Origin of the sequence: Candidatus Pedobacter colombiensis (assembly GCA_029202485.1) — a bacterium.
GTDB classification, from domain to species: domain Bacteria; phylum Bacteroidota; class Bacteroidia; order Sphingobacteriales; family Sphingobacteriaceae; genus Pedobacter; species Pedobacter colombiensis.
In genome coordinates this window covers 4,556,046-4,613,716 of record CP119313.1, presented here as the reverse complement: position 1 = coordinate 4,613,716, position 57,671 = coordinate 4,556,046, and the positions used below count along the sequence as shown (strand labels likewise).

Sequence of the window (57,671 nt, the reverse complement as noted above, 5' to 3'; positions counted from 1 at the left end):
GTTCCATAACCGTTAACAATAACCTCTTTAAGATCACTAGCCGTTTCTACCATGACTACATCAATAGCACTATTCCCATTGATGCTTATCTCTTTAGTGCCGTACCCTATCATAGAGAAAATCAATGTGCCATTTACAGGTGCCACAATAGAATAAGTTCCTTCTCCATTGGTAGCTACAGATTTTTTTGTTTCTTTTAAAGTCACGATTACGCCTGGGAGGGGGATGTCTGACTGTCCCGGACCTTCCTTTGATCTTACTGTTCCTCTGATGACAATATCTTCAGCGGCTTTTATGTTGCTTTTCGTCTCGGAAATGATGACTGTCTTATCAATAATTTTATAATCAAGTGCTTTTCCGGCAGTCATTTGCTTTAATGCATCTCTCAGCTCTACATTTTTAAGCTCGAGGCTAACATTTCCAGATTTTTTTAGCGCTTCAGCATCATAAAGGAAAAAGTAGCCTGTTTGCTGCTTTATATCTAAGCACACGCTCTCTATACCTGTATTGCGTACTGATAGGTTTACTTTTTGGGCATACCCTGAAGCTTGTACAGCCAGGCAGCCAGTTATCAATAAGAAAATAGTTAACCTCATAGCTAATAGTAGTTTTCTATTAAATGATCTACATTTTCCCGCACACTTGCCGAGAAGGATTTGTTTCATATTTTTGTATGTGTTGGTTTTGAAAAATTGGTTGAATTCGATAACGATCAAATAAGTACAGCCACACAGTTTGTCCGGGAACATTGCCGTGTTCCCGGATTTTTTATGTCTGTTCTTAAGTTTTTTGAGGTGGTTAGTAAAGGTTTATTTCATGTGGTTAGGTTTTTAGGTGTTTAATCTTTAAAATTTACGGTTACAGTTTTATCGCTTAAGCTATATTCTGCACGACTAACCGTTTTTAACATTTCCAATACCTGGCTTAAAGTTGCTTGCCTCCGTATTGTTCCGCTATATCTCTTTCTGTTGGGTTCTCCATTGTAAACAATGTCTACATCATACCATCTGGAAACCTGATCAAGGATATCCTTTATCCGATCTTCCTTAAAATAAAATACACCTTCTTTCCAGGCAATTGATTTGTAAGTGTCTGCAGGATGAACGGTTAAGTGTCCATCATAGGTGAAGGCCTGTTCTCCTGGTTTGATCAGACGTTTGTTAGTGCCTTCAGAAATCTTAATGGCACCTTCAAGTAGCGTAGTTTTGCTAAATGCTTCATACGAGCTGATGTTGAAGTGGGTTCCTAATACCTCCACCTCTGTTTTGTTGAAACTTACTATAAATGGAAGCGCCTTATTGTGTGCTACTTCAAAGTAGGCCTCACCGGTCAGTTCTACCCGTCGCTCATTCTTATTAAAATTGCCAGGGAAGCGTAAAGAAGAAGATGCATTTAACCATACATTAGTTCCATCAGGTAAAATCATTTTATATTCACCGGCTCTCGGTGTTTTTAATAAATTATAGCCATTGCTGTTGTTTCTTTTTCTTGTAGCGCTAAAGGCCAGGACACCATCTTTAGCACCTATTGCTGCATGGCCATCTTCAGCTGCTAACCGAAGGCTGGTATCATTAAGGTTAATTACTGATCCATCTGCTAATTCAAGTGTTGCCTTTTTACTCCCCGGCATAATATCCTGAACAGCGGCGATCCCATTATTTCCGGTAGATTTTATTTTTGTGCTATAGGTATAAATACCTATGCTAATCATCAATATTGCTGCGGCACTATACCGTAATATTTTAGCCCAGACTAATTTTTTTACCGGCATAAGACCAATTTGTTTTGAAACATCTTCCCAACCCTTGTTGATATCTACCGCGTCCAAATAATTGATTTCCTGCTGTATATGCGCTGTGTTTCTGAAGGATTCAACAAGTGCATTGTTCTCAGCTGAAGCGTTGAGCCATAATTCAAACTCTTTTTTCTCCTTACCGGATAGTTCGTTATTCAGGAACTTAATGATAAGTTCGGATGTATGTTTAAAATTGTTTTGCGTTTCCATAGACAGTTATAAGAAACCCGAAAAGCAAAAGAGGGTGAAAGAAAGCGGAATTATTTTTAAATAATTTGATTATTTCAGCAAAAAAACTGAAATAATAGCAAATAAATCTGGGTTTAAACGCATTTTTAGTAACTGTAGGCCGCGCTTTTTCTGGGTTTTAACGGTGTTGATGCTAATGCCAAGTTCTGCTGCAATTTGTGGGTTTTTTAAACCTTCTAAATACCCCATACGAAAGATTTTCTGACAATTGTCTGGCAAAGTAGTAATTACCTTGTGTAATTCTGCGAGCACTTCCGATCTAATCATTGAATTTAGAGCCACGGCATCCTCAGAGGGATCAGCCTCCTGATCATTTAGAAAGCTATGCTCTAGTTTTTGCCTGCGTAGCTTATTAAGGCATGCATTTCGTACCGATGCGTATAAAAATGCATTTACGGTAGCATCATGTTCCGGCCTGCCATCCATATTCCAGTAAGTTACAAAAACCTCTTGAACAATATCTTTGGCTGCATCATCATCCTTTAAAAATTGAATCGCAAAATGACATAACCTTGCATAATTGTCCTTAAACAATTCTTCAAATGAAAATGCCGTATGTTGTATTTGTTCTCTCAATACTATTGATGATGAATGAATTGCTAAAAATAGGGTTTATGCAGGAGCAATACAAGATTAAAAATAAGTACTGCCAAAATGAAATACACTGATCTATTGTGGTAATGGAACCGAAACGGGGGACTGCCAGCCGGATGAACTGTACTTAAGATTGCTTAAGACAATTAAGATAGTGCCATTACGGCTCTCTTAAGGATAAAATGATGATAAAAATTCTTTAAATACTGCCAATATAATTGATAGCTTAGCTAATTTGAGTAATTAAAACTTCAAAACTTATTAGTCAATTGCATTAACCAAGTTATACATTATATCAGGTGAATTGAGCATGGGCCGCTTGTTGCCCTGTATCCAGTTAAATTGGGGGATAAAATAGGCTGCTATATGTTTTTTAGTAATAAATTAAACCAAATAATCCAATATGAATAAAAATTTTACACAAACAATTTCCTGTAACATAAACATGTTTAGGAGGAACGGGACTAGACGAAAGTTAATATTGCTTTTGATGATGTTGCAGTTTGTAGGATCAATAGTCTATGCTCAAACAATTAAGGTTACCGGTACTGTAACAGACGCAAAAGGGGAATCTTTACCTGGTGTAAGTGTTAAAGTAAAGGGTACTGCCATTGGAAGTACTACGTCTGCTGACGGTAAGTATACCGTAAATGTACTGGATGCTACTTCGGTTTTAGTGTTTTCATATATTGGATATATCAAACAAGAAGAGGTAGTAGGAACAAGAAAAAATATCAGTGTTAAGTTAAAGGAGGATGAAAGTAGTCTGAATGAGGTGGTTGTAACTGGTTTTGGACAAACCATGCCTAAGAAGGATCTTACAGGAGCGACGGTGGGTGTGGGAGCACAGGCAATCGCAGAACGCCAGCCAACTACTTTATCTGAGGCACTTCAGGGACAGGCAGCAGGGGTGTTGGTAACTACGGACGGTGGATCACCTTCTGGTCAGGGAAATATTCAAATCAGGGGTTTATCGAGTATTAACGCAGGTAATGGGCCTTTGTATATAATTGATGGAATTACCAGTGAGAATGCCGACTTTGTAAATCCCATGGATATTGCTGATATCCAGATCTTGAAAGATGCTTCTTCAACTGCCGTTTATGGCTCCAGGGGAGGGAATGGGGTAATCCTGATTACCACAAAGAAAGGTCAGGATGGTAAGCCTAATATTGGACTCAGTTACAATAATATTTTTGGTAGATTGGCGCATAAACTACATACTTTAAGTTCGGACGAGTTGCGTAAATATCGTTCAATGCGTAGTGGTGGTAGTGGAGCTATTCCAGACTCCTTAAACCCTTATACCAATGCGGATAATGATTTTCAAGATCTCTTGTTTAGAACTTCAAACAGAAAGGTTGTTGCTTTGAGTGCTAGTGGAGGTACCAAAGGATCTACCTATTATGCTGGGATTAACTATACTGATGATCAGGCAATTATTTTGAATAGTTCATTGAAAAGACTTCAAACTAAATTGAATGTGGAAAGTAAACTGACAAGTAAATTGACTTTTAGCAATAACCTGGCATTTGCCTATCAGACAGGTAATGAGATTCCTGTAGGTACCAGTGCAAAACAAGTATTTGAAAAGAATCCATGGACAAGTATTTATCGCCCCGATGGATCCTATGCGGGTTATATTGAATCCAAGCGAAATCCGGTAGCTTATGCCATGCTTACTCAGGATGTAGATAATAATTATACTGTACAGTATAATACTAAAACAGATTATGCATTTTCAAAGTACCTTAAAATATCCGGACTTTTCAATGCAACGCTTGATACTAAAGGTAATAATTTTTTCTCACCTTCTTCATTAACGAATGGTGGGACTGGTACAGCTACTGGAAGTAATACTTTTAGCAGAAGGTTCAAATGGGAGGGACAAACGTATCTAAACTACCAAAGAACATTTAATAATGACCATACCGTTACTGTAAATGCTGGATTAACTTCTGACAGAACTAAAAACGAATCTTTTACTATTGGGATGATGAATTATCTGACGGAAGCCATCAATAACAGTAGTGCGGGAACAGTTGACTTGACTAAAACGAAAACTGATGGTTGGGCGGTTTCTAGTGCAGCTGCATTTATCAGGGGTAATTATAGTTATAAAGGAAGGTATATTCTTCAGGCCAATTATCGCAGGGATGGGTCTTCCAGATTTGGGCCTTTAAGAAAATGGGGTGATTTTACTTCTGGTTCAGCAGCCTGGCGTTTTTCGGATGAAAAATTTATGTCTTTTTCAAAAAGCTGGTTGGATGATGCGAAGTTGAGATTCAGTTATGGAGAGGCAGGAAATGATAACATTGGTAATTATTTGTATGAAAATAATATGGAGTTCGGTGTATATAATTATAACGTGATCAATAGTGCAACTGAGAATTTGACCATGGGTAATCCTGAAATTCAATGGGAAAGTGTAAATACAACCAATTTGGGGGCAGATTTTACCCTACTTAAGGGAAAAATCTCATTGACTCTTGATTATTATGACAAAACAACTTCTAATTTGCTATACAAAACAGAGATCCCGAAGGAAACCGGTAAGTCAAATGCAACTATAAATCTGGGTACGATCCGAAATAAAGGATTTGAGTTTACCATCAATGCTACGCCATTTAGAAACAAAGATTTCAGCTGGAATACTTCTTACAATATGTCATTTCAAAGAGGAAAGGTTGTTAAGTTGGCAAATGGGGTACCTTTAGTTGCTGGTAATATTTTCAAGATTAGAGAAGGTGGCCGTATAGGAGATATGTTTGTTTATAAAAACCTGGGTGTTTATCAGTATGATTCTTCTAATGCTTATACACCTGATGGAATTAGGTTAACTCCGGATTTATCCACACTGACAATTTTGCCTGGTGATGCTAAAATGGATGTAGTATCCAGATATTTCTTAAATGGTCAGGAATACACAGGTGAAATCAAAAGACGTATGAATGGTGTAAATGTATTGCGTGCCGGGGATACGGAATGGTTAGATGTAAATAATGATAATGTAATTGACGATGCTGACCTTGTGAATATTGGAAATGGCCTTCCTGATTTTTACTTTGGTTTTTCCAATACGTTTAAATATAAACGATTCTCTTTAAATGTGTTGTTTAACGGACAAGTTGGTAATAAGGTTTATAATTCTGTTGCAAATGGACAAAATACAGGTAGCTCAACCTACTCTCCCCCAACTTATCAGATGATTACAAATTCCTGGTGGGAAAAAGGTGATGTTGCACTTTATCCAAATATCCTGGCTAAGGATGATCGTGGTAGCATTAGAAATGGTTACAATAGCTTATATGTAGAAGATGGAAGCTTTATCAGATTGTCTAGTGCGAGACTTACTTATGCCCTGGATCAGAAATGGGCAACCAAAGTGAAAATGAGAAATGCAAGCATTTTTGTGTATGGAACTAACCTGGCAACCTGGACTAAATATAGTTGGTACGACCCTGAATTTACAAGTTCAAATGCTTTAACTCCTGGAGTAGATGGTGGAAAGTATCCAAGAAGAAGAGAAGTTGGTTTTGGTGTAAACTTTAATTTTTAAGAAAGATGAAGAAGATATTTATAACAGCAGCATCCCTGTGTGTTTTATTAACCTTGGGTAGCTGTAGAAAATTTTTAACGGAAGTTTCACCTACTACTATTAAGGTGACTAATTATTATACTAAAGTTGGGGACATTAATTCGACCCTGGCTGGCCTTTACGGTTCTTTCCAGGTAGAGATGTTGGGTGATGGGACTAATAAGTATGGAGGTAAATACCATTATTGGGGTGAGATAAGGTCAGATAACTTTGAAGATTCTGGATATCGTTCTAGTATAAGTACGCAGATGGCCTTCAATACACTTACTTCTGGTAATACGGTTTCAAACTGGGAAGGTTTATACAGGACGATTGCTATCGCTAACAATTGTATCAAATATTTCCCTGTAGTTCCTAATTATGATAAAAATGCAACTCAGGCAATAGTAAATGCAGGTTTGGCTCAGGCTTACGCCATGCGTGCGATGTGTTATTTCTACATTGTACGCTTATGGGGCGATGCTCCTCTGCGCACCGAGCCTTATGGTGATTTAAGTCAGGAACCAAGGCTGCCAAGGACATCAAAAGATGAGATTATGAATAAAGTTATTATTCCTGATTTGCAAACGGCCTATGACCTGATTCCTAAACAACAAAGTGCAAACATCTGGTATATTAATGAGGCTGCCATTGCTGCTATTGCTGCTGATGTTGCTATGTGGAATGCAGGGACGAAAAACAATGCTGCAGACTATGTTACTGCAATTGCATGGTTTAAGAAAGTTTTTGCGGCTAAAGGTCAAACAGGAGTCGTATACGGTGAAACCAATGCAAATTTGGAGCCTACGGCTACCTGGAAAAATCTGTTTCTAAATCCGACTACAACTAAAGAATCTATCTGGAGCATCAACTGGAATAGCGGCTTTAACGGCTGTGCCTGTATTCCTATCGGAAAGCAAAAAAGTAACAATCCGGTTATGGTGGATTCGTTAATTCATGCTACATGGAAATTAAATAAATTGGATACAAGGGTACTTAAAACTATTGATACACTTAGAGGAATCAATCACCAGGATAAAGTATTGAAGTACTATAACTATGCTACGCAAATTGTAGTTAATGACGATCCAATTCCATTGAATATATATGCTGTAATGTACCGTTTAGGTGATATGTTCCTACTTTATGCAGAAGCATTGAATAAGACCGGAGACAGGGTAAACGCACTTAAGATGATGAATCTAATTCATGTGCGTGCAGGTATGCCAGCTATATTGGCTACAGATCCATCTGTGTCTACAGGAGGTGTTCTTGATGAAACCAAATTGGAAGATGCAATTTTAAAAGAAAGACAATACGAAACTTTTGCTGAAGGAAAAAGATGGTTTGATTTGGTGCGTACCAATCATGTATTTAAAGTAATGGATCCTATTCTTGACAGAAGAAGAACGCTTAGGTATGGTGTTCCCTCATCTTCGGGTTTTGCAGAAGCAACCCGAATTTTATGGCCAATCTATAAAACGCTGTTAGAAGATAATACTAAATTAGTTCAAAATCAGCCTTATAATTAATTATTATGAAAAATTTTAAATTAAACATAGGAAAATTAGTTGCTCTGCTTTGCTTATCATCTGCCCTGTTTGGATGTACATTATTTGGGTTGGATATGCAAAAAGATACAAATAGAGTTCCCCATACCATTGATCCGCATATTAATAAATCTGCATGGGAATTCATTAAGGAAAGAGCTACTACAGGAGATAAAACCTTTGAACGTTTAATGGCTGCTATTGTATATTCGGAGATTGATACGATGGAGTACATGAAGCCTAACAGAACTTTTATTCTTTTAAATAAAGATGCTGTAGGTAAAGCATCTGTTGGTGTATGGCCGAATTTTCTGGTGGCAGCTAAAACACCAACTGCCTGGACGGCTTATCCTAAAGAATTTGTAAAGAACTATTTACTGTATATGATTGTTGATGGCATATATGACCATTATACACTGCCTCCAACCGAGTCTGTGAAGGCCCAGACTTTATCTCCAAAAGGATATTGGAATACTTTGCCTGCTGGTATTACCTTAGCTGGATTCGCGCCTAATCCTGAATCGACAATATATTTTAGGATTGCAAGTATCTCGCCAGGAAGTCAACAAGATTATCCGGTAGTCATTAATGACAATACGAATTATGTAAGAACCTCCGATATTGTGGCAACAAATGGTACGATACATGTAGTAGAGAAATTTGTTACCCCAGTGCTTCCTACTATACTTTACTAGGTTAGTCCTTAATATTTTTGAACAGCATAAAGGCTGACTTGTTTTCAAGTCGTCATTATGCTGTTTTTTTGTACCCTAAACAATTATTTACCTTAAATTTTATTTATGCGTATTATATTTTGTTATCTCGCTGGACTGGCCTTAATGATCGTGTCGTGTTCAAAAAAAAGCACTCCAATTACCCCTGATCCAGTGGTTAATCCACCGGTTGTGGCACCCCCATCAGACAGTAACACTTCACTGGTTTATATTTCTGCATTAGGCAAACTGGCTTACAATAAGTTTGCGAATGAGGGAGAAATCAATAAAGATAATGTCATTCCCGATTTCTCCACCGCTGGTTACAAAGGTGGTGGTGTGGCTTTACCCGAGATTCCAGTAAAGAAAACCATTAGTGCTGTGGCTGGTGATAATCGCCTGAACATTCAAAATGCAATTGATGAGGTAAAGAACCTTCCTATGAATGGAAGCGGCTTTAGGGGAGCTGTGTTACTGCAACCAGGAATCTATGAAGTTGAGGGAACATTGGTTATTGATAAAAGTGGAGTTGTACTGCGTGGCATGGGACAGGGCTTAACGGGCACGATAATTAAAGCAACAAGAAAAACACAACATAATTTGATTGAGCTGAAAGGAACAGGATCTGGCTTGGCTGAGATAGCTGGTACCAGAAAAAAAATTACCACCAGTTATGTGGCTACGGGTGTCCTGAGTTTTGACGTAGAATCAACAGTAGGGTATGCAGTTGGGGATAACATTGCCATCTATCGCGTGCCCAATCAGGATTGGATTAACGCGTTGGACATGGCACAATACGGCTGGACGGCGCAGGATTATGCCATTAGTCACGAACGTAAAATTGTTGCGATCAGCGGAAACACTATTACATTGAATGCCGCCATAGTAGACCCAATGCAAATCAAATATGGCGGTGGATTTATTTATAAGACAAATGTAAGTGGCAGGATTAACAATTCTGGCATTGAGAGTCTACGTGTAACTTCTTATTATGCCAATGAGGATGATGAAGATCATGGCTGGAATGGCATTGTTTTAACCAGGGCAGAAAATTGCTGGGTAAAACAGGTAACTGCACAATATTTTGGTTATTCGGCAGTGTCTTTGAGCACGCTTTCAGTATTCAATACGATTGAAGAATGTGCAATGCTTGAACCTAAATCCCAAACTACCGGTAGCCGTAAATATTCTTTTAATCTGGAAGCTGGTGCAAGTTTCAACTTGTTTCAACGGTGTTATACAAATGGTGGGAGACATGACTATGTAAGTGGCTCACGTGTCCCAGGTCCTAATGTTTTTCTGGACAGTTATTCGATCAATACCAAAGCGGATATTGGACCACACCACCGTTGGGCTACAGGTATTCTTTTCGACAACATTTACGGTGGCGAGATCCATGTTCAGAACCGTAAAGCAATGGGATCTGGCCATGGCTGGGCAGGTGCGCAGACAATGTTTTGGAATTGTAAGTCTTCAAATTATGATATTAAAGTGGAAAGCCCGGTGGGCGCTAAAAACTGGGGTATAGGTTGTACCGCGCCACAGAAAAATGGTGCCGGATACTGGGAGAGCTGGGGTACCAATGTTTTACCTAGAAGCCTTTATATTGCACAATTAAAAGATCGTATGGGCGCAATGGCTGTCAACAATGTTACGACTGCCGGACAGAGAAATGGGATGATATATGAATTGTTGCGTAACTGGGCAGGTGAAGGGAAACTCAACGCGCAATAAAGTTATTTCTTTTTGGTACCATCTTCGTTTTTATCCACTACCGGACGTTTGGCTCCATTTGCCAATTCCCATGCGGTAAAGTAAACCAATCTTGCTCTTTTGGCCAACATTGGAAAATCGATTTTGCTAATCTCGTCTCCCGGTTGGTGATAATCTTCATGAACGCCATTAAAGTAGAAGATCACCGGAATACCATGCTTTGCAAAGTTGTAATGATCAGAACGATAATAAAAACGGTTAGGATCAGTGCGGTTGTTATACCTTTCGTCCAGGTTCATTTTTACATAATCTTTATTGGCTTTTTTACCTATTCGGTCCAGGTCACTGCTTAGCATATCAGAACCAATGATATAAACAAAGTTGTTATCCGAAGCATGCTCTTTGTCGCCACGGCCAATCATGTCAATATTTAAATCTGCAATGGTATTCTCCAGTGGAAAGACCGGGTATTCCGAATACCATTCCGATCCAAGTAATCCTTTTTCTTCACCAGTTACCGTCATGAATAAGATGCTTCGCTTAGGCCCTTTTCCTGCCTTTTTAGCTTTAGCAAAGGCTTCGGCAATCATTAATACTCCGGTAGTCCCCGAGCCATCATCATCCGCCCCATTGTTAATTTTATCATCGCCGCTAACATTTGGTGTTATACCAATATGGTCGTAATGTGCGGTAATAACCAATACCTCATTTTTTAGCTTAGGATCAGAGCCTTCCAGAAAGCCAAGCACGTTTTCGGCCCTAACCTTCGTTTCCGTCTTTTTTGCACTTGCGGTAACCGCAATTTTCAACTCCTGGGATGCAGGTTTGTCACTTTCAGCAATTTGCTTCTTTACCGCTTCAACTGTGGTTTTAGATGACTTAAGCAGCTGGTTGGCTACCCCCGTCCTAATGTAGATCACCGGTATACTTTGTGGCCCCTTCATGCGGTCAAGATTTTCTTTGGTTTTCATCACCAGTTGTTCAGCTTGTAAATAGCTTTTGAAATTACCAGGCATTGCATCTACCATAGGATCTATAACCAAAACAGCCTGAGCTTTGTTGTCAGATAAAAACTTTATTTTAGTGTTGAGATTACCCCCGGAATTTTTTGAACCCGAGGATGTAGAAGGATCGCCGGATTTAAAAATCATCACCACTTTTCCGGCAACATTTAAGCCCTCATAGTCATTATAACCTTCTTTGCTAAGCCCATATCCGGCAAATAGTACGCTAGATGAATTAAAAGCAAATCCTTTATCTGATACTGAAGGAGACAAGACATAGAAATCTTTCAAGGGTTCTGCAGGTTGGCCTTCTATGGTTAAAACCTGCGAAAGCCCATAAGTTACCATGTCTATTGGCTGAAAATAATCTCCTTTCACCGGACCTTTTAAGCCTAAATTTTTAAAGTGAGCCTTGATATAATCAGCGGCCATCCAACCACCTTTTTTACCTGTTTCTCTACCCTCGTATTCATCAGAGGCCAAAACAGAAAGATGCTTATAGGCATTGTCTTTATTAATGGTTTGACTAAACTTAATGGCTTCTTTATTCTGTGCAAGGGCAGTGTAACCAATTAACAGAACAAGACTGGTATATAGCAATTGTTTTTTCATAACTTCGTTCTTTAGCACGAGATTTTATTCACTCTGGTGGCATGTCTTCCACCTTCGAAGGCGGTATTCAAAAAGGTTGTAACCATTTCTTTTGCCACCTCTTCCGAAACAAATCTTGCAGGAATGCAAATGATGTTTGCATTGTTATGTAATCTTGCAAGTTCCGCAATTTCTTTTTGCCAGCAAATTGCTGCACGGATGTGCTGGTGCTTGTTGGCTGTTATAGCCACTCCATTGGCACTACCACAAACCAATACCCCAAATGTATAGGCTCCGCTTTCTACAGCTTCGGCAACAGGATGTGCAAAGTCAGGATAATCAACAGAATCAGCGGCGTAAGTACCAAAATCTTTAACCTCATAATCATTTAAAAATGACCTTAGAAGCTCTTTGTATTCAAACCCGGCATGATCTGAGCCAATTGCAATTTTAAATTTTGTATCTGTCGACATCTTTTAAGTTTATATTGATAATAAAATAGGGCGTTTTATGGTTTCTTCACTTTGGCCACACCATACATTTCTTTATTTCTTCTGCGCTCTACACTCGCTGATATAAAGATACTTAATTCATACAGGACAAACAGTGGGAATGCAACCACAAGCATTGTCATTACATCAGCTGTTGGGGTGATCACTGCAGCAATGATTAAAATGATAACTGCGGCATATCTTCTGGTTGAACGCATAAATTTAGGTGTCATGATTCCAAATTTAGACAGGATATAGATGACAACGGGCAACTGGAAAATAATACCCGAACCTATGGTTAATGTCGCTACCGAAGAAAGATAGGAGGTTATGGTAAATGTATTCTGTATATCCGGACTTACAGTAAAGTTGGTTAAGAAGTTAACGGATAGGGGGCATACAATGTAATAACCAAACATAATCCCGATAAAGAAAAGCGTTGAAGCAAATAATACAAAACGACTTGCCGATTTACGTTCATTTTCATGAAGTGCAGGTTTAATAAACAGCCACAATTCAAATAAGACATAGGGGATACCCAATATAATACCAACCATTACGCAAGCATTAACTTGTAGTGTGAATTGCCCAGCCATTTCTGTGTTGATGATCTTTGCATCAATATGAGTGATACAAAAGTCGGAGCCAAATAGATTTGGCCATTGAGCTACCATTTTGCACATCATTCTATAAGTCCAGAAATCGGGGTTTTTTGGCCCCATAATCAGGTCGTTAAAAATAAAGTCAGAGAACCAAAAAGCCGCAATTGTAAATAGGACAATTACGAATAATGAGCGTAATAAATGCTTTCTTAATACATCTATGTGGTCAAAAAAAGACATTTCTGCCTCTAATGTTTTTCCTTTTTCCTTTATGGCCTCAATCAGGTCACGTTTTTTATTATTACTCATGTAAGTTATTTGTAAAACAAAAATACCATTCTTTTATGTAGAATGGTATTTACGTTTTAAATCTAGCAAATAGTTTTTGTCTTTATTCCGAAAACTCGAAAGTCTCCATAAATTTAGTCGTAAAATTACCGGCTCTAAAGTTAGGGTCTTTCATTAATTTTAAGTGGAATGGTATCGTAGTTTTTACACCTTCAATTACAAATTCACTTAAAGCACGTTCCATTGTACTGATTGCCTCTTCACGTGTTTGTGCAACACAAATTAACTTGGCAATCATAGAGTCGTAGTTTGAAGGGATTTGGTAACCTGCATAAACATGTGTATCAACCCTTACACCATGACCTCCCGGAGAATGAAAATTCGTTATTTTACCCGGTGATGGTCTGAAGTTATTAAATGGATCTTCCGCATTTATACGGCATTCGATAGCATGCATATCCGGTAAATAGTTTTTACCTGAAATAGGAACACCTGATGCAACTTTAATCTGCTCTTTAATCAAATCATAGTTAATTACTTCTTCGGTTACCGGATGCTCTACCTGAATACGGGTATTCATTTCCATAAAATAGAAATTGCGATGTTTGTCTACCAAAAATTCTATGGTACCTGCGCCTTCGTATTGTACAGCAATAGCTCCTTTAATTGCAGCTTCACCCATTCTTTCACGCAATTCAGGAGTCATAAATGGAGAAGGAGCTTCCTCAACCAATTTTTGATGCCTGCGCTGAATAGAGCAGTCGCGTTCAGATAAGTGACAAGCCTTACCATATTGGTCACCGATGATTTGGATTTCAATATGGCGAGGATCTTCAATGTATTTTTCTAAATAAAGTCCGTCATTGCCAAAAGCTGCACCCGATTCCTGTTTGGCGCTATCCCAGGCATTTTCAAAGTCTTCATCTTTCCAAACTATGCGCATCCCACGACCACCACCACCAGCAGTAGCTTTAAGGATAACAGGATAGCCTATTTCGTTGGCCGTTATGATACCTTCTTTTATATTTTCAACCAAGCCTTCAGAGCCTGGAATGGTAGGTACACCTGCTTTTTTCATGGTCTCTTTGGCCGATGCTTTATCGCCCATTGAGTTGATTTGCTCAGGAGTTGCCCCAATAAATTTAATTCCGTAATCACGGCAAACCGATGAAAATTTAGCATTTTCAGATAAGAATCCGTAACCAGGGTGAATTGCATCTGCATTCGTCAATTCGGCTGCAGAAATAATATTAGGAATGCTCAGGTAAGAATCCTTACTTGGCGGTGGGCCAATACAAACGGCTTCATCAGCAAAACGTACGTGTAAACTCTCTCTGTCGGCAGTAGAGTAAACAGCTACGGTTTTGATGCCCATTTCTTTACAGGTGCGAATAATGCGTAAAGCAATTTCGCCCCTGTTGGCAATTAATATTTTCTTAAACATATTTTTTTCCTTTTCGTCATCCTAATAGCTTAGGATCTATTTTGAGTATACAGACGCTGAAATAAATCAGCATGACGGATTAAATTGGTTCTACTAAAAATAAAGGTTGGTCGTATTCCACTGGTGATGCATTATCAACAAGGACCTTAACAATTCTACCTGAAACTTCACTTTCAATTTCATTGAAAAGTTTCATAGCTTCAATAATACAGATCACTTTACCTGTAGAAATCTCATCGCCAACATTTACGAAAGAAGGTTTATCAGGGCTCGCAGAACGATAGAATGTACCGATCATTGGTGATTTAACAGTGATATACTTTGAAGTATCTTCAACAGGTGCCGATGCTTTAGTTTCTGTAGGAGCAGCTACCTGTGGGGCAGCAACAGGAGCAATCTGGGCTGGAACAGTTGCCTGAACAAATGTAGGTGCCTGATTGGTTTTAATAGTGATTTTGAAGTCTTCCTGCTCAATCGCTACTTCGTTTACGCCCGAACGAGAAACAAATTTAATAAGTTCCTGAATTTGTTTAATATCCATTTTTTAGTTATTTAGAAAAAATAGTACGTCTTTAGAACTATCTAAGTTAATATTATTTATTTTATAAAATTAGTAGGCCCACTTTAAATAAACGGAACCCCAGGTAAATCCTCCTCCAAAAGCAGCCAATATTACATTATCACCTTTTTTAAGTTGATTTTCCCATTCCCACAAACACAATGGTATAGTGCCATTGGTGGTATTTCCATAACGCTGTATATTGATCATTACCTTTTCCGAACCAACACCCATTCTTGATGCAGTGGCATCAATGATACGTTTATTAGCCTGGTGGGGTACCAACCATGTAACGTCATCAGATGTTAAATTATTGCGATCCATAATCTCTGCAGCTACATCAGCCATATTGGTTACAGCAAATTTAAATACTGCCTGACCTTCCTGATAAACTACATGTTCGTTATTGTCTATGGTTTCATGAGATGCAGGTCTTGCAGAACCTCCGGCTTTTTGATGTAAAAATTGTTTTCCGGCTCCGTCACTCCTTAAAATAGAGTCCATAACGCCAAGTCCTTCTTCATTAGGCTCCAACAAAACAGCGCCGCATCCATCACCAAAAATGATGCAAGTTGTGCGATCCTGATAGTTAATGATGGAAGACATTTTATCTCCACCAACTACTAAAACTTTTTTGTGTTTCCCGGATTCGATGAATTGCGCCCCGGTTGATAAGCCATAGATGAATCCTGAACATGCGGCTTGAAGATCATAGCCCCAGGCGTTTTTTGCACCAATTTTATCTGCTAAAATGTTAGCAGATGCCGGGAAAGGCATATCTGGTGTTGTGGTACAGAAAATGATCAGTTCGATTTCTTCAGCACTAATCCCACGTTTTTCAAGCAATCCATTCACAGCATGTACTGCCATGTCAGATGTGCCTAAACCTTCACCTTTTAATATTCTTCGCTCTTTGATACCTGTTCTGGATGTAATCCATTCGTCGGTAGTGTCTACAATTGATTCAAGCTCTTTATTGGTCATTACGTAATCAGGTACATAACCATGAACAGCTGTTATCGCAGCGTGAATTTTACTCATTTTATTTAAAATTATTTAAATGCGGCTTGTATTTTTCCAACCAAGCCGGTTGTAATCATGTCCCTGGATTGCAGGATCATGTTTTTAACAGCCAATGGACTCGAAATGCCATGACCAATTACTACAGGGGCATTCACACCTAAAACGGGGCTGCCACCATAGTTTTCATAATTAAAGCGGTCAAAGAATTCATCCTTTAGCCCTCTTTTTAAGGTTAGTACATAGAAAGACTCAGCAAGTTTAAGCATTACATTTCCCGTAAAACCGTCGCAAACAATTACATCGGCTTTATCGTTAAATAAATCCCTTCCTTCAACATTACCCACAAAATTGAAGAGATTGGTGTCTTTCATTAAAGGAAAAGTCGCCAGACTAAGCATATCGCCTTTTTCATCTTCCTCTCCAATATTCATCAAGGCAACCTTTGGATTCTCTATTTGCATCACATATTCAGCATACAAACTTCCAAGCACACCGAATTGAAGCAAGGTGTCAGGCTTACAGTCGGCATTAGCACCAACATCAAGCATTAACCCAACTCCTCCGCTCAGTTTAGGAAGAAAAGTAGTGAGACATGGTCTGATAATACCGGGGATTGTTTTTACACTAAAAACAGCGCCAACAAGCATTGCGCCCGAATTACCGGCACTTGCAAACGAATCAAGTTTACCTTCTTTAAGTAAATTGAATCCAATAGATATACTGGAATTTGGCTTTTGAACAATAGCCTTTGTGGGATGTTCGCCCATACCAATCACCTCTTCGGTATGAACATACTCAAAGTGATCCGGATTAAAACCGTTTTCGGATAGGATGGGCTTAATTTGCTGGGTATCTCCAATAAGCACTATATGCTCATCCGAAGATAACAAGGGATGAGCCGCTATTGCTCCTAAAACGTTAGCTTTAGGAGCATAGTCTCCGCCCATTATATCGAGACCTATTCTCATAGTAAAAAATCAGTTTGTGTACGAGGCAAAATCGCCTTTTTTTAAAGGCTCTAAGTTAAACTTTAGTGCACTTAAAACACAAACTATTTTTCAAGAAAATTAACCTATAGAGGTGTTTTCAATAACCAATTTACCGTTGTAGTACAAGTTACCATCAACGTTATAAGCGCGGTGAGGAGTATGTATCGCACCTGTTGTCTGACAAGTAGCTAAAGAAGGAGCTTCTGCTTTGTAGTGAGTTCTTCTCTTGTCTCTTCTACTCTTAGAAATCTTGCGTTTTGGATGTGCCATTGTTGATTTATTTAAATATTATTATTTTAATTTCTTTAGTGCGGCCCACCTCGGGTCATCACTTTGTTCTTCTCTTTCTTCCTGTGAGCCTACGGTTAAACTTTTCAGTCTTGCGATCATTTCCTGATCGCATTTCTGGCCATTGCCATTTTCTTCACAAATCTTAATATAAGGTACCGAAACCATAATGAATTCGTAAATCAGTTCCGAGACATCTAGCTCACTCTCTTTTTTACTCAAGACAATGATCTCCAGATCATCGCTTTCTAATTCATCTTCAGCAAATTTTACAATCTGCCTTTCCTGTATACTTATCGGTGCCTCAAACTCAGCTAAACATTTGTCGCAATCTAATACTATCGTTCCTTTTATGCGGAACTGCAGCAATAGCATGGTCTCTTGTTTATCAAGTTCAACTTCTGCTTTTAAGTTTCCTTTTTTTACTAAAGAGTATTCAAAAGCATCAAAAAAGCTGTTATCAATCTCAAAATCAAACTGATGCTTGCCAATTTTTAAGCCTGTAAATGGGATTGAAAATTGTTTTAATGGTTTCAATTGTAACAAAATTTTAGCCCGCAAATGTAGATATTATTTTCAATGCTTGCAAATCTTTTTTAATTCGCGTCATCTTTCATATCTGCGGCAGTTTCAATAACTTTTCCCCCGGTTCTTAATTGATTGCTTAATAAAGCCTCTTGTTCTCTCCTGTTTTTCACAATATGTGTAGCGGCAAACACTGCTTCAATAAATGAAGAAGGATCTGCCAGATTTTTCCCTGCAATATCATATCCAGTGCCATGATCCGGTGAAGTGCGTACGATCTTTAAACCAGCAGAGAAGTTTACACCCGTGCCAAAAGCAATAGTTTTAAAAGGGATCAAACCCTGATCGTGATACATAGCCAATACAGCATCAAATTGCTTGTAGCTACCATTTCCAAAGAAACCATCCGCCGGATATGGTCCAAAGCAGATCACACCTTTATCAAAGGCCTCTTGAATGGCTGGGATGATGACGTGTTCTTCCTCCTTGCCTAACAAACCATTGTCGCCGGCATGTGGGTTTAATCCCAATACTGCAATTTTTGGTTTTTCAATCCAGAAATCCTTTTTAAGACTCTCATTCATCAGCACTAGTTTTTTAACAATTTTTTCTTTGGTAACGCTGTGCGCAATGTCTTTCACGGGAATATGGCCTGTTACTACCCCAACCCGAATATCCTCACTAATCATAAACATCAATACATCTGAACTGTTGCTCTGTTCCTGTAAGTATTCTGTATGTCCGGGGAATTGAAAAGTTTCCGACTGGATGTTATGTTTGTTAATTGGCGCAGTAACCAAAGCGTCAATCTCACCTTTGATCAAAGCATCTGTGGCTTTTTGAAGTGATAATAAGGCGTATTTTCCACCTGTTTCATTAGAAACACCTAAATCTATCTTTACATCTTCTTCCCAGCAATTGATCAGGTTTGCCTTTTTCGGATTAGCCGAAGCAGGGTCGTTGATTACATTAAAGGCAAAATCTGTTAGTCCTAATGCTTTTCTATGATAAGAAGCAACTTTCGTATGCCCGTAAACTATTGGAGTGCAGTAGTCAAGAATACTATTGTTCGATAAAGTTTTTAAGATTACTTCTAATCCAATCCCGTTGATATCGCCAATACTTATCCCAATTTTAATTTTATTGCTCATGCCTGAATAGAAATTTGGTGCAAATTACAGATTTTCACCTTAATGTTAGCCGGATACTAGTAAAACTTTACTTATTTTGCAGCTTTTAAGGGAGAATATATGAGTTTGGTGAAGGCAAAAAAACATTTAGGGCAACATTTTTTGACGGATAAAAATATCGCAGCAAAAATTGTAAACGGCCTTGTTCATACTGATAAATACAAGCAGGTGCTTGAAGTTGGACCTGGAATGGGCATCCTATCTGATTTGTTGTTAGAGCGTACAGATATCGAAACCTTTTTGATCGACATTGATGTAGAATCCTATCATTTTTTGCAAAAAAAATATCCGCAATTGGGCAACAGGCTTATCAATGGAGATTTTCTTGCGCTTAACCTTTCCGAAATATTTAAAGAGAAATATGCCATTATAGGCAACTTCCCTTATAACATATCTTCACAAATCCTGTTTAAGATACTTGAAAATAGGGAAAATGTTGTGGAAATGGTGGGGATGTTCCAAAAAGAAGTAGCAGAACGTTGTGCTTCAAAATCAGGAACAAAAGATTATGGGATACTAAGTGTACTGATTCAGGCTTATTATGATATAGAGTATTTGTTTACCGTTAAACCAGGCACATTTAATCCACCGCCGAAAGTAAATTCGGGTGTAATCAGATTGAGCAGGAATAATGTGGAAACCCTTCCTTGTGATGAGAAATTATTTTGGCGTACCGTAAAGGCCGGGTTCAATCAAAGGAGAAAAACCTTGAGAAATGCACTTTCGGGTGTGATTCCTAAAGATAAGATGGATACCCATCTATTTTTTGATAAACGGGCAGAGCAGTTAAGCGTAGCCGATTTTATTGAGCTAACGTCGCACTTGTCGGAGCTTTCAAAATAATACACAAATGAAAGGAAAAATATTAATTGTTGACGACCTGCATCCTGCATTTAAAGAAAATGCAACTGCATTCGGTTATGAAGTGCATGATCAACCTTTGATCACCAGAGCCGAAACACTGGCCATTATTGCCGACTACGATGGTATTGCTGTACGTACAAAATTTCAGATCGATAAAGAATTGATGGATGCAGCTCGGAACCTTAAATTTATAGCAAGAGCAGGAGCCGGACTGGATAATATTGATGAAGCTTTAGCAAAGCAAAGAAATATAGTGCTGCTAAATGCCCCTGAAGGAAATATGGATGCCGTTGGCGAACATGCTACAGGCTTGCTGTTAAGCTTGATGAATAATTTCCGAAATGCTGACATAGAAGTGCGGAATGGAATATGGGACAGAGAAGGTAACCGTGGTTATGAGCTTAAGGGACGTACAGTTGGCATTATCGGGTATGGCTTTATGGGCAAGAGCTTTGCCAGGAAGCTTTCCGGATTTGAGGTGAATGTAATCGCTTACGATAAATATAAAACAGGCTTTAGCGATGAATATGCAAAGGAAGTAAGTATGGAAGAGATTGTAAAGCAAAGCGATGTGCTGAGTCTTCATATACCACTTACTGCCGAAACCAGGCAGCTAGTTGATGACGAGTATTTGCTTCATTTCCGTAAACCTATTTTTTTTATCAATACAGCCAGGGGAGAAATAGTTAATACCAAAGCTGTTTTATCGGCCATTAAAAATAACAAAATCATTGGAGCCGGATTGGATGTGCTTGAAGTAGAGAAGTTTCCGGCTTTAGAAGCTCAGGATTGGTTTAACGATCTTAAATCGTCAGGAAAAGTGATCTTAACACCTCATGTTGGTGGCTGGACATTTGAGTCCTACCGTAAGATATCTGAAGTACTGGCCGAAAAGCTGCGCGCTTTTTAGTGAATTTATTTCATCATCGCTTCATCATTTAAGCTCAAAAATTTGCTTTTGTGCTCTTACCCTGTTATCTTCGTTTTAATTGAAGCAAGACTATGTAGGCTTAAAAGCCGATATAGTCTTGTTTGTTTTTTAGAGGATTTACAATAAATAAACGAGCTATGACAGAGGTAACGTATTATACCCAAGATGGTTTAGATAAACTGAAAGAAGAGTTACAGTATTTAAAAACTACTGGAAGGCAATTGATCTCAAAGGCAATTGCTGAAGCAAGAGATAAAGGTGATCTTTCTGAGAATGCGGAGTATGATGCAGCTAAGGAAGCCCAGGGTTTGCATGAAGCAAAGATCTCTAAGTTAGAGACCACACTTTCAACTGCCAGGCTGATTGATGAGTCTAAATTGGATACTTCCAAGGTGCTTGCACTTTCTATCGTAAAGATCAAGAACGTTAAAAACGGTGCAACGATGTCTTATCAGTTGGTAGCAGAATCAGAAGCCGACCTTAAAACCGGTAAGATTTCTGTTAAATCGCCAATTGCTAAAGGGCTATTGGGCAAATCTGTAGGTGATACCACTGAAATTGAGGTGCCTGCAGGAAAAATGGAATTCGAAATATTAGAGATCAGCAGATAAAATTAAACATATGGCAAGTATCTTTTCAAAAATTGTAAGCGGTGAAATTCCGGCGCATATTGTTGCTGAAACCACCGAATTTCTGGCTTTTCTGGATGTTAATCCACTGGTGATGGGGCATGTATTGGTGATCCCTAAAAAGGAGATCGATTACATTTTTGATATGGATGAAGAAAGTTATTTCGGATTAACGCTGTTCGCTAAAATAGTAGCTACAGGATTAAAAGAGGCTTTCCCATGTAAAAAGGTTGGCGTTGCAGTGATCGGATTAGAAGTGCCGCATGTGCACATTCACTTAATCCCGATGAACCACGTGAGCGATATGAATTTCAGTAAGGAGAAGCTAAAGCCAAGCCAGGAAGAGCTGGCAGAAGCAGCAGCAAAAATAAAGGCAGCATTATAACACGCTACCAATTTTTTTCAAAGACAAACGAAAAGCAGGGTTGATTAAACAGTCCTGCTTTTTGTTTTTGGCTCAATTTCTGCGTTTGTTTTTGAGTCGAAATAGGCGGGGAGGGCTAAGCTGGTTGATTTTAACAGAGATGCGATTAAACATGAATATAAATACCTTTAGCGCTTTTAAAAGTCATAATTACAGACTGTATTTTAGCGGACAATCCGTCTCTCTTATAGGAACATGGATGCAAAAGACTGCGGTAAGTTGGGTGATTTATTCTGAAACGCATTCCAAATTTATGCTCGGTCTTACCTTATTTGCCAGTTTGTTCCCATCTTTCATTTTTTCTTTTCTTGGAGGTGTAGTAGCCGATCGCTATAACCGGTATAAGGTATTGCTCATTACACAGATCGCATCTATGATACAAGCGGTATTAATGACCGTTTTGATTTTTTTTAGGCATTATTCAGTTTGGGAGATTATTGCATTAAGCGCGTTGTTGGGATTAATCAACGCATTTGATGTGCCGGCCAGACAATCCTTAGTTTATGATATGGTCGATGATAAGGAAAGTTTACCTAATGCATTGGCCTTAAATTCTTCCATGGTTAATCTATCGAGGTTGATCGGTCCCGGATTAGCGGGCATTGTACTTGAAAAATTTGGGCAGGACATCTGCTTTGGTTTAAATGCAGTAAGCTTTATCGCAGTTATTGGATCATTGCTTGTGATGAAATTACCAGCTTACACAAAAAAAGTACATGCAAAAAATGTAATAGGCGAGCTAAAGGAAGGTTTTCAATACATTAAGCAAACCCCATCTATCGCATTTGTTCTAGTTATGCTAGCGTTAATTAGTTTGACAGTTTTGCCTTTTAGTACATTGATACCGGTATATGCAAAAGATATTTTTAAGGGTACAGCATCAACTTTTGGGGTGATAGATAGTGTAATTGGTTTAGGTGCTTTTTGCGGGGCCATTTTTCTTGCCTCCCTGAAGGCAGGAAGAAATCTAAAGAAAATATTGGCGATCAATACGCTTATATTTGGAGCAGGACTCGTTTTGTTTTCGCATAGCACTTATTATCCATTAGCCTTGGTATTTGCGATGATATGTGGTTTTGGAATGATGTCGCAAATAACCATTAGTAATACTTTAATCCAAACCACAGTTGACCCGAATATGCGGGGAAGGGTAATCAGCTTTTATGCAATGGCCTTTTTTGGCATGCAGCCACTGGGTGGTTTACTAATTGGAGCTGTTTCGGAACGGATAGGTACTCCAAATACCGTTTTGATACAGGGAATGATTGCACTATTGATTGGTGGTTTGCATTTTCGATTCCTGCGACTAAGGGAATCAAGACATAAGGAAATTCTTGCCTAGAGCCGAAGCTGCTGGAAATTATGATTTCAGCTTGTTGTTGTTTTTATGTCTGTCGGCATCTCTGATACTCTTTTTAATCAGATTCTTTTCCATTGCAGCCGTCAGGTCAATTCCGGTCTGATTGGCGAGGCAGATCAAAACAAACAATACATCAGCCATTTCATCCCCCAGGTCTACGGCTTCATCGCTTTTTTTGAAAGATTGCTCGCCATATTTGCGCGACATGATCCGTGCCACTTCACCAACCTCTTCCATCAAAATGGCTGTATTGGTCAGTTCATTAAAATAACGGATGCCGGTTGTTTTGATCCACTGATCTACTGTTTCCTGTGCTTCTGCTATAGTCATATTATTCTTTGTTTTTTGTGTCAATAACAATCGTTACTGGTCCATCATTTACCAGGCTAATTTTCATATCCGCACCAAAAATTCCGGTTTGTATTTCTTTGTTTAATAGTGAAGACAGCTGCTTAACCATTGCCTCATAAAGAGGAATTGCCTTTTCCGGTCGGGCGGCTCGGGTAAAACCAGGCCTGTTGCCCTTTTTAGTAGTGGCAAACAGTGTGAATTGGCTAATCAGGAGAATGTTCCCATCAACGTCAGCTAAGGCTCTATTCATTAAGCCCTCCTCATCACCAAAAACCCTCATGTTAGCTATTTTTCCGGCAAGCCATTCCATGTCCTCCCTCGTATCTGCATCTTCAATACCTAACAAAACTAAAAAGCCGACTTCAATAGTGCCGCTAGTATTCCCATCTACAACACAGCTCGCTGAAGTAACCCTTTGTATAACCGCTCTCATAATGTTTTTAAAATGTGTTTAGGCTCTCGTTTCGTTACCATGGTAAATGCTCAGGTAGCTTTCGTATCTGCTCAATTCTATTTCGCCATTTTCTACTGCCTTAATCACCGCACAACCCGGTTCATTTACATGGCGGCAGTTGTTAAAACGGCATTGGTTCATCAAGGCCCTCATTTCTCTGAAATAGTGTCCCAATTCTTCTGGTTTAATATCAAATATGCCCAGTTCACGTATGCCAGGGGTATCTATCAGATAGCCACCGAATGGTAAAGCATGCATTTCAGCAAAAGTAGTGGTGTGTTGACCTTTATCACTTGATTCAGATATTTCACCGGTTTTGATGCTGTGGCCAGGCAATAATGCATTGATTAAACTTGATTTTCCTACACCCGAATGACCGGAAAATAGGGTAGTTTTATCTTTTAGTAAGCTCTCAATCAATGGAATATTGGTGCCTTCGAGCGCCGAAACCGTGTAGCAGGGATAGCCAATTTTTTCGTAAATGCCCTTATATTCTTCCAATACAGCAAGCCCCTCTTCATTAAAAAGGTCGAGCTTATTAAAAATCAGTATTGCAGGAATATCATAAGCTTCTGCTGTGGCTAAAAAGCGGTCTATAAAACCTAAGGAGGTACGTGGTGAAGCCAGGGTAACCACCAAAAAAGCCTGATCAAGGTTTGCTGCAATGATTTGAGCTTGTTTAGATAAGTTGATGGATTTACGGATGATATAATTTCGCCGGTCGTATAGCTTGTTAATTACGCCATTGTCTGAATTGGGTTCCAATTCAAATTCCACACGATCACCTACAGCAATTGGATTGGTGGTTTGGATACCCTGTATCCTGAACTTGCCTTTTATCCGGCAGTCGTAATCAAGCCCATTTTCTGCATGTACCTGGTACCAGCTTCCTGTCGATTTTATTACTAATCCTTGCATATAACGGGTAAAGGTAAGAAAACCCACTAAATCGATCTATTAATAATTTATTTTTATAAACATTTGCGAATTAGAAAAATATAACTTTACTTTACCCCCAGTTACAGATAGTGTAAAAAATACAATGTATAACAATTCAACCATTACTACTACCACCACAACCACCGGCATAGCACGGAGGAAGGTAAGCTAGTGGGCTGAAAAAGAAAATATAACAACCACAAAAAAGCGCCTTCCTCTAATACGGGAAGGCGCTTTTTTTTTAACCAACAACTATGAATATTTTAAAATTTGGAGGTACATCTGTCGGGTCAGCTCAAAGCATAAGTGCACTGATGGAAATACTCAAGAAGGAAAAGGGAGATGAAAATCCTATCGTTGTTCTTTCTGCAATGGGGGGCATAACCAACACCCTACTGCAGATGGCAGAAAATGCCAGAGCCGGTGAGGATTATGCAGAGCAACTTAAAAAGGTAGAAGCTAAGCATTTTGAAGTGATTCGTGCATTGCTGCCGGCAGGGGCACAAAACCCTGTGTTGACCAAGCTAAAGATCTATTTTAACGAATTGGAAGACATTCTGCAGTCCGTATATACCCTGCGTGAACTGAGTATGCAAACCAAGGATCTGATCCTTAGTTATGGCGAACGCTGTTCAAATGTAATGGTTAGTCATATTGCCCGTCAGCATTTTGCCAATTCACTTTATGTGGACGGTGCCGAGCTTATAAAGACTGACAGCAATTTCGGACAAGCGAAGGTGAATACTCAACTTACCGAAACACTGATCAGGGATTTCTATGAATCCAATAAGGATAAATTACTTTTTGTTACCGGCTTCATTTCCAGTACTGAGGATGGGCGCATCACTACGCTGGGGCGCGGTGGTAGCGACTATACAGCTGCCATCTGGGGTGCTGCTTTAAATGCACAGGAAGTTCAAATCTGGACAGATGTAGATGGAATGCTTACTGCCGATCCGAGGATTGTTAAAAAAGCCTTTTCATTACCAGAGTTGAGTTATATCGAAGCAATGGAGCTTTCTTATTTTGGTGCAAAGGTGATTTATCCGCCAACTATGACTCCGGCATTTTTAAAGAAAATTCCAATTGTAATTAAAAATACGTTCAATGTAGACTTTCCCGGTACTTACATCAAACATGGTGTCCAAGCCTCAAGTTTGCCGATAAAGGGAATCTCTTCTATTGATGAAATCAGTATTTTAAATCTTTCAGGAAGTGGTATGGTGGGCAAAGCCGGATTTAGTGGAAGGTTATTTTCCCTTTTATCCAGAGAACAGGTAAACGTGGTACTCATCACACAATCGTCATCAGAGCATAGCATCACTTTTGCCGTTAAACCTACCGATGCGTTAAAAGCATTGGCTTTGATCAATAAAGAGTTTGAACTGGAGCTTCAGGCCCGCAAACTGGAATACCCTGAGGTAGAAAATGGCCTTTCAGTTTTGGCTATCGTGGGCGAAAATATGAAACGTACACCAGGAATTTCAGGAAAGTTATTTAGTGCCCTTGGCAGAAATGGTGTAAACATAAGAGCCATTGCGCAAGGCTCCTCAGAATACAATATCTCGGTCATCATATCAAGAGCAGATCTTTCTAAAGCCGTAAATGCTGTACATGATGCCTTCTATGCCGACCTGAAAAAAACATTGAATATATTTTGTCTGGGTACCGGTAACATCGGAAAAACCTTGTTCAATCAATTGCAGAACCAGATGCCTTTCCTGGCGAAGAACAACGATCTTCAGGTAAAAGTGATGGGAGTTAGCAATACACGCAAAATGTATTTAAATGCTGATGGTATAGATTTAACGACCTGGGAAACGGTATTGGAAGAGCAAGGAGAAAAGGCAGATTTAAGTGAATTCATTAAACAGATGAAAGACCTAAACCTGGCAAACTGCGTGTTTGTAGACAATACGGCCAGTCATAATCCTATTCAGTTTTATCTGGACGTATTGCAATCCAGCATTTCAGTGGTTACCTGTAACAAGATAGGAAACTCAGCCGAGTATGATCAGTATGTAGCCTTTAAAGAAGCTGCCAGAAAGCATGGAGTAGAGTTCTATTATGAAACTAATGTAGGCGCAGGTTTGCCGATTATCCGGACGCTAAAAGATTTAATGCTTAGTGGGGATAGGATTGCGCGTATCGAAGCGATCTTATCAGGTACAATATCTTATATCTTTAATAATTTTAAAGGCGACAGGTTATTTCATGAAGTAGTAAAGGAGGCGCAGGACTTAGGTTATACAGAACCTGATCCGAGGGACGACTTGAATGGTAAAGATTTTATGCGTAAAATGTTAATCCTTGCCCGTGATGCAGGATATGCATTGGAAGAAAAGGATGTTTCTATAGAAAGCATGCTTCCCGAAGCTTGTCTGACTGCCAATAGTGTAGCTGATTTCTATAATGAGATGGAAAAGAATGCCGCTCATTTTGAAAATTTAAAGGGGGAAGCAGCAAAGAGCAATAAAGTATTAAGATATATAGGTAAACTGGAAGAAGGCAAGGTGTCTATTACTTTACAAATGGTTGATGATGCCCATCCTTTTTATATGCTTTCGGGCAGTGATAACATCATTTCATTCACTACTGATCGATATAAAGAACGTCCACTGGTAGTTAAAGGTCCCGGCGCTGGTGCCGAAGTAACAGCGGCAGGTGTATTTGCAGACATTATAAACGTGGGTAAAAGATAATTAGGATATGAGAAAATCAGTAAAAGTTTTTGCTCCAGCCACGGTGGCGAATGTAGTATGTGGCTTTGATGTCCTTGGTTTCGCGGTAAATGAGCCGGGTGATGAAGTGATCATGCGTTTAACAGATAAACCAGGTGTGTCTCTTTTAAAAATTACCGGCGACGAAGGCCGTTTGCCTTTAAATCCGGATAAGAATACAGTTAGTGCCATTGCAAAACAATATCTCGAACACATTGGCAGGCCCGATGTAGGTATCGAAATAGAGCTGCATAAAAAAATGCCGATAGGTAGTGGGTTGGGGTCCAGTTCGGCCAGTACAGTTGCCGGCCTTTTTGCGATCAATACTTTGTTTGATCATCAGTTGACGAATAGAGAGCTTGTTCCCTTTGCGATGAAAGGGGAGGAGTTGGCTTGTGGGTACGGACATGCAGATAATGTAGCTCCGGCTTTATTGGGCGGTTTTGTGCTGATCAGAAGCTACAGTCCACTGGATATCATTAGTCTTCCTTTTCCGCAGGATTTACATGCAGCAATTGTATATCCTGAAGTAGATGTGCCTACCAAAGATGCACGTCAGATGATCCGTTCTAAAGTATATTTAAAAGATGCAGTAACGCAGTGGGGTAATGTTGCCGGATTGGTAAGTGGATTGTTTATGAATGATTACGACCTGATTGGGCGTAGCATGACCGATGTATTGGTAGAGCCAACACGCTCCATTCTGATCCCTGATTTCGATAGACTGAGGGAGCTCGCTATGGAAAGTGGGGCCATCGGCTTTGGTATCTCCGGCTCAGGACCGTCTGTATTTGCACTTACCAAAGATGCAGAAACAGCGAATCGGATTACCCAGAAGTTACAGTATCATTTAAAAAATATTGCCATTAACAGCCTTGCCTTTGTTTCGGAAGTAAACAAAAAAGGACCGGTAATATTGGATTAAATCAAGCAAAAAAAAATGAAATTATACAGTACCAACAACCATAAGCTAAGTGTTGATTTTCCTACTGCGGTATTCAACAGTATGCCCTCAGACAAGGGTTTGTATATGCCTGTGCATATTCCGCAATTGGATGAGGAATTTATCAATACTATTGATCAGTTCAGTTTACCTGAAATTGCTTTTAAAGTAGCATCAGCCTTACTGCAAGATGCTATTTCTGCCAAAGACCTTAAAAACATCATTGATGACGCCATTAATTTTGATGCCCCAGTGGTAAAATTGGCCGATAATGAGTACGTTTTGGAGCTTTTCCATGGGCCTTCATTAGCCTTTAAAGATTTTGGTGCAAGATTTATGAGCCGCATCATGGCTTACTTTTTAAAAGACAATGAGCAAACGCTTGATGTACTGGTTGCTACTTCAGGCGATACCGGTGGTGCCGTTGCGCTTGGTTTTTTAGGTGTGCCAAATACCCGTGTAACTATTCTTTATCCTAAAGGAAAGGTAAGCGATATACAAGAGTTGCAGCTTTGTACCAATGGCCGGAATATTCATGCTGTTGAAGTAGATGGAACTTTTGACGATTGCCAGGCGCTCGTAAAGCAGGCTTTTGCTGATGATGAACTCAATGCAAAACTTCGTCTTACTTCTGCCAATTCCATTAATATTTCCAGATTGATTCCGCAAACGTTCTATTATTTCAACGCTTATGCTCAATTAAAAAGACAAGGTAAGAAAGAGGTGGTATTTGTGGTGCCAAGCGGAAATTTTGGAAATATCGCTGCCGGTCTACTGGCCTATAAAATGGGCTTGCCTGTAAAACAATTTATAGCTGCAACAAATGTGAATGATACTGTTCCGCGTTTTTTGGAGACAGGTGTATATGAAACCCGTCCATCGGTACAAACTTATGCCAATGCAATGGATGTAGGTGCACCAAGCAACTGGGTAAGAATAATGGATATGTTTCAAAATGATAAAGCTGCTTTACAACAAGTATTGAAAAGCTATCGTTTTACAGATGAAGAAACGCTACAAGGGATGAAAGCCATATATAATGATTTCGGTTACATTGCCTGCCCACACACAGCAATTGCCTGGAAAGCTTTACAGGAGTACAGAAAGGGAGCTAGGGAAAAAGATTTTGCAGGAGTATTCCTGTCTACTGCTCATGCATGTAAGTTCCCGGATGTTTTCCCTGAAGTAATGAAAGCTAAAATTGAGATACCTGAACAAGTAAAAGCCCTTGCTTCAAAGCAAAGGCAGGCTACAGCTATGGATACTGCTTTTGAGTCCTTTAAAAACTATCTGACTACTTCTTACTAAAACGCATAATCGCGATATCACCCATCATAAAATTCAGGGTACTATCGTTGGTTATTGAATAAGTACTTGCTTTTTTAAGCATTTCGACAAAAGTGGCTTCTCCTTCACCGGGGCAAGCCATTTTTGTCATCATAAAGGGCTTGGTAAAGTTAATCGAAGTGTCGTCTGCTACCAGTTGACCAGAGAATGAATTGCAGCTGGTGTTGCCGCTAAATCTTTTGTCGGCAATGTCAAACTTGATGATGGGTTTTTTGCCCGGATAAAGACCATTGAACGCTATTCTTGGTCCTGAAATATAATCTAGCTCCCAGGTTCCGCCTAATTGAGATAGTCCACCATTGCCTATAGTACCGGGTTTCATGGTTGTACAAGCCGCTAAAGAACTTGTAATAACCAGCGTAAATAGCATCAGCCTTTTCATATAATATTAAGTTTAACGTTAAGTGAAGATACAAAGAGTATTCCAAAAAACGTGATCAGCTGTTTTATATGGTTAAGGCAGCCTATCATCCTGAGCCTCTGTGGGGACTCAGGATAACAGGGTACAATCTTAGGTTGGCTTTATTTAAAAGACTGCGCGCGCAATTCTCTTTGTAGGCTCCGGATTCCCCATTGTGTAGAAATGCAATACCGGCGCACCCATCGCTTTAAGCTCGTTACATTGGTTAATCATCCATTCAATCCCCACTTCTTTTACCTCTTTTTCGGACTTGCAGGCTTGTACAGCTTCGCTCAGTTCTAAAGGAATATCAAGGTGAAATATTTTAGGTAGACTGATCAACTGTTTACTGCTGGTAATTGGTTTCAATCCAGGAATGATAGGCACATTAATTCCATTAGTCCTACATTTATCAACAAATTCCTGATATTTTTTATTGTCGAAGAACATCTGGGTTACAATAAAGTCAGCTCCTGTGTCTACTTTATGTTTCAGGTATTTGAAATCTGTGTCCAGATTAGGTGATTCAAAATGCTTTTCGGGATAACCGGCAACACCGATACAGAAATCTGTTTTTTCTGCACTTTCCATATCGTCGTGTAAGTATTTGCCCTTATTCATGTTTGCCACATGTTGCAGCAGTTCCGAAGCATAAGCATGGCCATTGGGTGTCGGAATAAAGGCATTGTCACTTTTACGCGCATCACCTCTTAGCACCAATACGTTGTCGATGCCCAAAAACTGAAGGTCAATCAATGCATTTTCCGTCTCATCTTTGGTAAAACCGCCACAGATTAAATGGGGTACAGCATCAACTTTATACTTATTCATAATAGCCGCACAGGTCGCCACAGTACTTGGGCGTTTGCGGTAAGCTACTTTTTCTAATAAACCATTTGCATGTTGCTTATAAATGTAATCCTCGCGCAGATAGGTTACGTCAATAAATGGAGGATTAAATTCCATTAAAGGATCTATGGCATCAAATATTCCTTTGATACTTTGTCCTTTAATAGGAGGTAATAATTCAAATGAGAACAAGGTTTTACCCTTAGCATTATTTATATGGTCTATAATTTTCATGAGAATATAATTTGATTTTTAAAGGTTATGAAGCTATCATGAGTTTTTATTCCCGGTGTTTTGTAAGTGCAAACTCATGATGGTTTCATTGGAGTCTAATTTTGGTTTATGTTCAATAAAGGATTAGTATGCCAGGTTAGGGCTCAGCCATCTTTCTACTTCTTCCAGCGGCATGTTTTTCCTTGCCGCATAATCTTCTACCTGGTCTTTGGTAATTTTGCCCAAACCAAAATATCTTGATTGTGGATGTGCAAAATAAAACCCGCTTACCGCGGCAGTAGGGTACATGGCATAGCTTTCTGTTAAGCGAAGGCCAATTTTAGCCTCTGCGTCCAGTAATTCAAACAAAGTACCTTTTTCAGTATGTTCGGGACAAGCTGGGTAACCAGGTGCCGGACGAATACCTGAGTACTCTTCTTTTATCAGCGCTTCGTTATCCAAAGCCTCGTCCTGGGCATAGCCCCAATGATCTTTTCTTACCAGCTCGTGCATCTTTTCAGCGAAAGCTTCGGCCAACCTATCTGCCAATGCTTTGGCCATGATGCTATTATAATCATCATAAACAGCTTCAAACTCTGCTACCAGTTCGTCACAACCAATACCGGTTGTTAATGCGAAGCCTCCAAAATAATCAGGGATACCTGTTTCTTTTTGAGCCACAAAATCCGAAAGTGCATAGTAAGGCTGATCGGCAGTTTTTTCTGCCTGTTGGCGCAAAGTATGGATCACCACCTCTTTGCCGTCAACATTCAATACAATATCATCACCAACTGCATTTGCAGGCCAGAAACCAATTACAGCTTTAGCTGTCAATAGTTTCTCATCCACTATCCTTTTTAATAATGCTTGTGCATCGGCAAATAATTTCTTTGCCTCGTCACCTACAGTTTTATCTTCCAATATTCTTGGGTAGCTTCCACGAAGTTCCCAGGTTTGGAAAAACGGTGTCCAATCAATATAAGGCACAAGTTTCTCCAATGGATAATTTTCGAATACCCTTGTTCCTGTAAATTTAGGGGCAGGGGCCACTAGCGCCGGATCTATTTTAAAGTTATCCTTACGTGCTTCTTCAATAGTTTTAAAACGCTTGTCAGACCGCTTATTTAAATGTGCTTCACGTGCTTTATCGTACTCTGCTCTAATACCAGCAATGTACTCATCTCTGGTATCCTTGTTCATCAGTGTACTGGCTACAGTTACACTTCTCGATGCATCTAAAACGTGTATCGCCGGGCCGGAATAGTTTGGTGCCACCTTTACAGCTGCATGAATGCGGGAAGTGGTCGCTCCACCAATCATCAATGGAATGGAAAAGCCTTCACGTTCCATTTCTTTGGCAAAATGAACCATCTCATCTAATGAAGGCGTGATTAGTCCACTTAACCCAATAATATCAGCATCAATTTCTTTGGCTTTTTTAATGATATCCTGTGCAGGTACCATTACACCCATATCTACAATTTCGAAGTTGTTACATGCCAAAACAACGCCTACGATATTTTTCCCGATATCATGCACATCACCCTTCACCGTTGCCATTAATATGCGACCTGCAGATGAGTTCTGATCCTGATCCGGGTTGCTAAGTTTTTCCTGCTCAATAAAAGGCAATAGATAAGCCACTGCTTTTTTCATCACGCGGGCAGATTTTACGACCTGAGGTAAGAACATTTTTCCGGCGCCAAAAAGGTCACCCACAATGTTCATTCCGTCCATCAATGGGCCTTCAATTACCTGAATTGGTCTTGCATACTTTTGACGTGCCTCTTCCACATCATTGTCAAGATATTCTATGATTCCTTTAACCAAAGCATGAGAAAGCCTTTCTTCAACCGAAGCTTTACGCCATTCCTCATCTCTTACGATCTCTTTTCCTTTTGATTTGATGGTATCTGCAAATTCAACAAGCCTTTCTGTAGCGTCATCCCTGCGGTTCAACAATACATCTTCAACCAGTACCAGTAGCTCAGGTGGAATTTCCTGATAAACCTCCAGCATTCCGGCGTTCACAATTCCCATATCCAGACCCGCTTTAATGGCGTGGTATAAAAATGCTGAGTGCATGGCTTCTCTAACCGTATTGTTTCCTCTAAAAGAGAAGGAAATATTGGAAACCCCACCACTCACTTTGGCATAAGGGAGGTTTTCTTTAATCCAGCGGGTAGCATTGATAAAATCTACCGCATAGTTATTGTGTTCTTCCAGACCGGTAGCAACAGTAAGGATGTTTGGATCAAAAATAATGTCTTGTGGAGGAAAGCCAATTTCGTCCACTAAAATATCGTATGATCTTTTACAGATCTCTTTTCTTCTTTCAAAATTATCAGCCTGACCCAGCTCATCAAAGGCCATTACAACTACAGCAGCACCGTAGGTCATAATTTTGCGTGCACTCTCTCTAAATTTATCTTCTCCTTCTTTTAAAGATATGGAGTTGACAATTCCCTTTCCCTGTAAGCATTTTAATCCGGCTTCGATTACAGACCATTTCGATGAATCGACCATGATGGGTAGCCTGGAAATGTCAGGCTCAGAAGCAATCAGGTTCAAGAACTTCGTCATCGATGCTTCCGAATCAATCATTCCCTCATCCATGTTTACATCTATAACCTGGGCCCCGCCTTCAACTTGCTGACGAGCAACTGCGAGTGCGGCCTCAAAATCCCCACCCAGAATTAGTTTAGAGAATTTTGGCGATCCGGTAATGTTGGTGCGCTCACCAATATTTACAAAAATACTTTCAGGTGTAATGGTAACCGGTTCTAAACCGCTTAAACGCATGTAAGGTTCAATGTGCGGGATTGTACGCGGCGCTACATTTTTTGCTTTTGCAGCAATACAACCAATGTGATCGGGTGTAGTACCACAACAACCACCAACTATATTTACGAAACCATGCTGGATAAAATCTTCTACGAGATGGGCTGTTTCGTGCGGCATTTCATCATAAGCCCCAAATTCGTTTGGTAAACCTGCATTTGGATAAGCCGAAACAAAGCAAGGAGCTTTCGCTGAAAGTTCTTCAATGTGTGGTCTCATGTCTTTAGCACCCAAAGCACAGTTAAAACCTATGCTTAAAGGGTTGGCATGGATTACCGAATTTAGGAATGCTTCAGCAGTTTGTCCACTTAAGGTTCTTCCTGATGCATCGGTAATAGTACCTGAGATCATGATCTCTATTTTACGACCAATTTCTGCCTCATATTTTTTAATAGAAAATATGGCAGCTTTGGCATTTAAAGTATCAAAAATGGTTTCGATTAACAATAAGTCAGCGCCTCCATCAACGAGCCCGCGGACTTGTTGATCATATGCATCAACCAGCTCATCAAAGGTAATGGCTCTAAAACCGGGGTCATTTACATCCGGTGAGATGGATAATGTTCTGTTGGTCGGCCCTACAGCTCCGGCAACAAAGCATTTACGACCGGGATTGGCCGACATAAATTCATTTACCGCTTCTTTGGCAATTTTAGCGCCTTCAAGGCTCATCTCATAATCCAACTCTTCCATCTGATAATCGGCCAGGGAAATACGTTGGGTACTAAAAGTGTTGGTCTCAATGATATCAGTACCGGCCTTCAGGTATTCGGTATGAATCTCTTTGATGATGTCTGGTCGGGTTAAGTTTAGTAAGTCGTTGTTCCCCTTTACATCACATGGGTGATTTTTGAAGCGTTCGCCCCTAAAATCTTCTTCAGTTAAAACGTATCGCTGTATCATGGTGCCCATTGCACCATCAATAATTAGGATCCGCTTTTCTAATTCTTCTCTAATGTTCATTTACAAAAAATCATATGAGCAGGTAATAAGCTAAAGTTGATAGAGGCGAAAGCCTAAACAAGTGCCGAACTCATTACATACAAAGCTTATTCGGAATTCAGGCGTTGGGCGAATTCAACTTATCTTTCTGGACCCGGTGATTTGTTTCCAGTAGAATGTAGCACCTTGTAAGCACAGGTTGCCAAGACTTCGCAGGGTCTAATCCCTCCGTCTTTCTCTATAAGCATTACAAAGGTGCAACAAAGAAAAATCATTTCCAAAAAAACAGCCGTTAAAGCATATAAAATTGTAGCAAACAAGTGATTTGTGGTGTAAAATGGAATTATATTTTGTTTTCCTCTTGGAATAGGCCTGTTTACCAAAGGGCTTGCTCAGGTGTTTATAAGGTTTTAGTCCCGGCAAGGCCCCAGCAACACCCCGGCAAGGCCCCAGCAATTACGCGCTTTACTGTCAAATCGTTTTAAAGCTATTAAACAAATAAGGCTCCCGAAAATTGGGAGCCTTATAGTATAATTTAAGATTGCGATTATCTTCTGTCGCCAAATATTCTTAACAAGTAAATGAAGATGTTTAAGAAGTCAAGATAAAGGGATAAAGCACCCATGATAGCTAATTTCTTAGTATCTGCATCTTGCATAGTTGCACCACTTTCTTCAATGCCTGCGCCTATCCTTTTCAGTTTTTGAACGTCGTAAGCAGTTAAGGCGGTAAAGATCGCGATACCTATAAAGGCCATGAACAGGCTAAAGTTTGCACTTTGAATGAACATGTTTACAACACTGGCAATTATTAAGCCTACTATACCAATCATCAGGATAGGGCCAAATTTACTTAAATCAACATTGGTGGTATAACCCATTACTGCCATAATACCAAAAATACCGGCAGCCCCAATAAAGCAGCTCAACACTGAGCCTGAGGTGTAAGCCAGTAGAATAAAGCTTAAGCTGACTCCTGTTAGTACAGAGTAAAGAATGAAAACCCCTACCAATGCCCCAAAAGAAAGGCGGTTAAGGCCTGCACTCATCAGCATAACCAAGCCAAGCGGAGCAAGCATCGCCACCCAACCTAACATTCCCATTTTACCGGTTTCCTGATTGATCAGGTAAGTCATCATTTCAGGAGTGTTCGACATATAGTAAGCTGCAAAGCTTGATATGCTTAATGCCACAAACATCCATAAGAATACATTGGCGAAGAATTTCTTAGCAACTTTACCCGTGATATCTTCTACAAAAACGGACTGTTGTGACCAGTTTTGATTATTGTTGTTATCCATTTGTTTTAAATTTATTTAAAGGTACTAATTGTTTTTCTCTTACAAAAGCTATGCCCCGAGCCTTTTTGTCAGGGTTTCTTCAACTTTTTTAAAGAATTGAAGGGGTTTTAAGGTACGCCATGCCAAATCGTCAAGCTGTCCACCAAAGTTAATGTAGTAATCGATGTTATTGCTTTTGAACTCATTGATGACATGTTCCTGGAAATTAATGCCGGTAATCCAGCCATCTTCAACCTCCTGAAACCATTCTTCATAATAGCTGTCTTCTTCAGAAGAGTGGAAGTTCAGCACGTTTTCGCCTATAAGGATAAACTTATTGATGCCTTCATCCATCATCAGTTCCAGAATTTCACGTTTTAAAAGCATGATGTCATTGCCAATGGCATCATTCCATTCGCCTATAAATTCAATTATAGCGTAGTTTCTATCATAGTCCACATACAATACTTTCAGGTATAAAGTGCCTGAACCAAAGTCATCCCATTGGGGGTGAATGAGGAAGTTGTACAGCTGCTTGTCAAAATAAAACTCCGAATACTCTGTATTGTAAAAGGGCGAACGCTCATCTTCCGCTGCTATATAATCATCCCTCCAGAGGTAATAAGGTTCTATTTCGTGCATGATTTGCTTGTTGTTTTACGATTTGCTTTTACTGGCTTCAACAGCTTTGCGAACACTTCCGTAACGAAGTAGTAAATCGGCGGCATGGTCATGGTCGATTTGTAATTCATCCATTACCATTTGTGTGCCTCTGTCAACCAGTTTATGATTGGTTAACTGCATATCCACCATTTTATTGCCCTTTACTCTGCCTAGTCTAATCATTACTGTAGTACTCAGCATATTTAAAACCAGCTTTTGTGCAGTACCGGATTTCATACGGGTTGATCCTGTTAAAAACTCCGGGCCAACAACTACCTCTACAGGGAAATCACTTTCGGCAGCAATGGGACCGCCTTCGTTACATACAATACATCCTGTAAGGATTCCTTTTTCTCGTGCAGTATTTAAGCCGCCTACAACATAAGGTGTAGTTCCTGAAGCTGCCAGACCAATTAAGCAATCTTTGGCGTTGATGTTGTACTCCTGAAGGTCTAACCAAGCCTGATTTGCATCATCCTCTGCGTTTTCGACTGCTTTTCTGATGGCCGTATCACCACCTGCAATGATGCCAACTACCCAATCAAAAGGAACGCCAAATGTAGGCGGACATTCTGAAGCATCCACTACGCCCAGCCGGCCGCTGGTACCTGCTCCGATATAAAATAACCGCCCTCCATTCACCATTCGCTCTGCTACTGCCGAAGCTAATTTTTCTATTTGGGGGATCACTTTTTCTACAGCCTGAGGAACAAGTTTATCTTCTTCGTTGATGCCTTTCAGAATCTCAAGTACCGACATCTGGTCGATATCATGGTACTTTGACTCTTGCTCGGTTACTCTTATCATATTTTTTTCTATGTATAGTTTTAATGTTTTAGGGACTACTATTAGTCGTTCAATTATTCCATTTGTTGCAGTAATGCTTAGGATGGATTTATAAAATTCGTTATTTTCTGGTTAAACAAGAAATTTAAGCACAAAAACCATATAATTAACCCTGGTTCTGTGACTTCGAAAATAATTCAGTCAAAAAGTTAAACAATTGCAAATGAACATCGTTTAATTTATTAATTGACTAGGTAATTTCATAACTTTGTACATCAATTATCTATGAATAGGAATACCCGTTTTAATCTCTTGATAGCCCTCACTTATTCGGTTACATTAATAGGTGGGATGTTTTTGGGCTATAAGTTTTTGAAAGATCAGGGGTACCAGTTTCAAAAGCCTGTAGCAATTGCCAATAACAACACCGAAAAGGTGGATGAAATTATCCATATCATCAATAAAAACTACGTTGATGAGATAAATGCTGATTCTTTAAACCACTTGCCTATAGATAGTCTGTTGCATCAACTCGATCCGCACAGCATGTACCTCCCACCAGCCAAAGCCAATGAAATGACCGAAACGCTGGAGGGAAATTTTGAAGGTATTGGCATTGAATATTATATATTAAACGATACTTTGCTGGTAACCGACGTGGTAAAAGATGGTCCTGCCTTTAATGCCGGGATTAGACAAGGAGATAAAATACTGAAAATTGATACCGTTACGGTAAGTGGTAAGGCTTTGCCAAGAGAGCAAATGGTGGGACGGATAAGAGGTAGGAAGGGCACAGCTGTAAAGTTAACCATCCTTCATCCTAAAGATACGCAACAGGTGGTTTTCTTTGTAAATCGTAGCCGGGTAAAGGTGAGTAGTATTGATGCTGCCTATTTGCTGAACCCCGAAACCGCTTATATCAGGATCAGTAAGTTTGGTGCAGATACAGATAAAGATTTTATTGAAGCGATAAGAGCACTTAAATCAAAAGGCATGAAAAAGCTGATCCTTGATTTGAGGGATAATGGGGGTGGGTACCTGAGTGCTGCTACCGGATTGGCCAACCAAATTTTGCAGGAAAATAAGTTAATTGTATATACTGAAGGTAAACATGAACCACGAACAGACTATACAACGTCGGGTGGAGGAGAGTTTGAACAAGGTAAATTAGCTATCCTGATTAATGAAAATTCAGCTTCTGCCAGTGAGATTCTTGCCGGCGCTGTACAGGATTGGGGTAGGGGAGTGATTATTGGTCGTCGTTCTTTTGGTAAAGGATTGGTGCAGGAACAGTTCCCTTTTGGTGATGGATCTGCTTTAAATCTTACCATAGCGCGTTATTATACGCCATTAGGTAGGAGTATTCAGAAATCATATAAAAAGGGCTACACGGCTTATAAGAATGAAATTGATGATCGTTTTAACGATGGTGAGCTGACTACAGATAACGTATATAGTGCAAAAGACTCGGTAAAGAACTTAACAAGGGGAGGGATACAGCCGGATATATATGTAAAGCTAGATACGGTGGGGTATAATAAGTTTTACAGCAAGCTGATTTCAAAGAAAATATTGTTTGATTTTGTGTACGATGTACTGGCAAGTCGGTACAATGCGACTTATCTGGATCAAAATATGGCTACCTTTTCGATCAGTGATAACGATTATAAAGATTTACTAAAGTATATCCAGAATAGGGATGTTGTGATAGATCAGAAGCAGTTGAGTGCTTCAAAAGCACTTATTTGTAATGATATCAAACTGCTTTTATACAAGTATCACTTAGGTGATGCCGGTTATTATAGGGCATTAAACCTAAGTGATCCTATGGTAAAGCAAGCTGTTACCAGCCTGCAATAAAAATCTTTTATTTCTGTCTGAAATAGATTTGAATTGGCACTCCGCTAAAATCAAAGTTCTCCCGTAGCTTATTCTCAATGAAACGTTTGTACGGTTCTTTAATGTATTGAGGAAGGTTACAGAAGAAGGCAAACATCGGAGATGTACCATTGATCTGAGTGATGTATTTGATTTTGATGTATTTTCCTTTCAATGCAGGAGGTGGGTATTTTTCGATGATTGGTAACATTACATCATTTAATTTTGATGTAGGGATCTTTTTACCTCTGTTTTTGTATACATCCAATGCTGTTTCGATTGCCTGGAATATACGTTGTTTGTTTATGGCCGAAGTAAAGATAATAGGGATATCTGTAAACGGTTGTAATTTCTGGCGGATCTGATCCTCAAAAGCATTGATTGTTTTGCTGTTCTTTTCTACCAAATCCCATTTGTTAACCAGGATAACAATACCTTTCTTGTTTTTCTCTGCAAGGTGGAATATATTCACATCCTGCGATTCCAGACCTTCCATTGCATCGATCATCAATACCACTACATCAGCTTCTTCCAACGCTTTAATGGTACGCATAACGGAATAGAACTCGATGTTTTCTTTTACCTTGGTTTTTTTACGCAAACCTGCAGTATCAATAAACATAAATTCATGACCGAATTGGTTGTAGTGAATATGAATAGAATCTCTCGTTGTTCCTGCAATAGGGGTTACAATATTTCTTTCTTTTCCAATCAATGCATTGATCAGGGATGATTTTCCTACGTTTGGTCTTCCTACGATAGTCAGCTTAGGCAATGTGTTTTCTTCTTCGGGAGCATCTTCAAAGTGTTTGATCACTTCATCCAATAAATCTCCTGTTCCTGATCCCGTCATAGATGATATCGGGTGGATCTCTCCAAGGCCGAAACCGTAGAATACAGCTGCATCATTTTGTAATTGGGTATTGTCTACTTTGTTTACAACAACAAATACAGGTTTTTTACTGCGTCTAAGTAATTGTGCAATCTCATCGTCAAGATCGGTAATGCCTGTGGTTACATCGACCAAAAACAAAAGCACAGTGGCTTCTTCTATGGCAATAACCACCTGTTCGCGGATAGCAGTTTCAAATACATCTTCCGAATTGGCTACATAGCCACCCGTATCGATTACGGTAAACTGTTTGTCTGTCCACTCTGCTGAACCGTAATGACGGTCGCGCGTTACCCCGCTGAAATCATCAACAATAGCTTTACGACTTTCAGTTAAGCGGTTAAAAAGGGTAGATTTGCCTACGTTAGGTCTTCCGACAATTGCAATAATATTTGCCATGGGTTTTTTATACGAATATTTTAAAAGCCACAAAGATACATAATCCCTGTGGATATGACTGATTTTAGTTTTTGTTAAGAAATCTTACTCGTAGCCGAAGCTTTTTAGGTAGTTCTTTTTGCTGCGCCAATCGGGGATTACCTTTACAAAGGTTTCTAGAAAAACTTTCTGATCCAGGAACTTCTCAATGTCTTTGCGGGCTTCCATTCCAACTTTTTTAAGACTGGCTCCACCTTTTCCAATGAGGATGTTCTTTTGCGAATCACGCTCTACAATAATTTCGGCGCTGATTCTTGTGATGGTTTCTTCTTCTTTATAGGATGTAATGATGACTTCGGTGCTGTATGGGATTTCTTTTTGGTAGTTGTTAAAGATCTTCTCACGGATGATCTCAGAAACAAAGAACCTTTGGTTGCGGTCTGTAAGGTCTTCTTTATCATAAAAAGGAGCATGTTCCGGTAAAAAATCTAATACCGTATTCATAATTCCTTCCAGATTATACTGATGAAGCGCAGATATTGCGAAAATGTGTTTAGGTTTTAATTGCTCTTGCCAGTAAGCAATTTTTTCATCAACCTGTTCCTGTGTGGCATTGTCAATCTTATTAATCAATACAATCATGGGAATGGTGGTATTCGTGATTTTTTCTAACACATCATTCTCATCATGCTGTTCATTAATGTCCGTAACAAACAAGATCAGATCTGCATCAGTAAGTGCTCCTTTTACCGAACTCATCATAGAATCTTGCAGTCCGTAGCGCGGTTTTATGATGCCGGGCGTGTCCGAAAAAACAATTTGATAACTTTCTTCGTTCACAATTCCTAAAATGCGGTGACGGGTAGTCTGTGCTTTTGGAGTAATGATAGAAAGCTTTTCACCCACCAGGGCATTCATTAAGGTTGATTTACCCACATTGGGCTTACCGATTATACTTACAAAACCTGCTTTATGCGACATGGAAATATTTTTTAAAATAAATTTGCACCACAAAGAAACGAATTATATCTTTGCATTCCAATTCGGAAGAAGAGTTAAGGATTTAACAAACACTAACGAAATTGTATATAGTGCGGGGTGGAGCAGTTGGTAGCTCGTCGGGCTCATAACCCGAAGGTCATCAGTTCGAGTCTGGTCCCCGCTACCAAAAGTAAGGCATAAGCAGTGATGTGAGTCGCTTTACTAAATGGCCCGTTCGTCTAGGGGTGAGGACGCCAGATTTTCATTCTGGAAACAGGGGTTCGATTCCCCTACGGGCTACAGAAACCGCTTTACAAAAAAAGTTGAGCGGTTTTTTTATAATAACAAGACATTACGAGATGGAGTCTCGAAATATATATAGTGCGGGGTGGAGCAGTTGGTAGCTCGTCGGGCTCATAACCCGAAGGTCATCAGTTCGAGTCTGGTCCCCGCTACCAAAAGTAAGGCATAAGCAGTGATGTGAGTCGCTTTACTAAATGGCCCGTTCGTCTAGGGGTGAGGACGCCAGATTTTCATTCTGGAAACAGGGGTTCGATTCCCCTACGGGCTACAGAAGGAGATTAGGTCTCCATTCCCAAAGGGTTCCTCTATTTCGAGGAGCCCTTTTTCTTTGGCTTTCAGTGAATTATAATGGAATGCCGGTTCCATCGAAGGAGTTCTAAACATGCCATCAATGTACACGAGTTTATGTTTGAACACTCCTCTGACAATAGCGTGTTTACTCCTTAAAGGAGCTTCTTTATAAATACTTTTTATGGATGTCATCAAAGGAAGCAACCTGTTTAATTTTTCCAGTTTATTTCCTTTACTCTCCTGGCTGATCGTATCTATATCTTTTAAAATAACCGCTTTTTCCTGCGAAAACTTTTGTTTCCATTTCTTGTATGTACCACCATCTATCTCATCATCCATAAGTCTTTCTTCAAGTTTGTCGATCTTTCTGTCGATATCTTTAAGCTGTTTTTCTCTTTCCAGCAAGACCTTTGCATTATCTACCCAGGCCTCTTTCAATAAGACCCTTGACCTTTCAGAAATATAATCTGCCTGATCTTTTGTAAAGCTTAGCAGATCAAGTAAACTCTCAAACTGGTCATGTAGGGAATAGCCAGGGATATTTGTTTCGGTATGTTGAGTACAACGGTAATACAGGTAATATTTTGTTTTTCCTTTTGAAAATCCGGCTGTCATACTTTTGCCGCACCAGCATTTGAGAATACCACGCAACGGAAATTCTTCTTTCGGTTGGGCTTTTGATGGACGTTTGTTTTCTAAGCGCTCCTGAACCAACCAATAATCTGCTTCGCCTATGATAGGTTGATGAAGTCCTTTTACAATACGATCGGGTGTTTTACGGTCGCCATTTACTTTTACAAGCCCTGCATATGTACAGTTACCTAACACCTTTTGAATGGCACCATTTCCGGTAAAATGGAAGCCAATTTCTTTTGCTTTTTGATGCACATCATAGAAAGATGCGCCTGACAGGTATTGTTCAAAAATCAGGCGCACTATATCTGCTTTTGCCTCATCGATGATCAATACACCACGTTTCCCTTCGTCTTTCAAATTATTGTAGCCGAAAGGCGCACGATTTACATATCTGCCCTGTGATTGTGCCTGCCTGATACCATCTTTTGTTCTTTTGCGGATGCGCAACAGCTCCTGGTTTGCTATAAGATAGTTAAAGGCTCGCTGCATAAATACAGCGGGGTCTTTTGTGTCTAAGTTTACGTCCTCATTTGATGCCAGCACTTTGATCCCATGTTTATCTTCGAGTTCATCAATCTTCATCAATGCTTCGGGGAGATTACGGCTGAAACGGTCATGATCCATGATGATCAGATACCTTGCCTTACCTTTGTGTTTTTTAATAAAGCTTTCTAATGCCTGGTAATCGGGCCGGTCAAAAGTATCACTACACTCACCGTTATCTGTGTACACACCTATCAGGTTTAGATCATACCGGTTACAATAGTCTGTTATGGCTTTATCCTGATATTCGAGGGAATACCTAGACTGATCTTTTTCGCTCAGCCTGCGATACCCTAATGCATTGTTATTTGTCATTGCCATCATCGTCTTTCATTACAATTTCTACAATAATCTCAGCTATCAAATTCAATAACTGAAGTTCATTCTTTCCAAATCTGGTTGAGCGTTCACGTTCTTCTTCCTGCCCACTCATGGGCATTTTTTCCTTCTCCACATTTTCCATATCTCACTTGATAACCGTTACCGTTTTCAAATCTAAGATGTGGAATACGATTTGTATGGACCTGTTTCAAAATCGAACAGGTAATGCCCTTTTACAATCTCTTTATATTTTTGTTGCAGATTCGTATTACGAATATAACAAATATTGTATTAATAATTGTTATATTTGAATTTATGCCAACAGAAAAAAAAGCAAGAAGAGTAGTGGTCATTTATTGGAGGAAGCAACATGAGATCGAGGTATTCTCGAACCTGAAAAACTTTTGTTTGAGCTACCCCCAGTATAATTACAATACACTTTCCAACTACTTAAGCAAAGACAAAACAGCTTATGAAAACAATGATGTTCGTGTAGAAAGGAAAGAAATCATTTCAAAGCCAAAGGAAAGTTCTGTTGTTAACCGAAAAATTGCTCCGTTAATCCGAAAGGTACGAATGAAAGAGGCGAATGATAGTGAACGGGATTTGAATTACTGGTTATCCAGACCAGCAAGTGAAAGAGTAGGAGCGGTTTCTTTCTTAGTTCGGCAGATGCTTAAGAAAGGTGAACGCATGGATAAAACTATTGTGAAGAAAATAAGACCAAAACAATGATACTGGAACAGGATTTTGAAGACTTTGTGAAGCTACTTAACAAATTTGGTGTTGAGTACATGGTTGTTGGTGGATATGCTATGGCATTACATGGTAAACCCCGCTTTACCGGAGATTTGGATATTTGGATAAATATATCTGAAGTAAATGCAGAGAAACTTATAGATGTAATTAATGCATTTGGTTTAGGATCTCTTGGATTTGAAAAAAGGGATTTTCTTCAACCAGGGTATATAACGCAAATTGGCTACCCACCTTTACGTATTGATATTCTCAATAATATTGATGGGATAGAGTTTAGCGATGCTATCTTAAATAGGCAGAAAATAATTATCGAACACGATCTTGAAGTTTCTTTTATCGGGTTGCAGGATTTGTTACAAAACAAAATAGCATCAGGACGAAAGCAAGATCTTAAAGATGTTAAGGAAATCAGAAAAGAGCTTCCAAAGAAAAAGATAGCTTCTAAGCAAAAAAGAGGCAATAGGCCATAAATGTTTTCATTTTTGAAAACAGAAAAAAACATAGCGAAACTAGCGGTGTCTACCCAACGCACCTTCCGCCAAAAGACTACGGCATAAACACAGCCCCACCCGCAAATCCTTCATTTATTCCGTTTCCTTTTGGCCCGGCCCAGCATCGCTGTTCTTAAGGCTTTCTTTTTTCCTTTTTTCTTTTGAAAAGATTTTTGTGATACACTACGATTAGGTTTGGGTTCCTGTTGGTACGTAAACCCGGCAAGATGTTCCGAAGTGATACATTTCGGGTTTAATGCCCCACTCGAAACTCATGGGGCGGCTAAAACTAGGGATAATATGATAAAGGTGTTTGCTATTTCTACGATGGATTAGCAGTGCTTAATACTCAGAAAAGAATTTTCTATTTGGTCATAGTTCCAACTCTTCTTCTTTAAATGGGTAAAACTCCAAAACCGAATATACTTGACACAGGTCAACTTTTTACACTTCCCTTTTTCTATATCTGGTAAAGAATGAAGCTACATTCGAATTCGCCTACCAATAACCACCAGCCGAGTTTCGAGGCTGGTATTTTTATCCTCCGAAGTGATACTTCGGGACATCTTGCCGGTTTCTCATGAAATAGGAAACCTTGCTTTTTTCCTGTCGGTCCCTCGATGATGTTCATAAAGATTGAAATTGAATTATTAACCTATTTTTTGTTATCCATTTCCATCCTGACAAGCCCTCAAAAAAGTACTTTTTTCAAAAGAAAAAACGAAAAAAAGAAAGCCCTGGCGTACTACGGCCGGTTGGGAAAGCCAAAAGGAAACGGAATAAATGAAGGATTTGCGGGTGGGGCTGTGTTTATGCCGTAGTCTTTTGGCGGCAGTATGCGAGGACGGCCGTAGTACCTTTGTTGTCCTTTTTGATCGTTTCGATTGCAAAAAAATACTCTGTTGCACCCAATCCACAACCGTTTTTAGATTGAAATTTTTACAGATAATCAACATAAATCTGTTTATGATGCAGTGGTTATTTTAAGGAAATGAATAACAAAAAGCAGCTAGACCTTACTCAATTTAAGACAAATTTATGCCAGGCTTCCTTAAAAATGTTGAAGCATTTGTTAATACACTCAGGTGTTTCACTTCCAATTAATCTGTTACTTGTAATGGCTGGACTGACAATAAAGACAACGTTCAATAAATAGTGTTGGGCTTCTCACACTAACTAACCTAGACTTTGTTCTGACTTTAGGGGGCTATTAATACCCCATAAAATAGACCCAGGATCAAAAAAAAGATTCTACATAAATCTGACTAATGGGTATCATAATTAATCAAATCCCTTACTAAAAAACTCTTCCAGCGTCATATCTAAAGCTTTAATCACTCTTATCAGGCTGGAAAAACGCATATCTTCCCCATTCTCATACCTGCCGAACTGGCTTCGGGAGATCTCATGCTCATAGGCAAAGTATTCATAATTACTGTATCCTTTTTTATTCCTCAGAAATTTTATTCGCTTTCCCAGCTGCACAATTTCCTTGCTTTTCTTTTTAGCTTTCTTCGCACCCGCAACCTTTTTAGCAGGCCGACTGGTTTTAACAGGAGTTACTTTTTTCTTTACCATCCTACACAAATCACGTAAAGCGTCCCTGATAAAGTTACCCTTTAATAAATACACCTTATTAAGGGATTTATTGAAAATAAATATTTGATAATCATGTATTTATGATTATTAGGAAATAAAAAGAGTGTTTTCACTCTTGACAGGGTTTCAATTAAACACCTATTGTTGCCCCCCTTTAAATGGATTATCAGTTTGTAATTCATTTACATACAAAATGAAACGCCCTCAACAAAAGTACGCTCTTTACCTGGTCAGAACATGCCTGATGGTGGCCTGTTTGCTGGTGCTGTCTGGCGCTGGGGCAGCTGATAAGGAACAGGTTAAACAGCTGAAAGTCCAATATGCAGAGCTGAAACAAACCCGAAAAGCCCTGCAAAAGTACAATGCGAAGTCTTCAGCCAGCAACAAAACATTGTCCGCTTCTTTGCTCAAATGTCAAAAGAAATTACACGTTCCCCGCCATCAGCTCACTGCCACAACGCCCCGCAAAGAGGCTGTTGAAGTAAAAAAGATCCCCTCAAATCCATCCAAAGAAGAACGCCTGCGCACAAAAATTGCTGATGAAAATAGCCGGATTACTGTGCTTAAAGCAGAAAAGGCATCAATTGACAGCAGCCATAACAGCTTAAGATTGGCCTCGCTGGATCTAACCAGTGCTACCGGAAATTATACTGCTCCCCAACAGAAAGCCCTGCAACAACTCCGTAAAGAAACTCTTTACAGCTGCCGCAAACAATTCGGATTAAAGAACATGCTCAATGAGCAAACAGACCTGAAACGGTTAAACAAGCTGCTCAGCAGCGTGAAAGCTGACAACCTTAAATACAGCAGGATGATGGCCGAAGGAAACAAAAAACTCATCGATAAACCTTTCCAGTTTAAGAACGATGTTTATAAACAGATCCCTTCAGCAAGCCCGGCAGCAGGGGGCGGATCAGCTTCAGGCATGAGCATGATCCAGGGGTATATGCAACAATTTACCAACCTCCGTAACAAAAGCAGAACGACCAATGATCTGCTGGATACAACAAGCCTGATGCTTAATCCCCACAAAGGCAAGCCTCTTTTGGAGCGGATCAAGCTTTCTCCCAACTTTCAGTTCGCTGCTGCCGACAAGTTTCAGCCTGCACGAATGGAAACGGCCATCATCCTCAAATTTTTGTGGACACCTAAAAGCACCCCCTTTGCCGGGATCAGCTATACACTTGGTTTGGGCAACGGCATACAGGACATCCGGTTTTCCAACCAAGGCTTTGGAACACGGCTGGGGTTTGAATATCAGCTGTTCAACATGATCGGAGTATTCGGCAGCTATGAGTACAAATTGCAGCGCACCGTAAATGAATCATACAGAAGACCCACATCAAACAGGCTCATCATTGGCCTTCAGGCGGGTAAGGGTAAGCTCTACTTAGGCTATAACGTCCTGCACTTTCTTGGCGATAAAAGCGAGTCGCCTTTAGTCTTCAGAATAGGAATATAAATTAAATACAACATCTATGAAGTCAATCAAACGAACACTCACCAGTGTACCACTTATGCTCATTGCCGCTTGTGCCTGTGCACAGCTGTCGCAGTACCAGCCAAACAATGTGAACACCTTTAATGAGGGAAATCCCGACACGTATTCCGCTACCCGCAGCACCATTTACAAGGTGAACGAATCTACCGGAATACCGGGGATCAGCATTCCTTTTTTTAACATCACCCAAAACGGGTATACACTCCCGGTCAGCATCAATTACAATGCCTCCGGTATTAAAGTAGATGAAAGTGCTTCCCGCATCGGCCTGGGATGGACGCTCAATGCCGGTGGTGTTGTTTCAAGAGCCGTTAAAGGAATCCCTGATTACAACCTTGGTGCCGCTGGAAGCGGCTACGGAACCTATGGCGCCAGCAATCCTTTGCCAATGGCAAACCAAACGCTAACCATCCCCAGCATACAAGCTGTATTGGGGAAGATCTTCACCGGGCAGATCGATGGTGAGCCCGACTTAACCATGTATTCCTTCGGAAACAGGGGCGGCAAATTTTTCGTGAACCCTACAGATAACAAAGCCTACACCGTTCCGTTTCAGAATATCCTGATCGAAAACGGGGCATTCGGTGGATATGCAGATTGCTACAAGATCACAGATGAAGATGGCATCCAGTACTTTTTTGCAGACATCGAGCAAGTGACCATTAAAGATAAATTCGGGACAATATTATCTGATGCTAAAACTACCAGCTACCACCTGACCAAAATTGTGCTTACCGACAATTCAGTCATTACATTTCAATACAACAACACCCTTACCTATACCACATTTGCAGGGAACCGGGATACCAAACTTGACAGAATCATGGGTGATCAAAGGTCCGGAGATCCCTGTGATGCAATGGCTACCGCAGGGCAAGGAGCCAGTTCAATTCAAAGGACCTCGATCTTCCTTCACATCATCACGCCCCGCTTACAAACCATTATCTACGATCAAGGGAGATTGGAGTTCACTTACGCGGCAACTTCGAGAACAGACATCACAGGTGACTTCCGGTTAATGCAGATCGCTCAATACGATAAAGCTGATCATGAAGTCAAGAAGTATATCCTGGAACATGACTATACCCCAACCTATGGCGGAGCAGTTCCTACCAACGGGCGGTTGAGGTTAAAGACGGTTACGGAACAGGATAAAAATGGAAAGCAGCTTTTACCGGTTACTTTCAGTTACAATAATATTGCATTCCCACCGGTTGGGACAACAAAACAGGATTTATGGGGATATTACAATAATGAAAACAATGACGCAGGTTATGACCTGTATGGGGGGGCGGTAACTAGTCTGATGCCGGAACAACAAAACGGAGCATATACATATATCACACAAGGCGCCCTTAGAAACATCAACCCGACCTATACCCAGGCGGCAGTATTAACCGGAATTGGTTACCCTGATGGTGCCTCGGTTGCTTTTACATTTGAGAATAATGTATACAGGGATGTTTACACCGGCTTGGACGAAACGGGGCCAGGCCTAAGAGTTAAAATGATTGCAGCAGACGATGGATTGGGCAACATCAAATATACTTCATATAAATACCTGACAGACGGAAGTTATCCCAGCTCAAGCGGGAAGCTTAACGACATTAAATTCTCATCCTCTATAAAATTTACAATGCGGCTTAATTTAGGCAAGATATGCCCCTGCCTGCTTCGTAAAGCAGACCCTCTCAATAAAACACCATTTCTTTCCGGCAGCCCTATATACTACACCAGAGTAGAAGTAATAGAACATGCAGGTGTAAATATTGCTGCAAGCAAAATAGGATCGACCGTTTACCTCTATGATTTTCACAACGACTATAACTCAGCGACAGGTTTATTCCTGATCAAAGATCACCTGAACGCATTATTAAGGAGAGTTACCGTCTTTAATCAAGACGGTGACAGTGTTGCCTATACGCAATACGACTATGCAACACCTGTTAACAAAAGTACGTTGATCGGTACCATGCCATTCCTTCAAACAATTGATACACTGCAAAACAATTCTTACGGCTACAATACCTACCAGATCTTTTCTTCCTGGATGCCGGTTTCAAGCATCACCAGCAAAGTGTATGAGATAGGTTCAACTCTGAGAGGTAAAGATGAGTCAACCGTTTTCAGCTATAATACTTCCTTGCTGGTGGAAAGCAAGATCACCAGCACCGGTGGCAATGTCTATAAAACAAAGTATAAATACCCCGGTGATTATGTGGTGACAACAGTAACCGATGAACAATCGCAGGCCATCAGGTATATGCTCTCCCGCCATATCTATACCCCCGTGATCGAAAGCATCACACTCAAAAACGGGCTGGTAACAGGCGGAGAGCTGAGCCACTTCAAAGTGCTTGATGCCGGTGTTTTTCCCAAACGTGCCTATGCCTTAAAAAATATGAACCCCTATACCGAGGGCAGCCATGTGCTCTCTGTCATAAACGGATCAGGGAATTTTACCTATTCATCCAATTACAAGCTGCAAAGCGAAGTCGGTGTATATGCCCCTTCAGGCGCACCTATAGAGGTAGACAATCGCAACAGCAAGCAATCGATGATCCTTAATCCGGTTGTCGGACAGGTTGTTGCCACCTGTAGCAAGGCTGTTCAAAATGATATTGCTTATTGCAGCTTTGAGGAATACGAGATCGCTGGCACTCCTTCAGAGCCAACACTGCATTTATCAAGCAACTGGACACTGACCGGGAATTGTTTCACCAGCCTCAGGGGAGCCGAAGCGTTTGCAGGAACAGGCAGCATTGCCCTTGGCGGAACCTGCCATATCGGGCTGGTAACAGCAAGGCCGCTTACACCGGCCATCACCTACAGGCTCACTTTCTGGGCTAAAAACGGGAATCCGAACGTAAGCATTACAGGCGGGCCTTCGCCATCCTACAGCACCTTGCAGACAACCAACGACTGGAAGCTGTACCAGTATCTGATCACCGGTGCCACCGCCATCACCATCAGTAAAGATGGCAGCTGCCTGATTGATGAGCTGAAGCTTTCTCCCGAGGATGGGGACTTTTCCAATACGGTATACAAGCCTCTTGTGGGCATAGCCAGCCAGAGCGACAACAATAACAACTATACCCACTATGTATATGACAATTTCGGCAGGCTGGTAAAAGTGCTCGACCATAACCTGAACATCATTAAAGCAATGGAATACGTGCAACGTGAAGCGCAATAACCCCATGATCAATAACAATAACAGATTAAGTACACATCTTATGAAACCAATCAAACTATATATACTCATATTGCTACTTGTCTTTGGGATGGCAGCACAGGCACAGAATATTCCCGACCCAAGCAATCTCGGCCCTGCAACAGGGCTGGGAACACCGGCCACGATAGCCGACCTGAAGCCCGGTCTGATCCTGAACTATACCAAAAACACCAGCCCTGTTACTCCGGTAAAAACAGATCTGGAGCTAAATGCGGTCAAGGAGGATTGTGCAAAATCCGCGCTGCAAACCATCTGTACGGATGGCCTGGGCAGGCCCCTGCAAACCATTGTCAGGAAACCTTTTAATGCTGCTGACAAAAAAGACATTGTTCAGCACCATATCTACGATGCTTTCGGAAGAGAAGTACGCAACCTGCTGCCCTTTGCCAAAGCCGAAACCGACCCCGCCCGCAACGGAAAGTTTAATCCATTCATATGGACCAACCTGCGCAGTACTTACACCGAATTGGGTTATAGCGATGAACAGTTTTTGTACAGCGAAAACGACCTGGAAGCATCCCCGCTGAGCCGCCTGAAAGCAACCCGGGCAGAAGGCAATAACTGGGTCGGAAAGGGAATATCAAGATCAATTACATCCGAACTCAATACCTCCACTGTATTTAGATGGAAGATGGATTTTACTGGAACACTGCCCGTATTGATCGGCAATTATACCGAAGGTACATTAACGGTCAATACCGTTACCGATGAAGAAGGAAATACCATATCTACCTATACCGATATGGAAGGTAAAGTGATCCTCAAAGATGATAAAGGCATCCAGCAGCTGTATGTATATGATGAGCTGAACAGGCTTCGTTTCGAGATCCCGCAAAAAGCCATCACCGCTATTGCAGCTAACGGGCAGGTGATCAGCCAGCAGATTGCCGATAACCTGTGCACACGTCATGAGTATGACGAGGACGGCAGGCAGATCGTTTTGAAAAAACCGGGAATTGGCGAAACCTATTTTGTGTACGACAAATACGACCAGGTGATCCTCACACAAGACCCGCTTAAAAAAGTACAGGGCAAATGGATCTTCAACAAGTATGACCCTTCGGGCCGGCTGATCCAGAGCGGCCTGATGAATGCGGAGTTTCTTGCTGAGTATGACCCAACAAAACCTCCCGCTACTCCCTCCAATGTTATTTACACCCGGGCGATGTTGCAGGATCTTGTTTCATTCTCATCACTGACCGATCCTTTTTTGCAATACCTGTACAACCGCAGGATTTATAAGCACAGCCAGTACCGGGATGTTTTCTCTAATGCAGCCATCTTTGTAAGCTATTATTTTGACAGCTACGATTTTTCGCCTCCGCCTTTTGTGACTACCACCAACTACGGAGCCTATGATGTAGCCAACAGCAACAAGGTAAAAGGACTGCTTACCGGCACCAAAGCATTATTATCCGATAGTTCCGGCAGTGTAACTACCTGCAATTTTTACAATTCGCGTTCAGAGCTGATCCAGGTGCAGCGCTCCAATCCTGATGGCAGCCTTGCGGTAACCACTATGGGCTACGACTTTAAAGGCAGGATGATCAGCAGCCAGATGGCGCACGGGGCGTATACCATCATTAAAAAATACCAGTATGATGTGCTTGACCGCCTGATGTATGTGCACCACCGGATCAACAACGCTGCATCATTCACCAAGATAGCGCAGTATAATTACGACCAGCTGGGCAGGGTATCTGTTAAGATCCTCGGTAATATGTCGCATCCGATCAACTATGAATATAACATCCGGGGCTGGATCACCGGGATCAACAAGGCATACTGTGACGATAAGACCAGGGGCTTTTATTTTGGTATGGCGATTTACTACGATAAGGGTTACAACACCACTTACCTTGACGGCAAGATAGCGGGAATACAATGGCGCAACAAAGGAACCTCGGATGAGCTTCGCTCTTATGGTTATATGTATGACCAGGGCCGCATGGTAGAAGCCGAGTACCAGCAGAAAGACCAGGGAACCCTTAATCCTTCCGACTGGAGCAAGGGTGTAAAGGACTTTACCACCACGGTAAGTTATGACCCGAATGGGAACATTACTGCTATGAAGCATATGGGGATCAACAACGTTAAGCGCATCATTGCCCTTGACGATCTGCATTATACCTATCATGCCAATTCCAATACCATTAAGCAGATTGCAGATAAAACCAACGACCAGGAGGCCAGAGATGCAGAGCAGCACAATGGTTATGGCGACTTCCGCAAAAATCTCAGCTCATCAGCCTCACAGGACTATACCTATGATGCCAACGGTAATATTTCCCATGATGAGAACCGTAGCCTGGGCACCATCACCAACGACTGGTTTACCATTGGCAAGCCCACCTATATAGAAACGTTTAAAGGCGATCAGGTGACTTACCTCTACGATGCCCTGGGCAACCTGCTGCAAAAAAAGACCCTACAGTCCGGTGCAGGCCCGTCTGTTGAGAATACCTATGATTATATCGGGGACATCATTTACAAGAACGGTACCGCCCAGATGATCATGCACGATGAAGGGCGTGTACGGGTGGAAAGCGGTCTGGCAGGCAATACTTATATATATGATTATTTCCTCAAAGATCATTTGGATAACGTGCGCAGCATCATCACCGAAGATGCAGGAGCCGCAAGCGGAACCATGCAGCCTCCGGCTGAGCCGGGATACACCATCACTCCTGATCCTTCAGGAGTGCCATTGGAAGCAGGTGGTATGATGCCAACCAAAGACCCTCTTATCTACCTTGCTACCTGCGAGCCGGTCAACAATGATTTTGAGACCAGCGTTTTTGAGAACATCGAAAGTACCCGCGCCCTGCGACCGATAGGCTCCACCCCTGAGAATAAGTATTGCGCAAAGCTGATCGGAACCGACAATGCACCGGGCATGGGGCCAAGCATCATCCTGAAGGTGAGCGCTGATGACCAGATCCAGATAGGTGTACAAACGTATTTCTTTAACAATATCATTCCCGGAAGTGCATTGCCATTGCAAAGCCTGGCAACAGGATTGGTTGGACTGATTACCGGAGGTGCTGCCATCAGCCCCGAAGGAATTGCATTAACCCAACAGGGGCTCCCCATCAGCCTGAGCCAGGCAGGAAGTGCATTAACACAGATCCGCGAAGGACAGCAGGATACCACAAAGCCTATGGCACACCTGAACTACATGATGTTTGACAGCAAGATGCAGTTTTTGCCCGAGGCCAGCGGTGCGGTGCAGGTAAGCCTTGCCGCTACATGGAAGAACATCGACCTGCCAAAGATCACCGTGCCTGAAAACGGGTTCATTTATATTTTTACCAGCAATCAAACGCCCGCAAACGTATACATGGACAACCTGTATGTGACCACATGGAGCGGCCGCCTGATCGAAGAAACGCATTATTACCCTTACGGGCTTTCTTTCGATACCTATAAAGCACCGGGAAACAAAGTCAATGATGTCAAATACAACAGCCAGTACCTGGAGCAAAACGAGTACGAGGATGCAAATGGAGATAAATACGGGCTGGATTGGTATGATTTTGCAGCCCGCAGCTATGATCCGCAGATAGGCCGCTGGATGCAGCCTGACCCTATGATGCAGCATGCCAGTCCTTATTTGGCGATGAGCAATAATCCGGCTATATTCACAGACCCCTCCGGATTATGGGATGGACGAAATGCAAAAGAAGGAGAGCTAAGAACCGGTGAAGATGGAACACGGTATGCGTTTCAAAAAGGTGTGTGGGGGTTTGCAGATGATATAGAGGTACTGGCAGGATGGAGTGGAAACGGGCAAATCCAAAGAGGGGCACCGACACCACAGACAGATTGGGAAAAGCGTAACTGGAATACTTATAATGATCCAACAAATGGACAGAGCCATAAATCTTTTGATGCTAGTGAAGTAAACTCTAAATCATCAATGAATGCTAAAGGAAGTGGTACTCCTTGGATGGATCATGCTTTCATGGAAAAGGGACAGAGGGAACAAAATCCAGGTAATAATCCGAGAATAATTATGTACCTGAATTCAGCAGGGAATAAATCTAAAAACGATGAGACACCATGGTGTGCAGCCTTCGCTCACTGGTCTATGAGTAAAGCCAATATAAAAGGAGCTGGTCCAACAGGTAATAATTGGTCTACTTGGGGCAGAGGTCTTGATAAACCTGCTTATGGTGCTATTGCAGTCTTTCGAACAGGACATGTGGGATTTGTAGCAGGAGAAAAATCGAATGGAAGTCTTGTTATTTTACATGGAAATTGGTCAAATGCAGTCTCACTTTCTACATATGGAATATCAAGATCTGATATTAGATTATATAGATTCCCAACTACCTTTGAACCATCATACATTTTGCCTAAATACAAATAAACACATTAAAACCAGATAATTATGAAGACAAATCTTAAAATAACTATTTCGATCGTTTGTATAATAATGTTGCATTCATGCGGAAATAGGATCGAGAATAACGTTTCTTCAAGAGAAGGAGGAATTTTCCCTGCAAAAAAGGCTAATGAAAATCATTTTGAAGATACTCAAAATTTTCAACTTTTTTGGAATGGATTTCGCAAAGCTATCAGCAGCAAAAATGCGAAAAATATAACCGAATTTATTTCGATTCCTTTTGAAGTTAAAGGCTTTGAGGATAGAGATCCTCAATTCGTGATAAGTGATAAAGATTCAATAAATAAAGTTTTTGGGAAATTCCTTTCTGAAGAATCAATCATGTATCATGATTCTATTGTTACACATTTTCAGTTAACACAAAAAATAGCTGATATAGGAACTTACGCTGAATATTCTGACTACGATAACAATAAACGAATTGAGAATATGGAATTTTCAAGAAATGCAAATGGATGGAAATTATACAGAGTATACATGAACACAAAGAAGAACAAATAAATAGTCGTGGTCCAAAAGTGTTGGTGAAATTTTTAATAAGCGGCTTATCACTTGAAATTATATTAATTAGAAAGAGACTTGATTTTTAAGTCTCTTTCTTTTTGTCGTATATGAAATGGTTTTGATTGGTCATTTGAAAGCGGCAAAGGAAAAATTACACGCAGTACAACTGACGCGAAAACACCTGCTGTGCTTCTTGTTATTTTCTTATTGTGGTCAATTTCTTTTATGAATATGCTGTTTAAAAAGAATCTTTCCGCAGATAGGCTGCGGTTTGGAACCGTAATATTGTACATGGAATTACACACAAACTGTTCATTGTGAAGAACTTTGTATAATTATCCAATATTTATAGTAAATTTGCATGCAGAATATGATTCAGTTCGAATTAGATAAAGATAAAGCTATTAATGCTGTCCTATACATCATTAATAGGCTTGGACCTGTTAAGTATCACAAACTTAGTAAGATTCTTTACTTTGCTGAGCAAGAACATTTAAAGCTCTATGGAAGACCTATAACCGGAGATCAATATGTAGCAATGGAATATGGACCAGTGCCATCATATGCATATGATGTTTTTAAATATGAGTTATCGGATAAGTTATCTATTCAGAATAAAACAGTATCTGCGTTAGTAGATCCGGATCTCGAAGAACTTTCTGTATCAGAAATAAATGCTATTGAACATTCTATTGTTAATAATCAGAATCTTGGTTTCCAAGCTTTAGTAGATAAATCACATGATCTTGCCTGGGAGAATAGTCGTAAATTACACCCTCAACTACTTGACTTCATCGATATTGCTTTAGCTGGTGGCGCCGATGAGAAAAT

Annotated in this window: 48 protein-coding genes, 4 tRNA genes and 1 riboswitch (2 of these 53 cut by a window edge); of the genes, 24 read left to right on the top strand and 28 right to left on the bottom strand. The window is 40.3% G+C overall.

Translation table 11 applies throughout. The features are described 5' to 3' along the window. The 3 genes from P0Y49_19215 to P0Y49_19205 all read right to left on the bottom strand — a co-directional run. Window positions 1-596, bottom strand: partial view of a SusC/RagA family TonB-linked outer membrane protein gene (locus tag P0Y49_19215; GenBank protein ID WEK18906.1) — the start only. It extends 2,596 nt beyond the left edge of the window; 596 of the gene's 3,192 nt are visible here — the first part of the coding sequence; it begins with the start codon at window positions 594-596; the stop codon falls past the left edge of the window. A gap of 242 nt (window positions 597-838) precedes the next feature. Next, window positions 839-2,005, bottom strand: coding sequence for a FecR domain-containing protein (locus P0Y49_19210; protein ID WEK18905.1), 1,167 nt, complete (start codon window positions 2,003-2,005; stop codon window positions 839-841). A gap of 69 nt (window positions 2,006-2,074) precedes the next feature. Next, a complete protein-coding gene (locus P0Y49_19205) occupies window positions 2,075-2,620 on the bottom strand; it encodes an RNA polymerase sigma-70 factor (GenBank protein ID WEK18904.1) in 546 nt (181 codons plus the stop codon). A gap of 508 nt (window positions 2,621-3,128) precedes the next feature. On the opposite strand from P0Y49_19205, the gene P0Y49_19200 reads away from it, so the two are divergent. The 4 genes from P0Y49_19200 (at window position 3,129) to P0Y49_19185 (ending at window position 10,212) form a co-directional block, all read left to right on the top strand. After that, entirely contained in the window at window positions 3,129-6,197 is a 3,069-nt protein-coding gene (locus P0Y49_19200; GenBank protein WEK18903.1) for a TonB-dependent receptor, read from the top strand. A 5-nt stretch (window positions 6,198-6,202) separates the two neighbouring features. Continuing rightward, on the top strand, window positions 6,203-7,747 hold the full coding sequence (locus P0Y49_19195) for a RagB/SusD family nutrient uptake outer membrane protein (protein WEK18902.1): 1,545 nt from the start codon (window positions 6,203-6,205) through the stop codon (window positions 7,745-7,747). Between the two features lie 5 nt (window positions 7,748-7,752). After that, window positions 7,753-8,460 (top strand): hypothetical protein, encoded by a 708-nt coding sequence (locus P0Y49_19190; protein WEK18901.1) that lies wholly within the window; start codon window positions 7,753-7,755, stop codon window positions 8,458-8,460. A gap of 105 nt (window positions 8,461-8,565) precedes the next feature. Beyond that, window positions 8,566-10,212, top strand: a complete 1,647-nt coding sequence (locus P0Y49_19185) for a hypothetical protein (GenBank protein WEK18900.1) — start codon at window positions 8,566-8,568, stop codon at window positions 10,210-10,212. Window positions 10,213-10,214: 2 nt separating this feature from the next. On the opposite strand, the gene P0Y49_19180 is transcribed toward P0Y49_19185, so the two are convergent. The 10 genes from P0Y49_19180 to pdxA form a co-directional block, all read right to left on the bottom strand. Then, entirely contained in the window at window positions 10,215-11,807 is a 1,593-nt protein-coding gene (locus P0Y49_19180) for a M28 family peptidase (protein ID WEK18899.1), read from the bottom strand. Window positions 11,808-11,818: 11 nt separating this feature from the next. Continuing rightward, window positions 11,819-12,259 (bottom strand): ribose 5-phosphate isomerase B, encoded by a 441-nt coding sequence (rpiB, locus tag P0Y49_19175; protein ID WEK18898.1) that lies wholly within the window; start codon window positions 12,257-12,259, stop codon window positions 11,819-11,821. 35 nt (window positions 12,260-12,294) lie between these two features. Beyond that, entirely contained in the window at window positions 12,295-13,188 is an 894-nt protein-coding gene (tatC, locus tag P0Y49_19170) for a twin-arginine translocase subunit TatC (protein WEK18897.1), read from the bottom strand. A gap of 82 nt (window positions 13,189-13,270) precedes the next feature. Then, window positions 13,271-14,611, bottom strand: a complete 1,341-nt coding sequence (accC, locus tag P0Y49_19165; GenBank protein ID WEK18896.1) for an acetyl-CoA carboxylase biotin carboxylase subunit — start codon at window positions 14,609-14,611, stop codon at window positions 13,271-13,273. Window positions 14,612-14,690: 79 nt separating this feature from the next. Beyond that, window positions 14,691-15,152: an acetyl-CoA carboxylase biotin carboxyl carrier protein gene (gene accB, locus P0Y49_19160; GenBank protein WEK18895.1), complete on the bottom strand. Its 462-nt coding sequence runs from the start codon at window positions 15,150-15,152 to the stop codon at window positions 14,691-14,693. A gap of 69 nt (window positions 15,153-15,221) precedes the next feature. Next, entirely contained in the window at window positions 15,222-16,211 is a 990-nt protein-coding gene (locus P0Y49_19155) for a ketoacyl-ACP synthase III (GenBank protein WEK18894.1), read from the bottom strand. Window positions 16,212-16,222: 11 nt separating this feature from the next. Beyond that, the gene (gene plsX, locus P0Y49_19150; protein WEK18893.1) at window positions 16,223-17,161 is read right to left on the bottom strand and encodes a phosphate acyltransferase PlsX; all 939 of its coding nucleotides are present in this window, start codon (window positions 17,159-17,161) and stop codon (window positions 16,223-16,225) included. Window positions 17,162-17,260: 99 nt separating this feature from the next. Continuing rightward, window positions 17,261-17,452, bottom strand: a complete 192-nt coding sequence (rpmF, locus tag P0Y49_19145; protein ID WEK18892.1) for a 50S ribosomal protein L32 — start codon at window positions 17,450-17,452, stop codon at window positions 17,261-17,263. A 21-nt stretch (window positions 17,453-17,473) separates the two neighbouring features. Further along, window positions 17,474-18,007, bottom strand: coding sequence for a DUF177 domain-containing protein (locus P0Y49_19140; GenBank protein WEK18891.1), 534 nt, complete (start codon window positions 18,005-18,007; stop codon window positions 17,474-17,476). A 59-nt stretch (window positions 18,008-18,066) separates the two neighbouring features. Continuing rightward, window positions 18,067-19,146: a 4-hydroxythreonine-4-phosphate dehydrogenase PdxA gene (pdxA, locus tag P0Y49_19135; protein ID WEK18890.1), complete on the bottom strand. Its 1,080-nt coding sequence runs from the start codon at window positions 19,144-19,146 to the stop codon at window positions 18,067-18,069. A gap of 99 nt (window positions 19,147-19,245) precedes the next feature. On the opposite strand from pdxA, the gene rsmA reads away from it, so the two are divergent. From rsmA to P0Y49_19110, 5 genes are all read left to right on the top strand, one after another. Further along, window positions 19,246-20,028, top strand: coding sequence for a 16S rRNA (adenine(1518)-N(6)/adenine(1519)-N(6))-dimethyltransferase RsmA (gene rsmA, locus P0Y49_19130; GenBank protein WEK18889.1), 783 nt, complete (start codon window positions 19,246-19,248; stop codon window positions 20,026-20,028). Window positions 20,029-20,035: 7 nt separating this feature from the next. After that, window positions 20,036-20,959 (top strand): 2-hydroxyacid dehydrogenase, encoded by a 924-nt coding sequence (locus tag P0Y49_19125; GenBank protein ID WEK18888.1) that lies wholly within the window; start codon window positions 20,036-20,038, stop codon window positions 20,957-20,959. Between the two features lie 158 nt (window positions 20,960-21,117). Then, entirely contained in the window at window positions 21,118-21,591 is a 474-nt protein-coding gene (gene greA, locus P0Y49_19120) for a transcription elongation factor GreA (GenBank protein ID WEK18887.1), read from the top strand. A gap of 10 nt (window positions 21,592-21,601) precedes the next feature. Next, window positions 21,602-21,994, top strand: a complete 393-nt coding sequence (locus P0Y49_19115; protein WEK18886.1) for an HIT domain-containing protein — start codon at window positions 21,602-21,604, stop codon at window positions 21,992-21,994. 151 nt (window positions 21,995-22,145) lie between these two features. Continuing rightward, the gene (locus P0Y49_19110) at window positions 22,146-23,375 is read left to right on the top strand and encodes an MFS transporter (protein WEK18885.1); all 1,230 of its coding nucleotides are present in this window, start codon (window positions 22,146-22,148) and stop codon (window positions 23,373-23,375) included. An 18-nt stretch (window positions 23,376-23,393) separates the two neighbouring features. Here P0Y49_19110 and P0Y49_19105 read toward each other — a convergent pair whose 3' ends face one another. From P0Y49_19105 to rsgA, 3 genes are read right to left on the bottom strand one after another with little or no spacing between them, the layout of a single operon-like run. Then, on the bottom strand, window positions 23,394-23,723 hold the full coding sequence (locus P0Y49_19105) for a nucleotide pyrophosphohydrolase (GenBank protein WEK18884.1): 330 nt from the start codon (window positions 23,721-23,723) through the stop codon (window positions 23,394-23,396). Window position 23,724: 1 nt separating this feature from the next. Further along, on the bottom strand, window positions 23,725-24,177 hold the full coding sequence (gene dtd / locus P0Y49_19100) for a D-aminoacyl-tRNA deacylase (GenBank protein WEK18883.1): 453 nt from the start codon (window positions 24,175-24,177) through the stop codon (window positions 23,725-23,727). 18 nt (window positions 24,178-24,195) lie between these two features. Beyond that, window positions 24,196-25,116, bottom strand: coding sequence for a ribosome small subunit-dependent GTPase A (gene rsgA, locus P0Y49_19095; protein ID WEK18882.1), 921 nt, complete (start codon window positions 25,114-25,116; stop codon window positions 24,196-24,198). A gap of 275 nt (window positions 25,117-25,391) precedes the next feature. Between rsgA and thrA the strand changes: the two genes are divergently transcribed. Genes thrA through thrC form a run of 3 tightly spaced genes read left to right on the top strand, consistent with a single transcriptional unit; the run spans window position 25,392 to window position 30,108 of the window. Continuing rightward, window positions 25,392-27,839 (top strand): bifunctional aspartate kinase/homoserine dehydrogenase I, encoded by a 2,448-nt coding sequence (gene thrA / locus P0Y49_19090; protein ID WEK18881.1) that lies wholly within the window; start codon window positions 25,392-25,394, stop codon window positions 27,837-27,839. A 7-nt stretch (window positions 27,840-27,846) separates the two neighbouring features. Beyond that, window positions 27,847-28,782 carry a homoserine kinase gene (locus tag P0Y49_19085; GenBank protein WEK18880.1) on the top strand — a complete coding sequence of 312 codons (936 nt, stop codon included), beginning with the start codon at window positions 27,847-27,849 and terminating at the stop codon, window positions 28,780-28,782. A 15-nt stretch (window positions 28,783-28,797) separates the two neighbouring features. After that, entirely contained in the window at window positions 28,798-30,108 is a 1,311-nt protein-coding gene (thrC, locus tag P0Y49_19080; protein ID WEK18879.1) for a threonine synthase, read from the top strand. On the opposite strand, the gene P0Y49_19075 is transcribed toward thrC, so the two are convergent. The 6 genes from P0Y49_19075 to murQ all read right to left on the bottom strand — a co-directional run bounded on the left by P0Y49_19075 (window position 30,095) and on the right by murQ (window position 38,141). Further along, complete coding sequence (locus tag P0Y49_19075) at window positions 30,095-30,529, bottom strand: META domain-containing protein (GenBank protein ID WEK18878.1); 435 nt, start codon at window positions 30,527-30,529, stop codon at window positions 30,095-30,097. The two genes, thrC and P0Y49_19075, sit on opposite strands and share 14 nt — an antisense overlap. Window positions 30,530-30,673: 144 nt before the next feature. After that, window positions 30,674-31,630 carry a methylenetetrahydrofolate reductase [NAD(P)H] gene (metF, locus tag P0Y49_19070; protein WEK18877.1) on the bottom strand — a complete coding sequence of 319 codons (957 nt, stop codon included), beginning with the start codon at window positions 31,628-31,630 and terminating at the stop codon, window positions 30,674-30,676. Window positions 31,631-31,753: 123 nt separating this feature from the next. Continuing rightward, window positions 31,754-35,413 (bottom strand): methionine synthase, encoded by a 3,660-nt coding sequence (metH, locus tag P0Y49_19065; GenBank protein ID WEK18876.1) that lies wholly within the window; start codon window positions 35,411-35,413, stop codon window positions 31,754-31,756. A gap of 116 nt (window positions 35,414-35,529) precedes the next feature. Continuing rightward, window positions 35,530-35,639, bottom strand: a riboswitch (SAM riboswitch). Between the two features lie 300 nt (window positions 35,640-35,939). After that, on the bottom strand, window positions 35,940-36,692 hold the full coding sequence (locus P0Y49_19060; GenBank protein ID WEK18875.1) for a Bax inhibitor-1/YccA family protein: 753 nt from the start codon (window positions 36,690-36,692) through the stop codon (window positions 35,940-35,942). A gap of 48 nt (window positions 36,693-36,740) precedes the next feature. Continuing rightward, window positions 36,741-37,313, bottom strand: coding sequence for a hypothetical protein (locus P0Y49_19055; protein ID WEK18874.1), 573 nt, complete (start codon window positions 37,311-37,313; stop codon window positions 36,741-36,743). 15 nt (window positions 37,314-37,328) lie between these two features. Further along, a complete protein-coding gene (gene murQ / locus P0Y49_19050; protein WEK18873.1) occupies window positions 37,329-38,141 on the bottom strand; it encodes an N-acetylmuramic acid 6-phosphate etherase in 813 nt (270 codons plus the stop codon). A 264-nt stretch (window positions 38,142-38,405) separates the two neighbouring features. Here murQ and P0Y49_19045 point away from each other — a divergent pair, with 264 nt between their 5' ends. Beyond that, window positions 38,406-39,980: a S41 family peptidase gene (locus tag P0Y49_19045; GenBank protein ID WEK18872.1), complete on the top strand. Its 1,575-nt coding sequence runs from the start codon at window positions 38,406-38,408 to the stop codon at window positions 39,978-39,980. A gap of 7 nt (window positions 39,981-39,987) precedes the next feature. On the opposite strand, the gene der is transcribed toward P0Y49_19045, so the two are convergent. After that, window positions 39,988-41,289, bottom strand: coding sequence for a ribosome biogenesis GTPase Der (gene der / locus P0Y49_19040; protein WEK18871.1), 1,302 nt, complete (start codon window positions 41,287-41,289; stop codon window positions 39,988-39,990). A gap of 84 nt (window positions 41,290-41,373) precedes the next feature. Further along, window positions 41,374-42,249, bottom strand: coding sequence for a GTPase Era (era, locus tag P0Y49_19035; protein WEK18870.1), 876 nt, complete (start codon window positions 42,247-42,249; stop codon window positions 41,374-41,376). A 111-nt stretch (window positions 42,250-42,360) separates the two neighbouring features. On the opposite strand from era, the gene P0Y49_19030 reads away from it, so the two are divergent. From P0Y49_19030 to P0Y49_19015, 4 genes are all read left to right on the top strand, one after another. Continuing rightward, a tRNA-Met gene (locus tag P0Y49_19030) sits at window positions 42,361-42,436 on the top strand. 41 nt (window positions 42,437-42,477) lie between these two features. Beyond that, a tRNA-Glu gene (locus P0Y49_19025) sits at window positions 42,478-42,549 on the top strand. An 82-nt stretch (window positions 42,550-42,631) separates the two neighbouring features. Further along, window positions 42,632-42,707 (top strand) — tRNA-Met (locus P0Y49_19020). 41 nt (window positions 42,708-42,748) lie between these two features. Further along, window positions 42,749-42,820: transfer RNA gene (locus tag P0Y49_19015), tRNA-Glu, on the top strand. Here the strand turns inward: P0Y49_19015 and P0Y49_19010 are convergent. Together P0Y49_19010 and P0Y49_19005 are read right to left on the bottom strand one after the other, a co-directional pair. Continuing rightward, window positions 42,811-44,337, bottom strand: a complete 1,527-nt coding sequence (locus P0Y49_19010) for a recombinase family protein (protein WEK18869.1) — start codon at window positions 44,335-44,337, stop codon at window positions 42,811-42,813. The two genes, P0Y49_19015 and P0Y49_19010, sit on opposite strands and share 10 nt — an antisense overlap. After that, complete coding sequence (locus P0Y49_19005; GenBank protein ID WEK18868.1) at window positions 44,327-44,485, bottom strand: hypothetical protein; 159 nt, start codon at window positions 44,483-44,485, stop codon at window positions 44,327-44,329. The genes P0Y49_19010 and P0Y49_19005 overlap by 11 nt, the downstream gene beginning before the upstream one ends. A gap of 173 nt (window positions 44,486-44,658) precedes the next feature. Here P0Y49_19005 and P0Y49_19000 point away from each other — a divergent pair, with 173 nt between their 5' ends. Further along, complete coding sequence (locus tag P0Y49_19000) at window positions 44,659-45,078, top strand: hypothetical protein (GenBank protein ID WEK18867.1); 420 nt, start codon at window positions 44,659-44,661, stop codon at window positions 45,076-45,078. Beyond that, window positions 45,075-45,572 (top strand): nucleotidyltransferase, encoded by a 498-nt coding sequence (locus P0Y49_18995; GenBank protein WEK18866.1) that lies wholly within the window; start codon window positions 45,075-45,077, stop codon window positions 45,570-45,572. Before P0Y49_19000 ends, P0Y49_18995 begins: the two co-directional genes overlap by 4 nt. Before the next feature lie 481 nt (window positions 45,573-46,053). On the opposite strand, the gene P0Y49_18990 is transcribed toward P0Y49_18995, so the two are convergent. Both P0Y49_18990 and P0Y49_18985 read right to left on the bottom strand, forming a co-directional pair. Beyond that, window positions 46,054-46,224 carry a hypothetical protein gene (locus P0Y49_18990; GenBank protein WEK18865.1) on the bottom strand — a complete coding sequence of 57 codons (171 nt, stop codon included), beginning with the start codon at window positions 46,222-46,224 and terminating at the stop codon, window positions 46,054-46,056. Between the two features lie 650 nt (window positions 46,225-46,874). Next, window positions 46,875-47,225: a helix-turn-helix transcriptional regulator gene (locus P0Y49_18985; GenBank protein ID WEK18864.1), complete on the bottom strand. Its 351-nt coding sequence runs from the start codon at window positions 47,223-47,225 to the stop codon at window positions 46,875-46,877. Between the two features lie 160 nt (window positions 47,226-47,385). Between P0Y49_18985 and P0Y49_18980 the strand changes: the two genes are divergently transcribed. From P0Y49_18980 to P0Y49_18960, 5 genes are all read left to right on the top strand, one after another. Next, complete coding sequence (locus P0Y49_18980; protein ID WEK18863.1) at window positions 47,386-48,654, top strand: hypothetical protein; 1,269 nt, start codon at window positions 47,386-47,388, stop codon at window positions 48,652-48,654. Between the two features lie 16 nt (window positions 48,655-48,670). After that, window positions 48,671-51,889, top strand: coding sequence for a hypothetical protein (locus P0Y49_18975; GenBank protein ID WEK18862.1), 3,219 nt, complete (start codon window positions 48,671-48,673; stop codon window positions 51,887-51,889). 40 nt (window positions 51,890-51,929) lie between these two features. After that, a complete protein-coding gene (locus P0Y49_18970) occupies window positions 51,930-56,300 on the top strand; it encodes a TIGR02594 family protein (GenBank protein WEK18861.1) in 4,371 nt (1,456 codons plus the stop codon). Between the two features lie 21 nt (window positions 56,301-56,321). Then, window positions 56,322-56,837 (top strand): hypothetical protein, encoded by a 516-nt coding sequence (locus P0Y49_18965; GenBank protein WEK18860.1) that lies wholly within the window; start codon window positions 56,322-56,324, stop codon window positions 56,835-56,837. A gap of 364 nt (window positions 56,838-57,201) precedes the next feature. Further along, a protein-coding gene (locus P0Y49_18960) for a Panacea domain-containing protein (protein ID WEK18859.1) crosses the window boundary here: on the top strand, window positions 57,202-57,671 show its 5' portion. 40 nt of this gene lie beyond the right edge of the window; the window shows 470 of its 510 coding nt (coding positions 1-470); the start codon lies at window positions 57,202-57,204; the stop codon falls past the right edge of the window.

Coding starts and splice junctions, on each gene's coding strand:
- accB (WEK18895.1), bottom strand. CDS start 15,152: ATGGATATTAAACAAATTCAGGAACTTATTAAATTTGTTTCTCGTTCG.
- metH (WEK18876.1), bottom strand. CDS start 35,413: ATGAACATTAGAGAAGAATTAGAAAAGCGGATCCTAATTATTGATGGT.
- rsgA (WEK18882.1), bottom strand. CDS start 25,116: ATGCAAGGATTAGTAATAAAATCGACAGGAAGCTGGTACCAGGTACAT.
- tatC (WEK18897.1), bottom strand. CDS start 13,188: ATGAGTAATAATAAAAAACGTGACCTGATTGAGGCCATAAAGGAAAAA.
- P0Y49_19115 (WEK18886.1), top strand. CDS start 21,602: ATGGCAAGTATCTTTTCAAAAATTGTAAGCGGTGAAATTCCGGCGCAT.
- P0Y49_18965 (WEK18860.1), top strand. CDS start 56,322: ATGAAGACAAATCTTAAAATAACTATTTCGATCGTTTGTATAATAATG.
- greA (WEK18887.1), top strand. CDS start 21,118: ATGACAGAGGTAACGTATTATACCCAAGATGGTTTAGATAAACTGAAA.
- P0Y49_19060 (WEK18875.1), bottom strand. CDS start 36,692: ATGGATAACAACAATAATCAAAACTGGTCACAACAGTCCGTTTTTGTA.
- metF (WEK18877.1), bottom strand. CDS start 31,630: ATGAAAATTATAGACCATATAAATAATGCTAAGGGTAAAACCTTGTTC.
- plsX (WEK18893.1), bottom strand. CDS start 17,161: ATGAGAATAGGTCTCGATATAATGGGCGGAGACTATGCTCCTAAAGCT.
- P0Y49_19110 (WEK18885.1), top strand. CDS start 22,146: ATGAATATAAATACCTTTAGCGCTTTTAAAAGTCATAATTACAGACTG.
- P0Y49_19000 (WEK18867.1), top strand. CDS start 44,659: ATGCCAACAGAAAAAAAAGCAAGAAGAGTAGTGGTCATTTATTGGAGG.
- P0Y49_18970 (WEK18861.1), top strand. CDS start 51,930: ATGAAACCAATCAAACTATATATACTCATATTGCTACTTGTCTTTGGG.
- pdxA (WEK18890.1), bottom strand. CDS start 19,146: ATGAGCAATAAAATTAAAATTGGGATAAGTATTGGCGATATCAACGGG.
- P0Y49_19190 (WEK18901.1), top strand. CDS start 7,753: ATGAAAAATTTTAAATTAAACATAGGAAAATTAGTTGCTCTGCTTTGC.
- era (WEK18870.1), bottom strand. CDS start 42,249: ATGTCGCATAAAGCAGGTTTTGTAAGTATAATCGGTAAGCCCAATGTG.
- P0Y49_19105 (WEK18884.1), bottom strand. CDS start 23,723: ATGACTATAGCAGAAGCACAGGAAACAGTAGATCAGTGGATCAAAACA.
- P0Y49_19155 (WEK18894.1), bottom strand. CDS start 16,211: ATGAGTAAAATTCACGCTGCGATAACAGCTGTTCATGGTTATGTACCT.
- P0Y49_18995 (WEK18866.1), top strand. CDS start 45,075: ATGATACTGGAACAGGATTTTGAAGACTTTGTGAAGCTACTTAACAAA.
- P0Y49_18980 (WEK18863.1), top strand. CDS start 47,386: ATGAAACGCCCTCAACAAAAGTACGCTCTTTACCTGGTCAGAACATGC.
- P0Y49_19195 (WEK18902.1), top strand. CDS start 6,203: ATGAAGAAGATATTTATAACAGCAGCATCCCTGTGTGTTTTATTAACC.
- rpiB (WEK18898.1), bottom strand. CDS start 12,259: ATGTCGACAGATACAAAATTTAAAATTGCAATTGGCTCAGATCATGCC.
- thrA (WEK18881.1), top strand. CDS start 25,392: ATGAATATTTTAAAATTTGGAGGTACATCTGTCGGGTCAGCTCAAAGC.
- P0Y49_19180 (WEK18899.1), bottom strand. CDS start 11,807: ATGAAAAAACAATTGCTATATACCAGTCTTGTTCTGTTAATTGGTTAC.
- murQ (WEK18873.1), bottom strand. CDS start 38,141: ATGATAAGAGTAACCGAGCAAGAGTCAAAGTACCATGATATCGACCAG.
- P0Y49_19005 (WEK18868.1), bottom strand. CDS start 44,485: ATGGAAAATGTGGAGAAGGAAAAAATGCCCATGAGTGGGCAGGAAGAA.
- P0Y49_19075 (WEK18878.1), bottom strand. CDS start 30,529: ATGAAAAGGCTGATGCTATTTACGCTGGTTATTACAAGTTCTTTAGCG.
- rpmF (WEK18892.1), bottom strand. CDS start 17,452: ATGGCACATCCAAAACGCAAGATTTCTAAGAGTAGAAGAGACAAGAGA.
- P0Y49_19010 (WEK18869.1), bottom strand. CDS start 44,337: ATGACAAATAACAATGCATTAGGGTATCGCAGGCTGAGCGAAAAAGAT.
- thrC (WEK18879.1), top strand. CDS start 28,798: ATGAAATTATACAGTACCAACAACCATAAGCTAAGTGTTGATTTTCCT.
- P0Y49_18990 (WEK18865.1), bottom strand. CDS start 46,224: ATGAACATCATCGAGGGACCGACAGGAAAAAAGCAAGGTTTCCTATTT.
- P0Y49_19210 (WEK18905.1), bottom strand. CDS start 2,005: ATGGAAACGCAAAACAATTTTAAACATACATCCGAACTTATCATTAAG.
- P0Y49_19200 (WEK18903.1), top strand. CDS start 3,129: ATGATGTTGCAGTTTGTAGGATCAATAGTCTATGCTCAAACAATTAAG.
- accC (WEK18896.1), bottom strand. CDS start 14,611: ATGTTTAAGAAAATATTAATTGCCAACAGGGGCGAAATTGCTTTACGC.
- der (WEK18871.1), bottom strand. CDS start 41,289: ATGGCAAATATTATTGCAATTGTCGGAAGACCTAACGTAGGCAAATCT.
- P0Y49_19045 (WEK18872.1), top strand. CDS start 38,406: ATGAATAGGAATACCCGTTTTAATCTCTTGATAGCCCTCACTTATTCG.
- P0Y49_19055 (WEK18874.1), bottom strand. CDS start 37,313: ATGCACGAAATAGAACCTTATTACCTCTGGAGGGATGATTATATAGCA.
- P0Y49_19185 (WEK18900.1), top strand. CDS start 8,566: ATGCGTATTATATTTTGTTATCTCGCTGGACTGGCCTTAATGATCGTG.
- rsmA (WEK18889.1), top strand. CDS start 19,246: ATGAGTTTGGTGAAGGCAAAAAAACATTTAGGGCAACATTTTTTGACG.
- P0Y49_19125 (WEK18888.1), top strand. CDS start 20,036: ATGAAAGGAAAAATATTAATTGTTGACGACCTGCATCCTGCATTTAAA.
- P0Y49_19085 (WEK18880.1), top strand. CDS start 27,847: ATGAGAAAATCAGTAAAAGTTTTTGCTCCAGCCACGGTGGCGAATGTA.
- dtd (WEK18883.1), bottom strand. CDS start 24,177: ATGAGAGCGGTTATACAAAGGGTTACTTCAGCGAGCTGTGTTGTAGAT.
- P0Y49_18975 (WEK18862.1), top strand. CDS start 48,671: ATGAAGTCAATCAAACGAACACTCACCAGTGTACCACTTATGCTCATT.